Genomic DNA, 55,456 nt, shown 5'->3' with positions numbered 1-55,456 from the left:
CGGTGCCGACGACGGCGATGTCGGGCGGCGCGAAGTCGCTCGGGATGGCCCGGTCGAACGTCGGCGGGGCCCACCGGTGGAAGTTCGGCGCCGGATCCGCCGAAGGGACGGTCTCCCGGTCGGCGTAGAAGTCCGCGTTGATGCCCGCGTAGACCTTGAGCGATCCGGTCAGCAGGTCCGCGGGGAAGATCGCGTCCACCGGGCAGGCGTCCGCGCAGGCTCCGCAGTCGATGCAGGAGGCCGGATCGACGTAGAGCATCTCGGTGGTGCCGAAGTCGGGCTCGTCCGGCGTCGGGTGGATGCAGTTGACCGGGCAGACCGACACACAGGTGGCGTCGTTGCAGCAGGTCTGGGTGATCGCGAAGGCCATGTCAGATCAGGTTCGCCCGCTTGTAGAACACCAGCGCGGGGCGGGTGAGCAGCCCGCACGAGCCGAGGAACTCCATCAGGCCCGCACAGCTCGACCGCATCATCGCCTTGTGGTGCTCGTTGGCCTTCGCCTCACGCAAGGCGCGCTTGGTGTCGAGCCCAGCGTTCTTGTAGACGTCGCGATTGATCATGCTGCTGACGATGAAGTACGACGCGATGGCGATGACCAGCGCGTTGATCCGGCGGCGCACGAAACCCGCGCCCTCCAGCTGCTCCCGCGTCTCCTCGCGGGCGAACTTCATGTGCCGGGACTCTTCGACCACGTGGATGTTGTTGATGGTGCGCACGAACGGGACCACACGCTCGTCTCGCATCCAATCGCGCTGCATCACGTCGAGGACCTCTTCGGCGACGAGAATGGCCGCGTACGCCGCTTCGCCGGTCGCCGTCGCCTTGAAGATCCGGCCGAGTTCGACGGCGAGCTTGCGCGGACGGTACGGGGGTGCGCCGAGCTTCTCCGCGCCGCGGGCGAACATGATCGAGTGACGGCATTCGTCGGCGATCTCGGTGAGCGCCCACTGGAACGCCGGGTCGGTCGGGTCCTTGGCGTAGAAGTCGCGGAGCACCATCTGCTGCAGGATCATCTCGAACCAGATGCCGGTGCTCGCGACCGAAGCGGCTTCCTGGCGCGTGAGTTCCTTCTGCTGCTCCGTGCTCATCTCGGCCCAGTAGCTCGTGCCGTAGAGCGTGCTCCACTCCGGGCTGGCGCCGTGGAAGTTCTTGTCCAGCGGCGTCTCCCAGTCCACTTCGGTGGCGGGGTCGTAGGACAGCATCGCGGACGAATCGAGGAGCCGCTGCGCGGTCTCGTGGCGGCCTGCCCCGGCCGTTGCCGCGGCGCGTGGCACATCGGTGCTGGTCATACGGACCTCCCTGACGACGTCGACAGAGTGCGCGGCTACCTGTTACCGCGATTCACTGTTACTCAAGGTAACATATAGAGGAAGTCCACGAAAGAAGGGGAGATCCGCCCATGACCGCGGCCCGCCGCATCGCCACCTTCGACCACGACGGACTCGTCTTCGACGTCCGGGACACCGGCCCGCTCGACGGCGCCGTCGTCGTCCTGCTGCACGGTTTCCCACAGACGGGCGCCTCCTGGACCGACACCGCGGCCCAGCTCCACCAGCGGGGATACCGCACGATCGTGCCCGACCAGCGCGGCTACTCACCCCGTGCCCGGCCGCGAGGCCGGTTCGCCTACCGGTCCGGCCGTCTCGTGGCCGACACCGTCGCTCTCATCGAGACCCTCGGCTCGGGGCCGGTCCACCTCGTCGGACACGACTGGGGTGCCGTCGCCGCCTGGTCGACGGCGGCACGACGACCGGACCTGGTCAGGTCGCTGACCACCGTGTCGGTCCCGCATCCCGGAGCGTTCCTGCGCGCGATGCTCACCAGCGACCAGCTCGCCCGGTCGTACTACATGTTCCTGTTCCAGCTGCCCTGGCTGCCGGAATTCGTCCTCCGGCGCCTGCCACGCGTGCTGGACCGCACGCTGACCGGCACCGGGATGACCCCAGCCCAGATCGAGCAGGTCCGCCGGGACATCGTCCGCGGTGGAGCCCTCACCGGCGGGCTGAACTGGTACCGCGCGATGCCCTTCCAGCACCCGGCTGCCCTCCGCACCCGGGTCACCGTGCCGACCGCGCACGTCTGGAGCGACGGCGACACCGCACTGTCCCGGCGAAGTGCCGAACTCGCCGGCCAGTACGTCGACGCCGCCTACCGGCTCGAAGTCCTGACCGGCGTCAGCCACTGGATCCCCGAAGAAGCCGCGGCGACGCTGGCCGACATCATCGACCGCACCGCCAGGACACCGCCTAGTCGACCGGCGTGACCTCGGCCATCTCCGACCAGGCGTCGCCGTCGAGGTTCTGGTAGTTGATCCGGGGCTTCTCCGCGACGACGGTCGACATGAACGGGAAGAAGTCCTGCGCGTGCTGCGTCGCGACGTGCGCGTCACCGGCGGCGCTGTCGGCGAACACCTCGACGAGGACGAATTCGTGCTCGTCACCGGCGTTCTGGTAGTAGTCGAACGAGACGTTGCCGGGTTCGCTGCGCACCTGCTGCGTGTAGCGCTCGATACCGGCCAGCCACTCGGTTCGCTTCTCGGGACGGATCCGTGCTTTGAGGACGATCAAGATCATGCCCCGAGTATCGCAAAGGACTTCACGCACCACGGGCTGAGAGCCGTGACCGGCGGGATGGGAGACTGTCCCGGTGATCACGCGGCTCCAGTCCTGTTGGTCCGCGATCCGGTACCTGGCGGTCGGCGCGGCCTCCTCCATGTTCGCCTGGTTCGTCCTCGTCGGCATGCTGTTCGTGCTGCTGATGTGCCCGTTCGGCGTCGGGATCCCGGCGTTGCCCGTCGCGCTCCAGCTGATCCGCCGTCCGGTCAACTTCGAACGACGGCGGGCCGCGCGCCTGCTGGGTGAGCCGATCCCTGAGCCGTACCGCTCCGGGAACCCGGTGACCGACCCCGCCTCGCGGCGGGATCTGGGCTGGCTCGGCTTCCACGGTGCCACCGGTTTCGTCATCGGCATCTTCGCCATCTCGCTGCCGCTCGGCGGGCTCCGGCAGATCGTCACGGCGTTCGTCTGGCCGACGGTGCCCGGCGGGGTGGAAAGCTCACTCGGGTTCATGGTCACGTCGTGGCCGCTGGCGGCGCTCAGCGCGATCACCGGCGCAGGCATGATCGCGCTGATCTTCGTGTTCCCGCGCGTCGCCCGATGGCAGGCCTCCATCGCGCGCCGTTTGCTCGCGCCCGCACCAGGCGTCGTGCTGACCGACCGCGTCGTCGAACTGGCCGCGTCGCGTGCTGCCGCGCTGGAAGCGCACGGCGCCGAACTCCGTCGTCTCGAACGGGACCTGCACGACGGGACACAGGCGAGGATCGCCGCCGTGGTCCTGCAGTTGGGGATCGCGGATTCGCTTTTCGACAAGGATCCGCAGCGGGCGAGGGAACTGCTCGGCAAGGCACAGGACACCGCGACCGGTGCACTGGCCGAACTCCGGACCGTCGTGCGCAGCATCCATCCGCCGCTGCTGACCGACCGCGGCCTCGACGGCGCGGTCACCGCGCTGGCCGATCGCTGCCCGGTTCCGTGCACAGTGGACGTTCGCACCCGCAGCCGCCGTCCCGCCGCCGTCGAAGCGGCCGCCTACTTCGTGGTCGCCGAGATGCTGGCCAACATCACCAAACATTCCGGCGCCGAAGAGGCCTGGATCACCCTGGACGGTACCGCCGACACCCTGCTCATCGAGATCCGCGACGACGGCCACGGCGGCGCCGACGAAGCCGCGGGCAGCGGCCTGTCCGGGATCCGCAAACGGGCCGAGGCGTTCGACGGGACCTTGAAACTGTCCAGCCCCGCCGGTGGGCCGACCGTACTGAAAGTGGAGTTGCCATGCGGGTCGTGATCGTCGAGGACGACGCGCTGCTGCGCGAAGGCCTGGTCATGCTGCTCAACACCTCGGGCATCGACGTCGCCGCGGCCGTGGACGACGTGGACGAGTTCCTCGAACTGGTCACCAAGGACCGGCCCGACGCGGTCATCACCGACGTCCGGCTGCCGCCGACCCACACGGACGAAGGTCTCCGCGCCGCCGTCAAAGCGCGGAAGATGTATCCCGGGCTGCCCGTGCTCGTGCTGTCCGCGCACGTCGAAACCGGCTACGCGGCGGAACTCCTCGCCGACGGCAAGGGCGCCGTCGGGTACCTGCTCAAGGAGCGGGTCGGGAAGGTCGAGAAGTTCCTCGACGCGCTGGACCGGGTCGTCAAGGGCGGGACGGCCATGGACCCCGAGGTCATCACCCAGCTGATGGCGCACCGCCGGGCGACCGACCCCCTCGAAGGGCTGACCGCGCGGGAACGCGAGGTCCTCGGACTGATGGCGGAGGGCTACAACAACACGACCATCGCCGAACTGCTGGTGGTGAGCGACGGCGCGGTGCACAAGCACATCCGGAACATCTTCGCGAAACTCGGGTTGCCGGAGGACAGCGGGCACCGGCGGGTCTTGGCGGTACTGGCTTACCTGGGCGGCAAGGGCTGAGGTCATAGGTATCCACCTAGGCGGCGGTTGATCCCAAACCGGTCCGTGAAGGCCTCCTTGAGGGACTCTGGGTCCCTCAAGGAGGCCTTGACGGACCGGACAAGCCACTCACTAGCTTCCGAGTTCTTCCGCCAGTCCGACGACGATGCCTTCGGGACCCCGGACGTAGCAGAGCCGATAGATGTCCTCGTACCGTTCCACCGCACCCACGAGTTCCGCGCCGTGGGCACGCAGGCGGGCGACGACGTCGTCGATGTCGTCCACCGCGAACATGACGCGACGGATCCCCAGCGTGTTCGCCGGAGCGTCCTTCGGCTCGGACGTGATGGCCTTCGGCCGATGGAACTTCGCCAGCTCGATCCGGCCGGGACCGTCCGGGATCCGCAGCATCGCGACGTCCTGGCTGACGTCTTCGAGCCCGATGACCCGTTCCGCTCCCGGCCACTCGAGTGGTCCCTTGCCCTCCAGCTCCATTCCTAGCTCGACGAAGAACGCGATGACCGCGTCAAGGTCTTCGACGACGATGAGGACGTTGTCCATCCGCTGGATCGCCACGCTGAGACTCCTCCTTCGTTCGGCGGGGTAGCGCCAGCACCACCTCGCGACGGGGGCCACTCCCCTGGTCGCCCGCTCTGCCGAACCGTAGCGTCTTCTTCATGAACGACACCGAAAAGCGCGGCGGCGCACTGATCACCACCTCCCTCTGGCTCGTCCTCCTCGGCAGCGCGGCCACCAACTCGATCGGCCAGTTCGCGGGACTGGACTGGACCCTCCGCATGATCGCCGGCGCGGTCGCGGTCGTGTGCATCGTCCTTCTGATCATGCGCCATCTCGCGCGGCGCAAAGCCTGAGCCATTCGACGGCCTGTGCCGCGGCGAACCCGATGAACGCGTCCCGCTCCGGCACGCGTGACCGCGCGTCGACGGCGTCGGTGAAAACCCCCACCGCATACCGGCCGCCATCGGGATATTCGACCACGCCGACCTCGTTGCGCACCGACGGAAGCGTCCCGGTCTTGCCGCTGACGCGGATCCCGTCGTCCGGGAACCCGGACCGGAGCCGGTGCGGCCATACCTGGAGCTCCAGCCAGCGCCGGACGTCCGCGCACGCGGTCGGCGACGCGGCCTCGTCGCGCCAGATCATTCCGAGCAGCCGGGTGATCTCTTCGGCCGTCGTGGCACAACTGTGTTCCGGCTGGAGCGCGCGCAACGAGGCGATCCGCTCCATCGGGAGTTCGGTCAGCAGCCTTTCGTCGTCCTCGTAGGAGATCCCGAGGTCCTCGCCGATGCCGCCGAGCGTCTCTCCGCAGTCCTGTGACACGGTGGTGTGCTCGAATCCGAGGCCGCGCAAGGTTTTCTCCGTCGAGTCCTTCCCGACGCGGTCGAGGATCAGGTCGGTGGCGACGTTGTCACTGATGCCGATCATCAGGATCGCGAGGTCGTACCAGGACATCGAGATCTCATGCCGGAACGTGGCGAGGCCGTACGGGCTCGGCGTGGGGTGTCCGGGTGGGACGGTGATCCGCTCGCCGAGGTCGAGCCCGCCCTCGGCGCCCTGCTTCGCCAGTTCCAGCGCGACCGGGACCTTGAAGACCGACGCCGTGACGACGGGGGCTTGCTCGTCCACCCCGAACCGCCGGGTGCCGTCGATTTCGGCCGCGTGCAGCCGGACCCGGACGCCTGCCGCCTTCGCTCGTTCGTTGATCGTTTCGAGGACTTCGGACGCTGTGCGCATGGGACTCCTGTCTGGTCAAGGGGAAGTGGGCTGGGGACGCGTGATGCGAAAGCCACTTTCGCAACGTTGAAGGTTGCGAAAGTGGCTTTCGCAACGCCTTCTGTGGCAGCTGGGCAGAGCGAGGCGCGTGAACGCCGTCCCGACTCGCGACACGCGCCGAGTGACCGCAGCGGGGTCAAGATCCGGTGCGGGTTTCCGCCGGAGCGAACGAAAACTGCGCCGGGTTCTGCGGCACCCAGAACGCCATCACGGCGGTGAGGAAGGTGGTGCCGATGAGGAAACCGAACGCGGCGGTGTAGGAGAAAGTGTCGGCGAGCCAGCCCATCGCCACCGGGGCGACGGCGCCCGCCACCTGACCGCCGAAGTTCATCACCCCCATGCCGATCCCGGTGACCGCCGTGGGCAGTACGCGCAGCGGCAGGCCGAAAACGGCCATCGTCGCCATGCCGAAGACAGCGAGGGCGAGCGTCTCGTAGACGGTGAACTCCGTGGTGCTGTCCGCGTTCACCATCAACGTCAGCAGCACCACGGTCACCATCGCGATCGAGCCGAGGTACCAGCGGCCGTGATCGTGGAAGTACCGGTCGAACAGCCAGCCGCCGAGGATGGTCGTGCCGATGCTGACCAGCATCGGGATCGCGGCCAGTACCCCGGTCTGGCTCAACGACAACCCCCTGGACTCCAGCAGGTAGCTGGGTACCCAGGTGATCATCCCGTAGTTGAGCATGTTGGTGACGCAGAACAGCAGGGTGAACTTCCAGATCACCGGGGACTTCAGCACCTGTTTCCGGGACACCTCAGGGGTTTTGACCTCGTCGCGCGGAAGGCTGCTCAGCCTTTCGGGCAGCGCCTTGGGCAGGATCGTCCACACGGCCACGCCGATGAGCGCGCCGACCCCCGCCATCCAGAAGAACGTGTGCCGCCAGCCGACCGCCATCAGCAGCGGGCCGACGATCAGCGGTGCCAGGCCGGCACCGATACCGCCCGCGGACAGCATCACGCCGGTCACCGTCGCGCGGTTCCCTGGGGTGGTCCGTTCGGCGATCGCCTTGAACGACGCTGCCGGGAAAAGCCCTTGGCACACACCGAAAAGCCCGCGGACGACGAGCAGCATGCCGAAGGTGCCCGCCATCCCGGTCATCGCGGTGAACGCCGACCAGAGCAGCAGCGTGACCAGCATCGGCCCCCGCGAGCCGTACCGGTCGGCGAGGAAGCCCGCCGGGATCTGGCAGACCATGTACACCAGCGCGAACACGGTGACGAGCCAGCCCTGTTCGGTCTTGCTGAGCTCGAACTCGGCGCCGATCATCGGCAGCGCCATCCCGATCGAGAACCGGTCGATGTAGTCGACCGCCCACGCGAACACCATCACCACCATGGTGATGAGCGCGGTCCGGTTGATCCGCCGTGCTGTCCAGGTGTCCTCATTGACCACTGCCGTCATGGCGCCTCCGCGGGATCTTCGGAAGAGAAAGGGAGAACGGCGCGAGCGTGGCGCCGATCACTCATTCTGAAACGCGGCCGCCGAGCGGAGTTCGTGCGATCACACGAACAATCGGCCGTCGTTTCGGGCCGGGAGACCGAAGGTCAGTCTTCGGCGCCCGGCGGCCCGGTCCGCGCGTCACGGGGCAGCAGCCGCAATTGCAGCATCGCGGCGAACCGCTCCCCCGCGTCGTCGAGGTCGATCTCGCCGACTTCGGCCAGGCGCCGCAACCGGTAGCGGAAGGTGTTCGGATGGACGTAGGCCGACGCGGACGCGGCTCCGATGTCGCCGAACGCGTCCAGCCAGCACCGGAGGGTGTGCACCAGTTGTGACTGGTGCTGGGCGTCGTAGGCGAGCAACCGCGCGACCGGTCCCGTCGCGACGTCTCCCCTGGCCGCGGCGAGGTCGGCCAGCTCCAGCATGAGCGCGTCGACATGGACGTCTTCGGCGGTCGCGACGCGTTTCGCGCCGCCGTTGGTGAGCAGCACGCGCAACGCCCGGTCCGCACCGTCGCGGGAGGCGTGGAGACCGGAGGCGTCCAGCGCGAGCGGTCCGATGCCGATCGCGGCGGCCGCCCGGCGTCCCGTCCGCTCCAGGAAGGTCGACGCGACCCGTACCGAACGCTCTTGGCAGTCGGCCTGACCGCCGGGCATCGGGAGGATGCCGTATGCGACGTCGCCGACCAGCGCGACGGCCGACCGAGGCTGGACAGCGCTCAGGTGCATGGCCAGCGCGTCGGCGACCCGCTGGCGGTCCGCGACCAGCCGGAGATCGTCCTCGGGGTCGGGTGCGCCGAGCAGCCCCATGGCGAGCACGATCAAAGGCTGGCCGAGCAACCCGAGCCGGGCGATGGCCTCCGGTGCGCCGGAGCCTCCTTCGAGTGCCGTGCTCACCAGATCCGCGCGCAGCCGCCGTTCGACGTCGGCGCCCGCGCGCAGCCGGAGCAGGTGCAACGCGACGAGCTTCGCGGCGTCGATCAGCGCCTGGGTCCGCTCGTCACTGAGCGGTTCCCGCACCGCGGCCCAGATCGATCCGAGCACCTCGTCGCCGGCGCGGACGGCGAGCGCCACCCGGGGCAGCGCGATGGCACTGTCGTCGTACCGCTGCGGATCGACGTACACGGGCGCATGGTCTCGGTACAGCTTCTCGAAGACGCCGTCCCTTTCGAGGCCGCGGGCGAACCGCTCCGGCACCTGCCTGCCGAGGATCGTTTCCACCCGGGACGGGTCCGCTTCGTCCTGGCGCCCGGAGAACGCGAGGATCCGGTTGTTGCGATCCTCGATGGTCACCGGCGCGTCGATGAGCGCGGCGATCGCGTTGGCCAATGCGAAGAGATCACCCGAAGGCATTCCACCGAGGGTCTGCGGCGAGACCTCGCCGACGTCCTCCTCGGCGAGCAACGTCCTGAGCATGGCGGCGAGCTGCGCCCAGGACGCACCGCGCGCCAGCCCCAGCAGGGCTACCCCGGACGACTCCGCGGCACGCCGGAGTTCCGGCGCCGGGGTGACGGGAGAGCGGACGACGAGCGCCGCCGCGCCCCTCGCACCCACGTCGTGCAGGAGGCGGACGACTTCGTCCTGATCCCGCACCCCGACGCCGAGCACGACGGCACCGCCAGGGATGTCGGATTCGTCGTGCGGATCGTGGATGACCACCCCGCCGAGCTGCTTGCGGGTGGTCCGGCCGACCGCGACCGGTTCCAGGAGCACGTCCCCGAGGTCTTCGAGGACGCGCCCCAAACTCGTATGCGGCTTGCTGGGCACCGGTGTCAGCACCCCCCGAAGTTAGACCCGATCTCGCCGAACCGACCGGTTCGATCCGACCAAATCTAACCCCGGAATTCGTAGAAAGCTACGAACCGATCCACGCTTTTTCCGTGGTGACCTCGTCCAGAAGATCCGGAATCGGAGTCACCCCGAGGCCCGGCCCGGTCGGCACCGGCAGGTGCCCGGCGTCGAGCACGAACGGCTCGGTGATGTCGGTGCGATAGAACCGGCCGGACGCCGAGGTGTCCCCCGGCAACGTGAATCCGGGCAGCGAGGCGAGTGCGACGTTGGCCGCCCGGCCGAGCCCGGTCTCGATCATCCCGCCGCACCACACCGCGATCCCGTGCGCCGCGCAGACGTCGTGCACCCGGCGGGCTTCGAGGTAACCGCCGACCCGGCCCGGTTTGATGTTGACGATCTGGCAGGCGCCGAGCTTGATCGCGTCCACGGCGGCCTTGGCCGAGACGATCGACTCGTCGAGGCAGATCGGCGTCCGGATCCGCTTGGCCAGTTCGGCGTGGCCGAGCACGTCCTCTTCTTCGAGCGGCTGCTCGATCAGCAGCAGGTCGAACGGGTCGAGCCGGGACAGCAGGGGCGCGTCGCCCAGCGTGTACGCGGTGTTCGCGTCCACCTGCAGCAGCACGTCGTCACCGAAGCGCTCACGCACCTGCCGGACCGGCTCGACGTCCCAGCCGGGTTCGATCTTCAGCTTGATCCGGACGTAGCCCTCGTCGAGGTAGCCGCCGACGACGTCGAGCAGGTGCGGGATCGAGTCCATGATCCCGACCGAGACCCCGCAGGCCACGGAGTCGCGAGTGGACCCCAGCTCGGCCGCGAAGGACCGGTCGTGCGCGCGGAGTTCGGCGTCGAGGACCGCCATCTCCAGCGCGCCCTTCGCCATCCGGTGCCCCTTGAACTTCGCCAGCAACGGCGTCACCTTGTGCGCGGTCACGTCCTCGGCCGCCAGCAGGGCGGGGATCAGATGGTTCCGCAGCACGTGCTCGGCGGCGTCGTTGTACTCCGACGAGTAGAGCGGCGCCTCCATCGCGACGCATTCGCCCCAGCCCTCGCCCACCGGGGTCACCGCGCGGACCAGCAGCAGTTCCCGTTCGGACTGCGTTCCGAACGACGTCCGGAACGGGGCCACGAGCGGCATCCGGACCCGGCGCAGTTCCACACCGCTGAGTTTCACGACTGCTCCTTGGAGATCACGTACCAGCCGGCACGATCGAAACCGGCGACCCTGGCGTTGTCCGCCATCAGTCCGCCGAGGACTTCGCGCAGCGCGACGCGCCACGCGTCGCCGCGACCGGGATCGGTGCGGCGCAACCGTTCGATGTCGGGCGGGACCGCGACGAGCACGGTCGCCCCGTCCGCGGATCCGATGCTCGGTCCGCCGTCGGAGTCGACGGAGAGCGCCTTCGCCACGCCCAGCGCTTCCGCGTCGATCAGGACCGGTTCGCCGAAGGCGGCGGCGCGGACCGCCGGGCTCCGGAGATCCCAGCCGACCATCAGCCGGTCGGTGTCGCCCGAACCGTTGATGTCGTCCTCCATCGGCCCGTAGAAGTCGGGCAGGTAACCGATCGGGTGTGCGCCGAGTTTGCCCAGGTTGAAGTAGGCGTTGCGCCGCACCAGCGGGTCGAACGTCCAGGTGATCATCGAGACGTCCTGCGACAGTGCCCACCCGCGCTGGTGCAGCTTCAGCGCGTGCCCGATCCCGCGGCCCGCCCCCGCCTTGGCGACGCCGGCGATATGGCTGTGCAGGCTCGCCTTTCCGGGGTTCCCGAAGAAACCGAAACAGGCACCCAGCAGTTCTCCGTTCGCGAATGCGCCCGCGACGTAGTTCCCGGCCGTGGACATCGCGCGAAGCAGTTCCGTGCTCACCGGCCTGCCGCCCGGCCCGGACCGCCAGATCGACTCGAACAGGCCGACCACCGCGGCCAGCTCGGCGATCTCGGTCAGTTCGCGGATTTCGACGCCCGAAGCCACGGCCGCGGCCCGCGCGGCGGCGACAGCCTCGTCGCGCACCGCCACCGACGCCGGGCTTTCCGCGTTCGTAGCAAGATTTGTCACGGGGCAATCCTTTCCCGGCACCTCGGCCGAGTCACCGTCGTGCCGTACCAGATTCGCCGGCGGGATTCGTCGCACCGGACGGACCCCGCTTCGCGAGTACGTTTTCCACGAGCGCGGCCAGCAAAGCGGTACGGCGCGGCAGTTCCGCGACGACGACGTGTTCGTGATCCGCGTGCGCCCCGCCACCGACGGCGCCGAGTCCGTCCAGCGTCGGAACGCCCATCCCGGCGGTGTAGTTGCCGTCCGAAGCACCGCCGACCGACGCGGAAGTCAGCTCTCCGAGCCCGAGTTCCTCCGCCAGTTCGCCGGCCAAGGCGAAGAGTCCCGCCGACGAACCCGCTTCGAGCGGTGGCCGGTTGATCCCGCCGGTCACGCGGACCTCGGCGCCTTCCACGACCGGACGGAGTGCCCGGATGGCCCGGTCGACGCGGAGTTGTTCGGCCTCGTTCCAGACACGGACGTCGACGGCCACTCCCGCGGCGGCCGGAACGGTGTTGACCGTCGTTCCGGCCGAAACGACCGTGGGCGTCACGCTGGTCCCGGCATCGGGGTCGGCTAGCGCGGCCACCGCGAGGATCTGATGGGCGATCTCGATCCCCGCGTTGACGCCCTTCTCCGGTTCGAGCCCGGCGTGCGCGGCGCGGCCGGACACTTCCACCCGATAGTGGGAAACGCCTTTGCGCCGGCACTTCAGCGCACCGCCGTCGGCCGACGCCTCCAGCACGAACGCGGCGTCGCACCCCGCCGCGGTCTCCTCGATCAGCGCGCGGGAGGACGGCGACCCGATCTCCTCGTCGCCGGTGACGAGAATGGACAGCCCGTCGCGATCGGGCAGGGTCGCGGCGGCGTGCAACGCCATCACGACCCCCGCCTTCATGTCGAAGCAACCGGGTCCGCGCAACACGCCGTCCCGCACGGAGAACGGATGGGTCTCCAGTGAACCGTGCGGCCAGACCGTGTCGTGGTGGCCGAGCAGCAGGACACGCGGCGGTCCGGCGCCGAAGCTCCAGCGGACATGGGTGACACCGTCGATGACGATCTTCTCCGGGTCCGCGCCGAGCAGTCTCCGGCCGATTCCGGCGACCACTTCGGCGCTGCGGGCCACCGCTTCGTGATCCGACGACGGCGACTCGCAGCGGATCAGCGTCTCGATGTCGGCGAGCAGGTCGCTCATCGCGGCTCACCCCGCAGCGGTTTGCCGGGGAACGCGTCCGTGCGCAGATTCCCGTCGGTCACGACCGGGACACCGGAGACGAACAGGTGCCGGACCCCGACGGAGGGCCGCGTCGAGTCGAAATAGGTCGCCGCGTCGGTGATCGCGTGCGGGTCGATCACGACGATGTCCGCGTCGGCACCGACGTTCAGCCGTCCCTTCGCCAGCGCTCCGGGGGCGACCTCGTCGAGCACTCGCGCCGGCAGGTAGGAGCAGCGCCGGAACGCCTCCAGCCAGGTCCAGGCCTTGCTCTCACGCACCATCAAGCGCAACGTCTTGGCGTAGGTCCCGGCCGTGCGCGGATGGGTCGCGCCGCCGGGCGGCAGCGGCCATTCGGTGCTCTCGCTGGTGCCGTTCTTCCAGTACACGGGCAGCGCGTCGCTGGCGACGATGGCGTCCGGGAACGCGAGCGCCTGGCGCAGCAGGCCGAGGTCGCGCGGGCTGCTTTCGTCGAGGAACTCCAGGATGCACGGCGCGCCGGGATCCTCCTCGCGCACTTGGAGCAGACGGCCCTCGTCGGCGATGCGCTCGCCCGACTCCAGCATGATCACGCTGGACGGGGACAGACCCTTCATCTTCAAACGTTCGGGCGAAAGGAAGGCGGCACCGATCCCCGTGCTGCCCGCCCCGTACGGATAGGCCTCGACGGTCACCCGCGACCCGGCCGCCCGTCCCGCTTCGAGCGCCGCGAGCACCCGCTCGATTTGATGGCCGGACGTGCTGTTGACGTGACAGTGATGCATCGCGGCACCGGTCTCGGCCGCGACGATCGCGATCTCGGCCGAACCGTCGATCGGTGTCTCCGGGTTCACCTCGACCAGTTCACGGACATGGGTGTACGTCGGCGCCCCGGCCTCCTTCGCCAGCCGCGCCAGCGCGAGGAACTCACCGGGTTCGGTGTCGGGCGCGTAGCCGAGCAGCACACCGACGCCGAGCGCGCCCGCGGCCAGCTCACCGTCCACAAGGGACAGCCAGGCCGCGAGTTCCTTCGGTGACGAAGACCGTTGCCAGGCAGGGTTCCCGAGCACCGCCAGCCCGCTGTCGATATTCGCGTCGGGCTCGATCCCGGCGAGTACCTGTGCCCGTGCGGCGCCCCAGGACGCGGAGAAACCGTAGTGCAGCGGGCGTCCCGCGGCGGCCGCCTCGGCGTAGGCCCGCTCGATCGGCATCAATCCGGCTTCGAGGTCGAGTGCGGTCGTCACGCCGTCCATCGCCTGGAGCCGCTGGCCCGCGATGGTGTGCACGTGGCTGTGCAGGTCGATGAAGCCCGGCCCGACGACGAGCCCGGAGACGTCGATCTCCACGTCGCCCGGCTCCGCGGTCAACCCCTCCCCGACGGCGGTGACCACCCCGCCGGATACCAGCACGTCGGCCGTGCCGTCGAATCCCGTCGCCGGATCGATGACACGACCGCCGCGCAAAAGTGTCCGCATGCTTCGCCTCCTAGGATCGCCTCTTCCATGGCGACCCTAGGAGGTTTCGGCGGGCGTCCGTTCGTACCGCGCGACGAATCCGGACCCCTCGGTCCATCCGCGCGCACGAACCATTCACGAAGCCGGTCAGCCGTTCCGGTGCCCGGCGATGATCTCGGCGTACCGGTGCCCGCTCGCCTTCACGGTGCGGACTTGCGTGTCGTAGTCGACCCGCACGAGCCCGAACCGCTTGCTCAGCCCGCTGTCCCATTCGAAGTTGTCGAGCAGCGACCAGGCGAAGTACCCCTTCACCGGAGCACCCGCTTCGGCGGCGCCCGCCACCGCACCCAGATGTTCCTCCAGGTAAGCGATGCGGTCGGCGTCGTGGATCGACCCGTCCTCGGCGACCTTGTCGTCGAAGGCGGCCCCGCTCTCGGTGACGTAGATGGCGCGGGCGCCGTATTCGTCGGCGAGCCGGTGGATCAGGTCCGCCAGGCCCTGCCCGTGGATCTCCCAGCCCATCGCGGTGGTGGCCGCGCCCTCGACCGGCACTTGCCGGGCACGCGGAGCGGGGCCTTCCGGGTCGTCCTCGACGATCTGCCGGAAGTAGTAGTTCAGCCCGTGGAAACCGACCGGCGCCGAGATCACCTCCAGGTCGTCACCGACCACGGGTGGTTCGACGCCGTAGACCTCGATCATGTCCGCGGGATAACCGCGGCCGTTCGACGGGTCGAGCCACCAGCGGTTGACATGCCCGTCCATCCGCGCCGCCGCCTCGACGTCCGCGGCGGAATCCGAGGCGGGCTCGATCCCGCTGAGATTGACCACGAGGCCGATGTTCGCGGGCTGGGCGGCGTTCGCGGTGATCACCTGTACCCCGAGACCGTGCGCGAGCAGGAGATGGTGCGAGGCGTGGACAGCTTGCTTGAGATCCTTGATCCCAGGGGCGAAACGCCCTTCAAGGTAACCGAGCCAAGCCGAGCACAGCGGTTCGTTGACCGTGTTCCAGTCCTTCACCCGGTCCCCCAGCCGAGCCGCCACGACGGCGGCGTAGTCGGCGTAGGCATAGGCCGTGTCGCGCTCGGGCCAGCCGCCCTTCAGCGCGGCAGGCAGGTCCCAGTGGAACAACGTGGCGAACGGCCGGATCCCGGCTTCGAGCAGCGCGTCGACCAACCGGTCGTAGAAGTCGAGACCCGCCGCGTTGACCGCGCCGCGACCGGTCGGGATCACCCGCGGCCAAGCGACCGAGAAACGGTAGGCGTCCAGGCCCAGTCGCTTCATGATGGCGAGATCCTCCGGCCAGCGCCGGTAGTGGTCGCACGCGACGTCGGCGGTGTCGCCGTTCAGGACGGCACCAGGGACCCGGACGAAGTCGTCCCAGATGGACGGGAGGCGGCCGTCGGCGTCGACGGCGCCTTCGACCTGGTACGCGGCGGTGGCCACACCCCACAGGAAATCGGCGGGCAGGTGCAGAGTCAAGGCGGACCTCTCTGTACGGAGCGACGGGCTGGTCATTTCACGGCACCGGCGGTGAGCCCGGCGACGAGATAGCGCTGGAGCAGCAGGAATCCGGCGACGACCGGGACGGAGACGATCAGGGACGCGGCCATGACCTGGTTCCAGTACACCTGGACCTGGGTGGAGTACTCCTGGAGACCGACCGCGAGGGTCCGCGTGCCCGAATCGGTCATCACCGACGCGAACAGGACCTCGCCCCAGGCCGTCATGAACGAGTAGATGCCGACCGCGACGATGCCCGGCATGGCCGCCGGGACGACCACCCGGATCAGGGCGCCGAACGGCCCGGTGCCGTCGACCATCGCGGCCTCGTCGAGTTCCTTGGGGATCGAATCGATGTAGCCGGCGAGCATCCAGATCGCGAACGGCAGCGAGAAGGTCAGGTAGGTGACGATCAGCCCGAGCCTGGAGCCGTACAGGACGATTCCGGTGGTGTTGCCGATGTTGACGAAGATGAGGAACAGCGGCAGCAGGAACAGGATACCGGGGAACATCTGGGTGGACAGCACGGTCATCTTGAAGAAGTTCCTGCCACGGAAGCGGAACCGGCTCAGGGCGTACGCCGCGAAGATCGCGATCACCACCGAGAGGATCGCGGCCGAGCCGGAGATGACCAGGCTGTTCACGAAATATTCGGCCAGCGGGATGGTCTCCCAGATGTCGAAGAACGGCTGGACGGTCAGCGTCGTCGGCACCCATTCCCAGGTGCCCTGCACGTCCCCGAGCGGCTTCAGCGACGACGAAACCATCACGTACAGCGGCACCAGCGTGAACAGGGCGAGGAAGCCGAGGACGAATCGGCGGGCCCACGGGACCCAGCGTGGCTCAGACAACGGCGTTTCTCCTCCGTGCGGTCAGTCCCAAGTAGACGGTGCTGACGAGGAGCAGGAAGAGCAGCAACAGCACCGACATCGCCGAGCCGAGCCCGAAGTTCCAGGTCACGAAGGAGCTCTGGTAGATGTGGATCGAGATCAGCGACGCCTCCTTCGGCGCGGATGCTCCGAAAAGGACATACGGCGTGTTGAAGTCGTTGAAGGTCCACAGGAACAGCACCAACAGCAGTACCTGGTTGACCGGGCGCAGCATCGGCTGGGTGATGGCCTGGAACTGCCGCCACCAGCCCGCGCCGTCGATGGCCGCCGCCTCGTACAGTTCGCCGGGGATATTCTGGAGCCCGGCCATCACGATCAGGAACGCGAACGGCCAGTTCCGCCAGACCGAGACCACCACCAGTGACCAGAAGCTGTTGTCCCCGATGAGCCAGAAGGAGTCGGTGCCCAGCAAGTCGTTCACCAGGCCCGTTTCCTTCTGGAACATGAACGACCAGGTGATCACGGCGGCGTACATCGGCAGCGCGTACGGCACCAGGAACAGGGTCCGGAGCAGACCGCGCCCCCGGAAGTTCTTCTGCATCAGCACGGCGGCCGAGGTGCCGAAGAGCCAGCAGAACCCCACCGAGAGGACGGTGTACAGGATGCTGATCCAGAACGAGCCGAGCAGCGCCTTCCCCGCCGCCGAGTCGAAGTCCAGGACGAACTTGTAGTTGTCCAGCCCCGCCGGCGGGGCGGACGAGAAGTCCCGGATGGAGAACTGTGTGAGCTTGAAGAAGCTCATCACGAGCCCGGCGATCATCGGGATCACGTGGACGAGCAGTTCGAGCAGGATCGCGGGGAGCAGGAGCAGATACGGCAGCGCGATGCCGCGCCGGTTGCGCCGGGCGCGCCGCGGACGGGACGCCCCGGCCGGCTTCAGGGCCGGGGCGTCGTCGAGAGCGGTCGGCATCAACCACCGGCCGCGATCTGCTGGTCCGCCTGGTTCAGCTGGTCCCGGATCTTGGCTCCGTCGACCGGCTTGCCCGCGGCGACATCGGCGAACATCGCCTTCATCGCGGTGCCGATCAGGGTCTCGAACTGCGACTCCTGCGGAACCTGCGGCATCGGCTCGGCCGAATTCGCGAGTACGTTCTGGAAGACCTTGACGTCTTCGGCCTGGAACGCCGCGTCACTGTAGGCGTCCTGGACGGTCGGCAGCGAGCCGTAGGTCTTGTTGAGCAGCGCCTGCTCCGGCGCCGAGACCATGAACTTCACGAAGTCCAGTGCGGCGTCGGGATTCTCGGTGTTCTTGAAGACCGCCATGTTGATGCCCGCGACGAAGCTGGTCACCTTCCGGCCGTTCGGCGGCGCGGCGGCGGGCAGCGGGATCGGCGCGACACCGAGGTTCGCCATGTCCATCCCGATGTTCTTGAACGACCCCGCGGAGGCCTGGTTCATGAACATCGCGGCCTTGCCGTCCGACAGGTCCTTGAGGGATTTGGCGGTATCGGCGTACTCGGCGTTGGCCGGATTGACGATCTTGTCCTTCTGCATCAGGTCGACGAACTGCTGCACGGCCGCGACCGACGGATCCGAAGCCAGTTGCGGCTTGCCATCCGGGGTGAAGAACTGTGCGCCGTGCTGAGCGCCGAGGATCGCCGCGTGGTGGCTGTTCTCGGTGACCTGACCCGCCTGGAGCGAGAGCCCCCACTGGCCCTTGTCGGGTTTGGTGAGCTTCTTGCCGTCCTCGACGAGTTCCTCCCAGGTGGCCGGCGGTTCGGTGATACCGGCCGCCGAGAAGAGTTTCTTGTTGTAGTACAGGCCGTATGCCTGGCCGTAGAGCGGTACGCCGACCGGCGGCTGCCCGCTCGCCCCGGTGGCCGCCAGCGACGGGCCGAGGAAACGCGACTTGCCACCCACCTTCTCCAGCGCCGCGTCGTCGAACGGCAGGAACGCACCCGTCGCCTGCAACGAGGCCGACCACGTGTTGCCGATGTTGAGCACGTCCGGCCCCTTGCCGGAGGTGGTGGCCGCGAGGATCCGGTTGAGCAGATCCGTCCACGGGACGACCTCGAGCTTGACCTTGATCCCGGAGGCCCTTTCGAACTTGTCGAGTTCGGGCTGCAGGACGGCTTTGTCGTTGTCGAGACTGGTGCCCTGGTTGGACGCCCAGTACACGAGTTCCTTGGGAGCACTGGACGACGTGTCGCCGCCGCCGCACGCCGTCGTGGCGGCGGCCGCCAGCGCCAGGACGAGCGCGGGAGCGATCTTTCCGATTCGCATCGATGGTCCTCGGGGTGAGTGGCCAAGCCGCGCCCGGGGCTGTGACCCGGGACACGTCTTATTTCAGGGCTTGAGTTAAGCCTTGGCCAACCTTGCCGTCAAGACCTTGAACGCCAATTCGTCCGGCTCGTTCATTTCCCGGTCAGCACAGCGAACGCCTCACCTCGGTGGACAGCGAACAGTTCGAGCGCCTTCTCGGCGTCACGGGCACGAAGAGCGGCCGCCAGCCGGCGATGCTCGGCCGGTATGTTCGCGAGGTAGCCGTCGGAGCTCACGCCGATCCGGGTCAGCAGGAACAGGTACACCTGCGACCGGATCGCCTGCCACGCCTCGACGAGCCGCCGGTGACCGGATGCCGCGTACACCGCGTCGTGGAAGTCGATGTCACAGCGGACCATCTCGTGCTCGTCGCGCGCCCGGTCCATCCGGTCGACGACCTCCTCGATCGCGGCCAGGTCCGTCTCCGGCGCGTTCGCGACCACGAGCCGGACGGCAAGCTGTTCCAATGCCGACCGCAGGCTGTCGAGTTCCGCGACGTCCGCATCGGACAGCGTCGTGACGATCGCACCGCGATGCCATTCGCTGCGGACCAGGCCCTCACGCTCCAGCTTCAGCAGTGCTTCACGCACCGGGCCGCGGCTGACGCCGAGCGCTTCCGAAAGCTCGACCTCGCGCAATTGCGCGCCGGGCGGATAGGCGCCGCCGAAGATGGCGTCCCTGACCCTGTCGGCGACCTCGTCCGCCAGCCCGCGACGACGTGCCGGCACCACCCTGCCGGGTTCGCTCATCCTCGTCCTTCCCGCCGGATCCGCCCGATAGTAGCGATCACGAACTTGTCCTAATGTTAACATTGATACAAGTGCTCGCCCCGCCGGAAAGGATCCCCTGGGTATGACCGTCCTCGACGCCCCCATCCCCCGCTTCCACCTCGCCATGCCCGTCGACGACCTCGCCGCCGCGCGCACCTTCTACGGCGAAGTCCTCGGCCTCGAACAGGGCCGCAGCTCCGACACCTGGATCGACTGGAACCTGCACGGGCACCAGTTCGTCACGCACCTCGCGCCGGAGCGGCCGCAGCGGATCCACAACCCCGTCGACGGCCACGACGTGCCCGTGCCCCACTTCGGGCTGATCCTCACCGTGCCGGAGTTCCGGAAGCTCGCGGACCGGCTGCGCGCGGCGGGCACCTCGTTCGTCATCGAGCCCTACGTCCGCTTCGAGGGGCAGACCGGTGAACAGTGGACGATGTTCCTGCTGGACCCGGCGGGCAACGCCCTGGAGTTCAAGGCGTTCGCCGACGACTCGCAGGTCTTCGCCGCCTGACCGCGCGGGGTCTCACGTGGCGATTGCCGAGTCCGTGAAGGCCTCCTTGAGGGACCCAGAGTCCCTCAAGGAGGCCTTCACGGACTACCGATCGATAACCTGAGGATTATCGATCGGGTCGGGTTTCCGCGTTGATCAAGGTCTGCCGCCGGGAGAGAGTGGTCCTGTCAGCGAGCCTGCTGAACAAGGAAACCGAGGAGACGCCACCATGTTCGACCCCATCCTGCTCCGAGCCGCAGACGCCGAGATCGTCAGCGACGCGCCGGGCAGCGAGATCACGCTGCTGGCCGACTCGGACACCACCGACGGGGGCTTCACCGCGAACCGCGCGACCTTGAAGGACGGCGTCTTCGGCACCCCGGCCCATTTCCACACCCGCGCGACCGAGTTCTTCTTCGTACTCGAAGGGAACCTCCAGGTCCTCGTCGAGGAAACGCTGCACACGCTGGAGAAAGGCGATTTCCTCGCCGTACCGCCCAAGGTGCCGCACGCGTTCGGCCCCGCCGCCGGCTCGGACGCCGACGTCCTGGTCACCTTCACGCCGGGCATGGCCCGCTTCGACTACTACCGGCTCCTCGACCGGGTCGCGCGCGGCGAAGCCGACCCGGCGGAGATCGCCGCGTCCGCGAAGCAGTACGACAACCACTACGTCGACAGCCCGATCTGGCGCGCCGCGCGCGGTCAGTGAGCGTCAGTCGATGACCGCGGTCGCCTCGACTTCGACAAGGTGCTCAGGTACGTCGAGGGCCGCGACGCCGATCAGTGTGCCCGGCGGGACCGGGGTGCCGCCCAGTCTGGCGGCGGCCCTGTCCACACCTTCGAGGAACAGCGCGAGTTTGTCCGGCGTCCAGTCGACGACGTAGACGGTCATCTTCGCGACGTCCTCGAAGGTGGCGCCGGCCGCGGCGAGCGCGGTACCGATGTTCAGGTAGCACTGTTCGACCTGGGCGGCGAGGTCACCCTCGCCGACAAGGGCGCCGTCGGCGTCCCAGGAGACCTGCCCCGCGATGAAGACCAGCTTCGACCCGGTCGCGATCGACACCTGCCGGTAGGCGGGGATCTCCGGCAGTCCCGCGGGATTCACCAGGGTAATGCTCATCCGCACTCCTCGGTCGTGGTCACTTGTGGTTACCCAGAAACTGTAGGAGAGTGTGCGGCGACCTGGAAGAACGCACTTTTTCGTGACTGGGGAACCTCATGGTGACCAAGCAGCTCAACGGTTCGGACGACGCCGATCTGCTGCGGGCGGACTCGCTGGCGCGGGAGATCTTCTCCGACGTCGCCAACAAGTGGGCGCTCCTGATCATCGAGACGATCGGCGACCGCACCCGGCGGTTCACCGAACTGCGTGACGACATCGAGGGCATCAGCCACAAGATGCTCACTCAGAACCTGCGCATGCTGGAACGCAACGGCCTGCTCGAACGGACCGTGCACCCGACGGTCCCACCCCGGGTCGACTACGCCCTGACCGAGGCCGGGCACGGCCTCCGCGCGACGGTCGACGGGATGTGCGACTGGACGCAGCGGTTCCTCGGCCACATCGAAGATTCGCGACGCCGGTTCGACGCTCCCGTCGACGATTGACGGCCTGGTCAGCACGGCCAGCCGGGTGCCACCGCGAGTCGTCCGTCTGATCACACGTGTCGTCCATCCAAACACGTGTGTCGTCCGGCCAATCACGCGAAACCGCCATCCGCGCACCGCCAGCAGGTGCCCAAAACACTCACGGCACCCGAAGCCCTACGGCAACCGGACCACCCGCAGGAAGGCGGGCAACAACCACGGCCGCGGGCCGCTGACGACGATCTTGCGCGTCAGCGCGGAACGCACCTTGCCGACCCGGTGGAACAGCATCAGGTTCAGCGTCGGCGGATCGAACGAGATCCGCACGTCGACCGGTCCACCGGGCTCCTCGACCGTCACCCGCCCCCGATGCAGCACCAGCACGACCGGGGACGTGTACGCGGATCGGAACGCCACGGCGATCCGTCGATCCCGCGGCGGCTCGTCGGTGTCGAGCAGGTGCCCGACGTCGTGGCTCAGCACACCCACCAAGAACAGGTCGAAGAACAACGCCGCGTCACCCGGCTGGATCGTCCATGGCAGCTTCAGCGCCTTGGCGATGTCCCAGCCGTGGACCTGGAGTTCGTTGACGAGGTGCGCGAGCACGCCGGCCAGCGGCACCTTCGAGCCCCCGAGCCAGTCCAGCGGGGTGCCGGGGTCCGCGTCCTCGGTCACCCGCAGTACTTCCTCGATGTCCGCGAGCAATCCGGTGACGAGCACCTGGATGTCACGTTCGGGAAAGTCTCGCAACACCAAGGTGTTCAGCACGGAAACGGTGTCCACAGTGGTCTTCTCGACCTGACGCTGCCCACTGGTGGCAAGGACCGGGGCGCCGTCCGGCCGCACCAGGGACGTGTACATCTTCGCGATCATCGCGACGTGGGCGACCGTTTCGGCCACCGTCCACTCCGCCGTGACCATCGCGTCCGGATCCGGAACGCGGGTGACCAGGTCCGCGAATCGCGCGCCCGTCACCCGATAGGCTCGCCGCACCGAATGCCATCGATCTGCCGTGATCGCTTTGGTCACGTGCCGATTTTATCTTGCTGCCAAGGAAAAACCGTTCCGCTCGCGTGCAGTTCCGCACGGCCCGGACGCGCAGTGACCGTACTCACTACGGAAATTCACGTGACACACACCGACCGGCACGGGCAGACTGAACGAAACGACTTAGCTTCGCCTTCGCCGTCACCGTTGTCGGCGCCCAAGGCGGCCGACGCGGACCCGCGCCCTTCCAGGAGAGCCCTTCACTGATGACCGAGACCCTGCCCGAAACCGCCCACGACCAGCAAAGGGCACCGGCGAAAGCCGGACTCCTGATCGGGGTCCTGGTCCTTTCCGCGTTCGTGATGATCCTCAACGAGACCATCCTGAGCGTCGCGCTGCGTGACCTGACCGTCGACCTCCAGGTCCCGACCACCACCGTCCAGTGGTTGACCAGCGGTTTCCTGCTCACCATGGCGGTCGTCATCCCGACCACCGGGTTCCTGCTCGAGCGGTTCACCCCGCGCCAGGTGTTCCTCGCCTCGCTCACCCTGTTCAGCACCGGCACCCTGGTCAGCGCGCTCGCCCCGGGTTTCGCCCTGCTGCTGACCGGCCGCGTCATCCAGGCCTGCGGGACGGCGGTGATGCTGCCGCTGCTGATGACCACGGTGATGCGCCTGGTCCCGGTCGAGAAGCGCGGCGCCACGATGGGCACGATCACGATCGTCATCGCGGTCGCGCCCGCCATCGGCCCGACCATCGGCGGTGCCGTGCTCTCGTCGCTCGGCTGGCGCTGGATGTTCTGGATCGTGCTGCCGCTCTCGCTCGCCGCACTGGTGGTCGGCATGGTGCAGCTGCGGCTGGACAGCGACACCCGCAAGGTGCCGCTGGACGTGCTGTCCGTGGTCCTGTCCGCGCTCGGTTTCGGCGGCGTGCTGTACGGCCTGTCGGTGTCCGGCGAATCGGCCGGCGGGCATCAGCCGGTGCCGCCATGGGCGCCGATCGCGGTCGGTGTCGTGGCGCTCGTGGTGTTCACCTGGCGCCAGTTGCGGCTCCAGAAGGAAGACCGCGCGCTGCTGGACCTGCGTCCGTTCACCCACCGCAGTTTCGTCGTCTCGCTGGTGCTGACGGCCCTGCTGTTCATGTGCCTCCTCGGCGCCGCGGCGATCCTGCTCCCGCTGTACCTGCAGACCGTCCTGCACACCACCACGTTCGTCAGCGGGCTCGCGGTGCTGCCCGGCGGTCTGGTCCTCGGGCTGCTCGGCCGCCCGGTCGGCGCGCTTTACGACCGCTTCGGCCCCCGGCCCCTGGTCATCCCCGGCGCGGCCTCGATGGCGATCTCGCTGTGGCTGTTCGCCCTGCTCGGCGCGGAATCGCCGCTGATCGCGGTCATCGCCATCCATGTCCTGCTGATGGGCGGGCTCGGCCTCATGATGACGCCGCTGATGACCGAATCCCTCGGTTCGCTGCCCGAACACCTCTATTCACACGGCAGCGCGATCCTCGCCACCCTTCAGCAGCTCGCCGGCGCGCTCGGCACCGCCCTGTTCATCGCGGTCGCCACGGCGAGCACGACCACCGCCGGCGCGGCCAGCCCCGACGCAGCCGGTATCCGCACGACGTTCATGGTCGCCGGTTGTGTCGGCCTCGCCGCGTTCGTCGGATCGCTCTTCGTCAAGAAGAGCGCCACCACCGGTGCGGCGGCCGCGCACCACTGACGTCGACCGAGCGCCCGCCGTTTCCTCCACCGGAGGGACGGCGGGCGCTCGTCGTCCGATCACCTTCCGGCCGTAGGCGATGGCGGGCTGTTCGACCCAGCGGCGCAGCGCGCAGGCGAAGAGCAACGCGACACCGGTGGTCGCAGCGGCCTTGGCGAGCCCGGTGGGCAGCAGCCAGCCCGTGACACCGGCCGCGCCGGTCTGGGCGAGGTAGAGCGCGTACGAACGGTCGCCGACGAAGGTCATCGGCCTGCTCGAGAGCAGCAACCGGACCGGGCCCGGCGACACGACCGCCACGAGCAGCAGCGCCGAGCCCGCCGCGTAGACCGGTACGACGAACTGCCAGTGCCCGCCGAGCGCTTTCGTCAGCGGCCCGACGGAGAACTGCAGTACGACGAACCCGCAGCCGATCACCGTGGCGACGGCCGGGCTGGTCAGTGGCCGGACCAGGGCGAACCCGCGCGGATGGTGGAGTGTCATCGCCAGCAGGCAGCCGATGACCAGCGAGCAGTAGTGCACCGAAAGGCTCGCCCAGGTGTGCGAGGGCGCCAGCGGCAGCGCGATCAGCACGACCCCCAGGACGGCCGACGCGCCCAGCAGCGATCGCAATGCCGTCTTCCCGCTCCGCGCGAACGAAGTCAGCACCAGCAGCGCGGGCCAGACCAGGTAGAACTTTTCCTCCACTCCCAGCGACCACGACGTCGGATAGGGCGTGTTGAAGTCGACGAGTTCGTTCCCGAAGACGAGGTAGTACGGCATCGCGTCGGCGAGCCTGCTGCTCTGGTACGTCCCGCCGAGCAGGACCGCGACCGTGGTCAGCGCCAGGAGCAGGAAGTACACCGGCATGATCCGGAAGACCCGGCGAAGGTAGAACCCGCGCAGTGAGATCCGGCCGTCACGGTCTTCCTCACGCAGGGCCAGCGTCGTGATGAGGAAGCCGGACAGCACGAAGAACAGTTGCACGGCGATCCAGCCTTGGAGGCGGTCGACGACCGGGCCGCCGTAGTGGAAGAACACGACGGCCACGGCAGCGAGCGCGCGTACGCCGGTGAGGCCGGGGAACCACGACGAGGCCAGATAGTCGGCGTGGCCGAGGGGCCGCCACCAGGAGCGGCGTGCAGGAGCGAACATGCCCCGAAGGTTCGTGCGCGGACGCTGAACCGGAGCTTAAGGAAGCTGAAGACGTCTTCAGCTTCGCGCTTCCGCCAACGGCAGGCGGGCGATGAGCCGGGCGCCGCCATCGTGGTCGGCGACTTCGACACTGCCCCCGTGCGCCCGGGCGATCTCGGCGACGATCGCCAGCCCGAGACCCGCGCCACCGTCGTCACGCGCACGGCCGTCATCGAGACGCACGAAGCGATCGAACACACGCTCACGATCCGCGGCGGGAATGCCCGGCCCGTCGTCGGTGACCGCGACCACGGCGACGTCGTCCACAGTGGACACGCGAACCTCGACGCCGGTGCGGGTATGGCGTTGTGCGTTGTCCACCAGATTCCGCAGCAAGCGCTCCAGCCTGCCGCGGTCGCCGAGGACCATCGGATCCCCGTCGATCTCGGCCCGCACGCCTTGCCGCCCGGAGAGACAGGACTCGACCACTTCGGACAGTCGCACCGGTGTGGTTCGTTCCGGCTCCGCGTTGTCCAGCTTGCCGAGCAGCACCAGGTCTCCGACGAGGTCCTGAAGCCGGGTGATGTCGAGGAGCGCGTTACGGCAGGCGTCGCGCCAGTCCAGCCGGTCCGGATGCGCGAGCAACACCTCCAGCTGGGTCCGCAGGGAGGCCAGCGGAGTGCGCAGTTCGTGCGACGCGTCCGAGGTGAAACGGCTCTGCCGGGTGACCGCCGTGTCCAGGCGGGCGAGCATCGTGTTCATCGTTTCGGCGAGCTTCGCGATCTCGTCGGCACTGTCCGGGGCCGGGACCCGCCGGGAGAGGTCGTGCGCGCCGATCTCCGCGACCTCCGAGCGGATCGCCTCCACCGGCCGCAGCGAACGGCGCACCGCGAGCCACGCGACCGCCCCGATCATCAGCGCGATCACCGGGACACCCGCCAGCAACGTCACGCGCACCGCGTCGAGTGCCGCCTGCCCGGACTCGTCCACCACGGCGGCGCCGTAGATCCGGTACTTGCTGTCGCCGCTCGCCTCCGCCGCGACGTGTACGCGTGTCTCGGTGGTTTCGACATCACGTCCGAGCACTCCCCGGCAGCCGACCGACCCCGCCATCGACTCGTCGACCGCGCCCGCCTCGAGAACCGACACGGAATCACCGCGCTGGTAGTCGTCCTCCTGGACCAGCAGACCGTGCCGTAGGCCCGGGCACCCGATGACGCGCTTGCCGAACTGATCGACCACCTCGTAGGCCGAGTCACGGACGAGCAGCAGCAGATCGGCCGGTGCGGCGCCGGTGTTCAGCAGCTGCACGATCGCCGCCGCGCGCGCCCTGGCCACCTGCGCGGCTCCCACTCCGAGCCGGTTCTGGGCGTCGACCACGAGCCAGGCCGAGACGACACCGAGAGCGACAAGCGACGTCAAGAACGAGGTCAGCGCGACCCGGAAGCGGGTCGTCCGCAGGAACTCACGCACCGGAGCCCACCACGTGATAGCCGGCGCCGCGCACCGTGCGGATCGTCTCCGCCCCGAACGGCAGGTCGATCTTGCGCCGCAACGCGCTCACGTGGACTTCGACGAGGTTCGCGGTCGCCGACGCGGCGAAATCCCAGAGGTTCTCCAGCAACTCGGCTTTGGTGACCACCTCGCCCTGCCGCTTCATCAGATACGCCAGGAGAGCGAACTCCTTGGTGGTCAACGGGATCTCGGCCGTACCGCGACGGCAGACGCGGCTCGCCTGGTCGAGTTCGAGGTCGCCGAGCCGCAGTGTGCCCGGCCGCGTCGCTCCCCCGCGCCGGATCAGCGCCCGAAGCCGGGAGAGCAGGACGCCGTAGGAGAAAGGTTTCGGGAGGAAGTCGTCGGCGCCGGTGTCCAGCGCCTCGATCTCGTCGTCTTCGCCGTCTTTCGCGGTCAGCATGAGGATCGGGGTGGTGTCACCCCGTTCGCGCAGTCTCCGGCAAACGCGGTAGCCGTTGAGCCCCGGCAGCATGATGTCGAGGATCATGGCGGAATACGGATGTTCGGCGGCGTACCAAAGCGCGTCGCGGCCGTTGTGCGCGACGTCCACGGCATAGCCCTCGGCACTCAGCCCCGCGCGCAGTGATTCGGCGAGCCTTCGCTCGTCCTCCACGAGCAAGATCCTCATCCGCTCACGATCCCACACGGCCAAGCCGTCTCCGCTCGCCGCCCGCCCGCTGTCCGGGTGAAGGCTTCGCCGCCGTCAGGACGAGCCTTCCACCGGGCGGCTCAGTCCTTTGGTCGTATTCCGGGAGCGATCCCACATTTCGGATCGCCCGGCCTTGTCACGACCCGGCCGCCCCTTTACGGTCCTCGATGGGAGCGCTCCCATAAATCGGATTCCGGTCGCAAGGAGGCGACGCATGAGATTCCGCAGAAAGGGTGTTTCGGCACCATTGGCCATCGGCGCGGTACTCGCGATGGTGGCGGTGCCGGTGGTGCTGGGCTCGAGCGCCGAAGCGGCGCCGGGCTGCAAGGTCGACTACACGATCACCAATCAATGGGACACCGGTTTCGGGGCGACCGTCACCGTCACCAACCTCGGCGACCCGATCAGCGGCGGCTGGACGCTGAGCTGGGACTTCCCCGGAAACCAGCAGGTGCAGCAGGGCTGGAACGGCAACTTCGGCCAACAGGGCACGCGGGTGACGGTCCGGGACGCGGGATGGAACGGTTCGCTCGGCACCGGCGCCACCGTCTCCCCCGGCTTCAACGGCAGCTACACCGGCACCAACGGGAAACCCGCCGTCTTCACCTTGAACGGCACCACCTGCACCGGTTCCACCGTCCCGACGACCACCGCCACCCCGACCACCACCACGACGACCCCCGGTCCCGGCGGCCCCAAGGCGGACAACCCCTACGCCGGCGCAGGGGTGTACGTGAACCCGGATTGGTCGGCGAAGGCCGCCGCCGAACCGGGCGGCGCCAGGATCGCGAACCAGCCGACCGGTGTCTGGCTCGACCGGATCGCCGCCATCGAGGGCACGACCACGAGCCGCGGGCTGCGCGCGCATCTCGACGGAGCGCTTCAGCAGGCCGCCGGGAAACCGCTGGTCGTCCAGCTGGTCATCTACAACCTGCCCGGCCGTGACTGCGCCGCGCTCGCGTCCAACGGCGAGCTCAAGGCGGACGAACTCCCGCGCTACCAGGCCGAGTACATCGACCCGATCGCCACGATCCTCGCCGATCCGAAGTACGCGGCGTTGCGGGTGGTGACCGTGATCGAGATCGACTCACTGCCGAACCTCGTCACCAATGTGACGCCCCGGCCGACGGCCACCCCCCAATGCGACGTCATGAAGGCCAATGGGAACTACGTCGCCGGTGTCGGCTACGCGCTGGCGAAGTTCGGCGCGATCCCCAACGTCTACAACTACATCGACGCCGGGCACCACGGCTGGCTCGGCTGGGACGACAACCTCGGCCCGTCCGCCGCGCTCTTCGCACAGGCCGCGAAGAGTTCCGGCAGCACACTGGCCAATGTGCACGGCTTCATCGCGAACACCGCGAACTACGGGGCACTCAAGGAGCCGTACTTCACCGTGAACGACAGTGTCGGCGGCACTTCGGTGCGGACGTCGAAGTGGGTGGACTGGAACCGCTACGTCGATGAACTGTCCTACGCGCAGGCGTTCCGGCAGGAGGCGATCCGGGCGGGCTTCCCGGCGGACGTCGGCATGCTCATCGACACCTCCCGCAACGGCTGGGGCGGCGCCGCACGGCCGACCGGACCCGGGCCGTCCACCACGGTCGACGCCTACGTGAACGGGAGCAAGACGGATCGCCGCATCCATCTCGGGAACTGGTGCAACCAGACGGGCGCGGGACTCGGCGAGCGCCCCAAGGCCGCGCCGGAGCCCGGGATCGACGCCTACGTCTGGATCAAGCCGCCGGGTGAATCCGACGGTGCCAGCAAGGAGATCCCGAACACCGAGGGCAAGGGTTTCGACCGGATGTGCGACCCGACGTACACCGGCAACCCGCGGAACCAGTACAACCTGTCCGGCGCGCTGCCCGACGCGCCGCTCTCCGGGCACTGGTTCTCCGCCCAGTTCCAGGAGTTGCTGAGGAACGCCTACCCGGCTCTGTAGGCCGTGGGTCTCGTGAGTGGTGAGGACGGTTCTAACCGTCCTTACCACTCACGAGGCTTCTCCTTGCGCCGCACCGGTGATGTTGCGGACCATGCCGCCGAAGACGACACCGTGGAACGGCGCGATCCCCTTCCAGTACGCGTGCCCGGCCAGCCCGTGCGGCTCGAACACCGCTCGCTGCCGGTAAACGGTCCGACCGTCCTCGTCGGACTCGACGCCGAGTTCGAGCCAGGCGCGCCCCGGTAGTTTCATCTCCGCGCGCAACCGCAGCAGGCGGGGCCGGTCCAGGTATTCGACGCGCCACCAGTCCAGTGCCTCACCGAGGTGCAGCCGCCGCGGATCCCGCCGTCCGCGCCGCAACCCGACACCACCGACGAGCCGGTCGGCCCAGCCGCGGACCGACCACGCCAGCGGGAACGAGTACCACCCGTGTTCCCCGCCGATCGACTCGATGACGTCCCACAGTGCTTCCGGCGAGGCGTCCGTCCGCTGAGCCCGGTCGTCCACGTAGACCGTCCCGCCCGCCCAGTCCGGATCGCTCGGCAGCGGATCGGAAGGCGCCGTCGCACTCGATGCGTCCGACCAGCGGGTCGGCACGTCCGCATTGCGGATCCGCGTCAGCGCCAGTTCGACGGCGTGCTCGTAATGCGTCAGGCCGGCTTCGGGGTCGGGGATGTGCTCGGCGATCGAGTGGTCGTGACAGACCACCTCGTGCACCAGCGATTCGATCAGCGGTACGGCGATCGACTTCGGCACAGGCGTGACCAGGTTGACCCATTGCGCGGACAGCCACGGCGTGAGCACCGGAACGGGTACGACGGCTCGCCTCGGCAGACCGGCGACGACGGCGTATCGGCGCATCATGTCCAAATAGGTCAGCACGTCCGGCCCACCGATGTCGAAGGCGCCGTTCACCTCGGACGGCAGCTCGGCCGCGTGCACGAGATAGTGCAGGACGTCGCGGATCGCGATCGGCTGGATGCGGTTGCGAACCCAGCGAGGGGTCACCATCGCGGGCAGCCGCTCGGTCAGGTAACGCAGCATCTCGAAGCTCGCCGAACCCGAGCCGATGATCACCGCGGCCTGCAGGACGATGGCGGGCACTCCGGAGTCCAGCAGGACCCGGCCCACCTCGGCACGCGACGCCAGGTGCGGCGACAGCTCCTCGTCGTCCGGCACGATGCCGCCCAGGTACACCAGCCGACGCGCGCCCGCGGTCTTCGCCGCCTCGGCGACCGTCCGCGCGCCCTCCCGGTCGACGTCGACGAAGTCCTTGCGCGCCAGAGAATGCACGAGGTAGTAGACGACCTCGCAATCGGTCAGCGCCGTCTCGATGGAGGCCGGATCGGTGACGTCGCCGCGTTCGACCTCGACGCGGTCACGCCACGGCTCCTCGGCGACCTTCTCCGGGGAGCGGGCCACCACGCGCACTTCGTGGCCCGCGTCGAGCAGTTGCGGCACCAGCCGTCCACCGACGTAACCGGTCGCTCCGAGCACCACACATCGCATGCCCCCGAGTGTTCACGGTGCGAGGCGACCGCGCACTTCGACGGTCGCGGCGATGCTGCTCCGGAGGAACCGGGCGACCGCCCGCCGCTCGTCCTCCCCCATGTCGCGCCATGCTTCGGCGTAGCGCTCCCCGAGGGGCTGGAAGAACTCGGCGCCGATCCGCCGCGCCTGGTCGTGCATCCGCAACTCGACCTTGCGCCGGTCGGTGGAACTGCGGTCCCGGTAGAGATGCCCTGCCCGCTCCAGCCGATCCAGTACCGCCGTCGTCGCCGAGGCGCTCAGATGCAGGGCGCTCGCGAGCCTGCTCGGGCTCATCGGGTCCCCCATCCGGGCGGCGTCCATGATCACCGCGAGCGCGTTGAGGTCGGTCCGGTGCAGACCGTGTGACTCACCGAACATCTCCGCGAACCGGTCCGACTCGACGGTCAGCTGTCGCAGCAGGAGAACGAGCAAGTCGTCCGTGACGGGCTCCGCGTCCTCAGTGCCCGTGGCCATGTCCGAAACCTCCCCTCGCGTTGCCCTGTCCGGGTGACCACTCTACTATTTCGATGGTCGAACTATTCACTCGTCGAAGTAGCACTGCCACGGGAGCCATCCGTCCATGATCTCGGAAGTCGAACGCCCCGCCCGCACGCGGTCACGTCTTCGTTGGCTGCTCCCCGCCCTGATCGCGATCGCTTGGCTGATCTTCGGCGGGTTCAGCGGCCCGTACGCGGGCAAGCTGAGCCAGGTCACGGAGAACGACAGCAGCAGTTTTCTCCCGGCATCGGCTGAAGCGACCGAGGTCGGCGAACTCCAGAAGCAGTTCGCCGGGGCCTCCGTGATCCCGGCGATCGTCGTCGCCGAACGCCCCTCCGGCCTGACCGAGAACGACAAGCGATTCCTCGCCGACCGCACGTCGAACGCCAAGCTCTTCCCGGCCCCGCAGAGCAACGCGGGCGCGCAGGTCGTCGTGCTCCTCGACGCCAAGACCGACCCCGGGGACGGCGTCGAGGCACTGCGAGAGGCGCTCGCCCGCGACACCCCCGACGGGTTGAAGGTGCTCGTGACCGGCCCCGCCGCGCAGGTCGCCGACCTGAAGGAGGCGTTCGGCGGCATCGACGGACTGTTGCTTCTCGTCGCGGGAGCGGTGGTCGCGGTCATCCTGATCATCGTCTACCGAAGCCCGCTGCTCCCCCTGCTGGTCCTGTTGTCCGCGGTGTTCGCACTGGGAACGGCGAGTCTCGCGGTGTACCTGCTCGCGGATCACGACGTACTGGCGCTGAACGGGCAGAGCCAGGGCATCCTGTTCATCCTCGTCTTCGGCGCCGCCACCGACTACGCGCTCCTGATGATCTCGCGATACCGCGAGGAACTCAGGACGACCGACGACGCCCGCTCCGCACTTCGCACGGCCTGGCGCTCGACCATCGAGCCGATCGCGGCCTCGGCGGGGACCGTGATCCTCGGCGTGCTCTGCCTCCTGTTCAGCGACCTCAACTCGAACAAGGGACTCGGCCCGGTCGCCGCCATCGGCATCGGCGCCGCCTTCCTCACGACCATCACGTTCCTTCCCGCGGTCCTGGCCTTGTGCGGGCGCAATGCCTTCTGGCCTTTCCGGCCGACGGTGGCCCAGCCTCGCGAAGAGTCCGGTGGGCTTTGGGCACGCGTGTCGGGCTGGGTCGCCCGCGCCCCGCGCGCGATCTGGATCGTCACCACGGTCGTCCTGCTGGCGGGTGGCGCGTTCCTCCCCCAGCTCAAGGCTTCCGGCACCGCGCAGTCCGACGTCTTCCTCACGCCGGTCGATTCCGTCGCGGGGCAGGAAGTCCTCTCGCGCTACTTCCCCGGCGGCTCCGGCTCGCCCACGGTGATCATCACCCCCGCCGGCCAGGCACCGGCGGTCACCGCGCTGGCCCGCGTCCCCGGCGTTTCGGACGTCCGCCAAAGCGGTGAAGCGGGCGGGCTCGCGAAAATCGACGCGGTCCTCGCGGATCCTCCGGACTCCGACGCGGCGGTCGCGACGGTCCAACGGATCCGGGAAGCCGTGCACACCGTCGACGGCACCAAGGTCGGCGGACCGACCGCGACCCTGCTCGACACGCGGGAGACCTCCGAGCACGACCGGTTGCTGATCATCCCGATCGTCCTCTTCGTGATCTTCTTCGTGCTCGCCCTCCTGCTGCGGTCGCTGCTCGCGCCGCTGCTGCTGATCGGCACGGTGGTGCTGTCCTTCGCCGCGACGATGGGTGTCTCCGCGCTGGTGTTCAACCACGTCTTCGACTTCCCCGGCGCCGACCCGGTGGTCCCGCTGTTCGGCTTCGTCTTCCTTGTCGCGCTGGGAATCGACTACAACATCTTCCTGATGACCCGGGTCCGCGAAGAAGCGGGCAGAATCGGCACGCGGGACGGGACGCTGCGCGGTCTCCGCGTCACGGGTGGCGTGATCACCTCGGCGGGAGTCGTGCTCGCCGCGACCTTCGCCGCACTGGCCGTCCTGCCCATCCTCTTCTTGGCCCAGCTGGCGTTCATCGTCGCGTTCGGCGTCCTTCTCGACACACTCCTGGTGCGCTCGCTGCTGGTGCCGGCACTGGCGGTGGACGTCGGACGGAAGATCTGGTGGCCGTCGAAGCTGGCGAAGACCGGCCGGGAATGAACGCGGCGATCGCCAGCGCGAGGAGCGCGGTCGCCGAACCGAGCCCCATGATCAGCCGGAAACCGCCCTACGACCGGCCCCCACTGTCCAAACAGGTCCTTTCCGGACAGTGGGAACCGGGCAGAACCCGGCTCCGCCCGCCGAACGCTTGTCCACATTGGACGTCGAGTTCCTGCTCGGCGATGCTGCGGTTTCGCTGGACGTCCTGGAACGCACCGTCCATACGACGTTGGGACGGGCACTGGCCGCGGACGACGTCGTCATCGCCACCGGCCTGCGGCCACGTCCCCTTCCCGGCCAAGACGGTCTTGGCGGCGTCCGCATCCTCCGCACCCTCGACGACGCACTGGCCCTACGTGCCGGCCTGCTGAACCGCGCCAGGACGGTCGTCGTCGGCGACGGCGTCCTCGACACCGAGATCGCCGCGAGTGCCGCCCGGATGGGTGTCCCGGTCACGCTGGCCGGTCCGCAACCGGCACCGCTGGCTTCCCAGTTCGGCCCCGATCGTCTCGGATCTCCTGGCGGAACTGCACGCCTCACGCGGTGTCGGTTTGCGGCTCGGCGCGGCGGTCGCCGGACTGGACTCACGCGACGGGCGCGTCACCGGCGTACGCCTGGAGACCGGCGAGGTACTCCCCGCGGACGTCGTCGTGATGGCGTTCGGCGCGGCACCGGCGGCGGTATGGCTCGAAGGCAGCGGGCTCGCGCTGGCGAACGGCGTCGTCTGCGACTCCCGGTGCCGCGCGGCGCAGGGTGTCCACGCCGTCGGCGACGGGGCCCGCTGGCAGCACGAAACCCTCGATGTGGCCTTGCGCCTGGAGAACCGGACCAACGCGACCGAGCAGGCGGGGCACGTCGCCGCCGTCATCCTCGGCGACGACCGGCCCTACACCCCGGTCCCCTACTTCTGGACCGACCAGTTCGACACCAAGATCCACGTCCACGGCACCCTGTTCGCGGATGCCGAAGTGTCCATTGTGGAGGGGTCGGCGCCCGAACGCCGGTTCGTCGCCGAATATCGGCGGAACGGCGTGGTGACCAGTGTCCTCGGCTGGAACATGCCCAAACAAGCCCGCCTGCGTGGCCTTCGGCTTCGGCGTGCACATGCCCGTAACCTGGTGCCATGAGCACTGATCAGGACGCCATCGACGAGCGGATCCAGGACGCCGGGGAACGCGGCGACCTGGACGAACTGCGACGGCTGGCCGACGCCGGCAGCAGCGACGCGGCGGACCAGCTGATCGAGACGGCGACCGAACTCGGCGCGCTGGACGAACTGCGTCGACTCGCGGAAAGTGGCAACCGGGACGCCGCGGAGCAACTGGCCGAACTCACCGAGGAGTAGGCCGGTCCCGCATCGCCGGGATCAGCACGGGGAGCGCGGCCAAGAGCGCGAGGCCCCGCGCGACACCCGCGACCGGATACGGGACGCGAAGCCCGAACCTGTGTGCGAGCAGGCCCCCGATCACCGCACCGAGCGGCATCAGCCCCCAGCCGAGCAGCCGGTAGACGCTGTTGACGCGGCCGAGCAGCGACGCGGGGACGTCTCGCTGCCGGACGCTGACCGTGACGACGTTCCAGATCGTCGTCACGAAACCGCTCACCGCCAGGAGCCCGCCGAGCACGACGACGTTCGGGCTGAACCCCATTCCGACGAAGACGGCGGCGTTCACGGCGAGCGAGACGAGGAGAGCTCGGAGGTCGCCGAGCCGGGCGGCCAGGCGCGCGACCACCAGTCCGCCCACGATGCCGCCGAACGCCGCACCGGCGAGCAGCAGACCGAACACTCCCGCGCCGAGCTGCAGCACGTCGGTCACGAACAGGACGAGAGTCGCGTTCCCGAACTGACCGCAGAACGTGTTGACGCCCAGGAGCAGAGCAAGAGTGCGGAGCAAGCGGTGGTTGCTCAGCCAGCGAAGTCCGTCGAGAACCTTCACTCGTTCCGAGGGCGCAGGTCGTCGCTTGGGCAGCCCGGCCAGAAGCAAGGCGGCCAGGACGAAGGACACGGCGTCGAGGGCGAACGGGACCGTCCAAGCGAGCGCGAAGAGCAGGCTCCCCAGGGGCGGGCCCACGAACTGCCTGCCGACGACCAGCGCCACCTGTTGGCCGCCGTTCGCCTGGTGCAGCAGGCTTTCCGGGACGAGGTCCGGGAGCGCCGTCTGCGCCGCGTTGTCGTAGAAGACGTCGCAAGACCCCAGCGCGAACGCGAGTACGACGAGCACCGGCACGGTGACGGCCTCGGCCGCGACGAGCGCGGTGAGCACGCCGACGATCAGGGCTTGGAGCGTCTGCGTTCGCCACATGAGCGTGGTCCGGTCGACCCTGTCGACGACGGAACCGGCGGTGAGGGACAGCAGAAGCCACGGCAGGTACGTCGCGGCGGAGACCAGGGCGACATCCCGCGCGTCGCGGCTCACCGTCACCGCCAGCAACGGCAGTGCCGCCGTGAAGACGCCGTTCCCGAGGCTGTCGATTCCGGTGGCCCACCAGAGTCGTCGGTAGGCGCGGGGCAGGTCGCGCATGATCGGATCGTGGCCGGGTCCGGTGTTCCGGAGACACCATTTAGCTCCTGCCTACATACTCGGGCGATGCCGATGACCATCGAAGTCGGTGTCGCCGAACTGGCCGCGACCCGGTTCGCGATCTCGCCGCTGTCCGAGACCGTGGCCGGTGTGCAGCAGCTCGCCGGGATCGACCGGAACGCGGTCAACGTGCCCTGGCTTCGGTGGGCGCGCGAAGAACTCGATCGCGAGCCACTCGACCTCTCGCGGACTTGGCCGTTGCTCGTGACCGGCAGGCTCGGCTGGCCGGAGTTCCTCGTCCCCGCCCCGCGAGACTCGGGGGATTCCCTCGACAACGACCTCGACGCGCTGCGGCGAACCCCGGTAGACCGGGTGAGGGCGAGCCTCGGCCGGGTCTTCGGCACAAACCTTCCGGGTGCCGTCACGGCCCTCGCCGACGACCCCGCGTCCGTACTGCGGGAGGTCGCCGAGGAACTGCGCGCCGCCCACGACCGCCTTGTCGCGCCGCATTGGCCGCGGATCCGAGCGGTACTCGACGCCGACGTCGGTTACCACGCCCGTGCGCTGACCGCGGGCGGTGCCGAGCGGTTGTTCGCGGACCTGCATCCGGATCTGCGCTGGCACAACGACCGGGTGATCCTGGCCGGCGAGCGGTGGCGCGATCAGCATCGTGTCGTCGCGCGCGGGCCGGGCGGTCTCGTGCTGATGCCGGTCGTCCTCGGGTCGCCGTATGTCCTGGTCAAGGAGAACACCTCGACCCAGACCACGATCCGCTATCCGGCGAGGGGGACCGGCGCCCTGTGGACCGCCGGAACCCGGCCGCCCGGGTCCGCCACGGTCCGGCTGCTGGGGCGGACGCGGGCGGACCTCCTCTCGGCGCTGTCCTCCCCCGCGACCACGACCGATCTGGCTCGCGCTCTCGGCGTGACGCCGAGCGCCGTTTCCCAGCACCTCAAGGTCCTGCGGGACAGCGGCCTGGTCGCACGGGAACGCTCCGGCCGCAGCGTTCTCTATCTCACGACACCGCTCGGCGAACGCCTGCTCTGACGGTCAGAGGTCGATCAGCTCGACGGTCACCTCCGCCACATCACCCTCCTCGATCCCCTCGGCTTTACGAACGGCTTTCTTCACCGGCAGCACGTACGCGCCTCGTTTGGCGTCCGGGAAGATCGACGTCTTCCATTCGCTGCCACCGATACCGGCCTGGACCCGGACCGCGCCGAACCCCCGGCGCGGGCCGTCGGTGATCTCGCGGATCTCCTCGGAGACGTCCTGGGGCAGGCTGACGAAGGTCCAGGTCTCCCCGCGACGGGCGTCCCAGACCCAGAGCTCGGCATCGAACACGACGATCATCGGTGGAGCCTCGCACACGGGTCCGACAGTTTCGCGTCGTGTCACATGCGGGCAAGGACGTGGGAATTTGGACGCTGGGCATCGGGGCACGCGCCCAGCGGAAAGCGGCAGCGCCCTAATCCTGCGAAGGATGCCGCAGTGACCGAGCCGTCGTCGCGCCAAGCACTCGCGAAGCCATCCACGCCAGCGCGTCGGCCGTGCGCGCCGGGGTGTCCGACGGCTGCATGATGTGGCTCAGCACGGTCCGCACCACGACGTCGATCGCCACATCCAGCTGCGAAGCGTCCAGCGGTGGACCGTAGGCGCGGACACGTCCGCGCAGCATGACCGTCGCCTCGCTCAGCAGGCTTCCGGCCCGCGAAGTCAGCAGCGGTAGCAACTCGGTGTCGGCGCCGTGCGTGGCCGAGACGATGGCGCGCAGCAGGAGGTTGTCGTCGGCGAGTTCGAGGACGCCGCGGACGGCGTCGTGGATCGCCTCGACGAGGTCGTCGGGGTGCCGCTCGAACGCTTCACGGACCACAGACAGGAACCGGGCGAGTTCGTGCGAGATCATCGCTTCGGCAAGCCGGCTTTTCGAGCCGAGTTCGTTGTAGACGGTCTGACGGCTGACGCCGACGATCTCCGCGAGCTTGCTCATCGTCACCGAGGACCAGCCGGAGCGTACGGTCAACTCGATCGCCGACGCGACGATCGGTTGACGGTACGGACCTCCCGTGACCGGAGCCTCACTCATGATCGTCATTCTAGGCCGCCGTTCCCTCCGCGAACGCCAGCGCCTCGGGCCACGGCGCCCGCCCCGCGATATGACGTCGGTACTTCATGATCTCGCGCGGCCGGTCGATCGTCAGCGCCCCGACGACCCGGTCCCCGCGCCGGTACAGCGCGGTGAAGCCACCGGTCTCCGGGACGGCGGCCACCACCTCGTCCGCCCGCGGGGTGCCGACGAACTGGATCCGGTGGTCGTACCAGTCCGACCAGAAGTAGGGCACCGGCGCCAGCACGCGGGCCGACTCCGGAGCGAGCGCGTGACGAGCGGCCGCGGCACCCTGCTCCGCGGCGTTCGTCCAGTGCTCCAGCCGCATCAGCTCACCGTCGAACAACGGGTTCGAGGCGTGGGCGACGTCTCCGGCGGCATACACACCGGGGATCCCGGTCGACAGCGTCGCATCGCACACCACGCCACCGTCGCGCTCGTGCAGCGGGACCCCGCTCCCCGCCAGCCAGCCGGTCGCCGGGACGACGCCGATGCCGGCGACCACCAGATCCGCGGGCAGCACCTCACCGGTCGAAAGGCGGACGCCGGTCACCGCACCGCCGTCGGATTCCAGGCCGGTGACCGTCGTGGACAACCGCAGTTCCGTGCCCGCCTCGCGGTGCAGTGAAGCGCACACGGCACCCGCCTCGGCGCCGACCGCTCGGACGAGCGGGACGTCGAGCGTCTCGACGATCGTCGACGACAGGCCGCGTTTCCGGGCCGCGGCGGCGACCTCCGAGCCGATGAAACCCGCCCCGATCACGACTGTGCGCGCGCCGCCGTCGAGTGCGGCGCGGACGGCGAGCGCGTCCTCGGCGGTCCGCAGCGTGTGGACTCCGGCGACCCCGTCGCTTCCGGGGAGCCGTCGCGCGGTGGCCCCGGTCGCGATCACCAGTGCGTCGTAGGGAACCGCCGCCCCGGCGACCGACACCTCGCGAGCGGTGGTGTCGAGGCCGTCCGCCGGCGCGCCGAGCATCAACTCGACGCCGAACTCGTCACGCAGCGCGGCCTCGGTGTGGAAGGGGTCGACTCGCCCTGGGCCGTCCACGGCCAGGAAGGACTTCGACAGCGGGAGCCGGTCGTAGGGCGGGTGATCCTCCGCGCCGATCAGCACGATCCGTCCCCGGTACCCGTCCCGGCGCGCGGCCTCGACCGCGCGCAGTCCGGCCAGTGACGCTCCCACGACGACCAGTGCCATCGTCAGTCCCGCAGCTTCAGGGCGAGGACCGGGCAGGCGTCGACGGCGGCCGACAGGTCCTGGCGGTATTCCTCACCGGGCCGCTCGTCGAGTACGACGACCGTCCCGTCGTCACCCACCTCGAAGAAGTCGGGCGCCATCGCCTCGCACATGCCCAGCCCGTCGCATTTCGCGCGGTCCGCTTCGATCTTCATCATGCTCCGACCCTTCCCGGTGCGACGAAATCGACCTTCTCCCGCACCCCGCAGTCCGGGCAGCACCACGAATCCGGGATCGCCGACCACGGCGTTCCGGCGGGGAAACCCTCACGCGGATCACCGAGCTTCTCGTCGTAGACGTAGCCGCAGCCCGGGCACATCCCGCCTTCGGTCGCGTCGCCGTGCGTGTCGGCGGCGACCCGGGACGGCGCGGTGACGCGCGTTCCGTAGCGCGCCAGGATCTTGGCCCGTTTCGACGGCTGGATGTTGGCGCGGGAGATGTCGCCGTCGAAATGCGCGAGCACGCGCGGATCCATCACGCGGCGCCACACGGGCGGGAACAGTGCCAGCACGATCATCCCGGCGTAGCCCGTCGGAAGAACCGGCGATTCCGCGAAGTCACGCAGCGTCTGGTAGCGGCGGGTCGGGTTGGCGTGGTGGTCGCTGTGCCTTTGCAGGTGGTAGAGCAGGACGTTGGTGGCGATGTTGTTGGAGTTCCAGCTGTGGCTGGGATCGACCCGTTCATACCGGCGCCGGTTCGGCGGGCCGACCTTCTGCCGCCGCATGCCGTAGTGCTCCATGTAGTTCACGACCTCCAGCAGCGAGAAGCCGATCACCGCCTGGATCACCAGATACGGCAGGATCCCCGGCCCCAGCCACACGGTCATCGCCGCCCACAGCACCGCCGACATCGACCAGGCGTTCAGGACGTCGTTGCCGATCCGGAACGGATGCCGGTCGCGCCGGGCGTACCGCTTGCGCTCCAGGCCCCACGCGGATTTCAGCGAGCCGAACACCGTACGCGGCCAGAACCGGTAGAAGCTCTCCCCCACACGGCTGCTGGCCGGATCCTCCGGGGTCGCCACGCGGACGTGGTGACCGCGGTTGTGCTCGATGTAGAAGTGGCCGTAAAAGCTCTGCGCCAGCGCGATCTTCGACAGCCAGCGCTCGTGACTCTCCTTCTTGTGCCCGAGTTCGTGCGCGGTGTTGATGCCGATACCGCCGATACAGCCGATCGAGATCGCCAGCCCGATCTTGTCCGCGACGGACAGGTCGCCGCGCGCGATCAGCCAGAACGCGACCACGAAACCCGCGTACTGGATGGGCAGGAAGGCGAAGGTGATCCACCGGTAGTAGCGATCCCGCTCCAGCCGTTCGATCACGTCGTCGGGCGGATTGCTGCGGTCCAGCCCGGCCAGCAGGTCGATCAGCGGCACGATCACCAGGATCACGATCGGGCCGATCCAGAACCACACCCCCCATCCGGTGGCCGCGTGCAGCCCGATGGCCAGGAAGGCGAGCGAAGGGACAACCAGGCCGATCAGCCACAGATACCGCTTGCGATCGGTCCACCGTTCGGTCGAGCCCGCCGGGATCGTGCCCGTCATCTCGCTCATCGCACCCTCCTCCGTTGGCTGGGTTTACAAAACTGTAGGTGATGTACACCAGGTTTGACAAGTAGGCACCATTTGTAAATCCACCGTTGCTTCATTTCGTGAGAACCTGGCGATATCTTGTATTCGTAAGGAAACTTACTTAACTTGTGACGACACGCCGCGACCCACTTCGTCCGCCCGAAGGAGCGCGAATGCCCCGATCACCTCGTCGGATCCGGCCCGCCGCCATGGTCACCGCCGCCGCCCTGCTGGTCCTGCCCGCCACGACCGCCGCCGCGAGCACGACGGCGAACAGCCCCTGGCCGGGCGCCTCGGCCGTCACCACCGCCGACGGTTCGAACGTCCTCGGCGGCAACATGAGCGGGCTGTCCTTCGGAAGCCCCGACGTCCTGTGGGCGGTCAAGAACGGTCCCGGAACGCTGTACCGCCTCGTGCGCAACGGCACCAAATGGCAGCCGGATACCGCCAACGGCTGGTCGTCGGGCAAGCAGCTGCGCTACCGCGACGGCCGGGGCGACCCTGACGCCGAAGCCGTCGTGGCCACTCCGGACGGTGTGGTCGCGGCCACCGAACGCGACGGTGACAACAGCAAGACAAGCGCTCTCAAGGTGCTCCGGTACGACGTCTCCGGCTCGGCCAAGACGCTCAGCGCCAAGGCCGAATGGAATCTGACGGCGGATCTGCCGAAGGTCTCGGCCAACGACGGCCTCGAAGCCGTCTCGTGGATCCCGGACAGCGCACTCACCGCCAAGGGATTCGTGGACCAGCGCACGAAGGCGCCGTACAACCCGAGTAGCTATCCCGGCCACGGGACCGGCCTCTACCTCGTCGGCTTGGAGAGCAACGGGATGATCTACGCCTACGCGCTCGACCAGGCGGGCGGGAAGTACACCCGCGTCGCGAGTTTCGCGAGCGGGCTCGGCTCGATCATGGAACTCGAGTACGAGGCTTCCACCGGCAAGCTGTGGGCGGTCTGCGACGACACCTGCGGCGGCGATTCGACGACGCTGGCCGTCGACGCGCAGGGCAAGTTCGCCGTCACGGCCACGTACGACCGCCCGAGCGGGATGCCGGACTACAACAACGAAGGCTTCGCGATTTCGTCCACCTGCGCTTCCGGGGGCAAGCAGGTCGTCTGGGCCGACGACGGCAACGACGACGGCCACGCGCTCCGCGCCGGCACCCTCTCCTGCGGCTGAGCGGGGCGCGGCATGAAATTCGCCTCCCTCGTCATTCTCCCCGCCTTGACCATTCCCCTGTTCCTGCCGTCCGCCGCACTGGCGGACGACGGCTGGGAATCCATCGGCACCGGCATGACCTCCGGCGCCAGCGGTATCGCCGTCCTCGACCGGGACGACGACCTGATCGACGCACTTGTCCTACGGGACAACAAGAAACCCGGAGAGAATCGCGCCGTCCGGGTCCGGCTCGACCACGGCAAGGTGTCCAAGGTGGACTCTATCGACTGGCCAGGTGAGCTGCCGGTCGATCTCGAAGCGGCCGAACCCGTACCGGGGAAGAACGGCGAGTTCATCGCACTGGCCAGTGACGGCAAAGGCTTTCACTTCACGTTGAAGGACGAGCGCCTGAAAGTGCTCGGCACTTTCCAGGTACCGAAGGGCGACCCGGCGGACAATTACGAGGGTTTCGCGCTGAAAAAGGTGAATGACCGGTTGTTCGCGGTCTGGGCGGACCGCGGCCAGGACGCCCGCCCGGCCACGCTCTACTCGGCGGAGTTCTCGGTCTCGAAGCTGTCCTTCAAGAAGCCGAAGTCGATCCCGTTCCGCGTCCCGTACCCGGCCACCCACGTCCGGCACACCTCGGACGTCGAGATCACCGCGGACGACCACGTCCTGATCTCGGCCGCCTCCGACCCCGGCGACGAAGGCCCGTTCGATTCGGCCGTGTACGACGCCGGCGTCCTCCGCTCCGACGGTTCGATCGCCCTCTCCCCCGGTCCGCTGAGGATCGGCGACTTCCCCGGCCACAAGATCGAGGCCATGACCTGCCTGTCGCGCTCGTGCGGCGACCTCCTCTACGGAACCGACGACGAGGCCGCGGGCGGTAGTCTCCGGATCGCGACCAGGAACCACCCGGAGGACCAGTGATCAGCGAAGACCTGCGCGAACGCCGCCTCAAGATCATCGAAGAGCACATGGACACGGAGGTGGCCCACGAGTTCGACCGCACGCTGGGCACCTTCAACGGCCATCCGCACTACGAGATCATGGCGACCGGGCAGATCTTCGACGGCGGCGAAGAGGTGATGGCGTACTACCGCATGACCCGGACGGCGTTCCCGGACCAGCGGCACGACAACGTCCGATACCACTTCGCCGACGAGTCGGTCATCGTCGAATTCGACCTGCTCGGCACCAACCTCGGCGAGTTCTACGGCCGTCCGCCCACCGGCAAGGCGTTCCGGGTGCCGATCATCGCGGTGTTCTTCTTCGACGAGGACCGGATCACCAACGAGCGCATCTACTTCGACGCCGCCAGCCTGATCACCCAGGCCGGGCACGCCGAACTGCTGTCCCTCCTGGCGTCCGGCGACGTCTGAGCCGACGTCGGCCGAGGATTACCCCGGAGAACCCGGGGTACCCGGCCGACATGGAAGAAGCAACACGAGCCGACGGCGCACAGCGCACCGGACGGCGTCCTCCGCAAGTGGCCGCGCTGGTCGTCGGCGCGGTCTTCCTCGTGGTCGGCGTCCTCGGCTTCATCCCGGGCATCACCACCGGCTACGACGGGCTCGAATTCGCCGGGCACCATTCCGGAGCCCGGTTGTTCGGCGTCTTCGCCGTGTCGATCCTGCACAACCTCGTGCATCTGCTGTTCGGCGTGGTGGGCGTGTTCGCCGCGCGCAAACGCGCCGCTTCCCGGATCTTCCTGATGATCGGCGGCGGGAGCTATCTGCTTCTGTGGATCATCGGCCTGGCGATCCCGCAGAGCAGTCCGGGGAACTTCCTGCCGTTCAACGTCGCCGACAACTGGCTGCATCTCGGCCTCGGCGTCGGCATGATCGCGCTGGGTGTCTTCACCACCGCGCTCGAACGCAAGGCGGGCGACTACCCGGAACCGGACCTGCAGCACCAATGAAAACGTCCGGGCCCGCCGCGGTCGCGACGGGCCCGGACGTCCGGATCAGCTTCAGACCAGGTCGTACCGGTCGAGGTTCATGACCTTGTCCCACGCGGAGACGAAGTCACGGACGAACTTCTCCTTCGCGTCGTCGCTGGCGTAAACCTCGGCCACCGCGCGAAGCTCGGAGTTCGACCCGAACACGAGGTCGGCACGGGTGCCGGTCCACTTGACCTCGCCGGTCGCGGAATCGCGGCCCTCGAAGGTCTCCGCGTCCTCGGACATGGCGGTCCACTGGACCCCCATGTCGAGCAGATTCACGAAGAAGTCGTTGGTCAGCGACCCCGGCTTCTCGGTGAACATGCCGTGCTTGGACTGCTGGGCGTTGGCGCCGAGGACACGCAGGCCGCCGACGAGGACGGTCATCTCGGGCGCGCTCAGGTTGAGCAGGTTCGCGCGGTCGAGGAGCAGGTACTCCGTCGGGAGACGGTGCCCCTTGCCGCGGTAGTTGCGGAACCCGTCGACGGTCGGCTCCAGCGGGGCGAACGACTCGGCGTCGGTCTGCTCCTCCGTCGCGTCGGTGCGGCCCGGGGTGAACGGCACGGTGACCTCGAAGCCGCCCTCCTTCGCGGCCTGTTCGACCGCTGCGACGCCGCCCAGCACGATCAGGTCGGCGAGCGAGACCTTCTTGCCGCCGGTCTGGGCGCTGTTGAACGCCTCCTGGACACCCTCGAGGGTCCGCAGCACCTGGGACAACGTCTGCGGGTCGTTGACCTCCCAGTCGCGCTGCGGCTCGAGGCGGATGCGGGCACCGTTCGCGCCACCGCGCTTGTCGCTGCCGCGGAAGGTCGAGGCCGAGGCCCACGCGGTGGAGACCAGCTGCGACACCGAAAGGCCCGAAGCGAGCAGCTTCTCCTTGAGGGCGGCGATGTCCGCGTCGTCGATCAGCTCGTGGTCGACGGCGGGCACCGGGTCCTGCCAGATCAGCGTCTCCTGCGGCACCAGCGGGCCGAGGTAGCGCTGGATCGGGCCCATGTCACGGTGGGTCAGCTTGAACCAGGCGCGGGCGAAGGCGTCCGCGAACTGGTCCGGGTTCTCGTAGAACCGACGCGAGATCTGCTCGTAGACCGGGTCGAAACGCAGCGCCAGGTCGGTGGTGAGCATGCCGGGGGCGCGGTTGAGCTTGCCGTCCTCGGGGTCCGGCACGGTGTTCTTCGCCTTGCCGTCCTTCGGGACCCACTGGTGGGCGCCCGCCGGGCTCTTGGTCAGCTCCCACTCGTACTCGAAGAGGTTGTGGAAGAACCAGTTGCTCCACTGGGTCGGGGTCGGCGTCCACGTGACCTCGAGACCACTGGTGATCGCGTCGCGGCCCTTACCGCTGCCGAAGGTGTTCTTCCAGCCGAGGCCCTGCTCCTCGATCGAAGCGCCTTCGGGCTCGGGGCCGACGTACTTGTCCGGGTCGGCCGCGCCGTGCGTCTTGCCGAAGCTGTGGCCGCCGGCGATCAGCGCGACGGTCTCCTCGTCGTTCATCGCCATGCGGCCGAAGGTCTCGCGGATGTCGCGGGCCGCGGCCAGCGGGTCCGGGTTGCCGTTCGGGCCTTCCGGGTTCACGTAGATGAGACCCATCTGCACGGCGGCCAGCGGGTTCTCCAGCTCGCGGTCACCGGTGTAGCGCTCGTCGCCGAGCCAGGTGCGCTCGGGACCCCAGTAGACGTCCTCATCCGGCTCCCAGACGTCCGCGCGGCCACCGGCGAAGCCGAAGGTCTTGAAGCCCATGGTCTCCAGCGCGCGGTTGCCGGTGAAGATCATCAGGTCGGCCCACGAGATCTTGCGGCCGTACTTCTTCTTGACCGGCCAGAGCAGGCGGCGGGCCTTGTCCAGGTTGCCGTTGTCCGGCCAGCTGTTGAGCGGGGCGAACCGCTGCATGCCCGCGCCCGCGCCACCGCGGCCGTCCTCGATGCGGTACGTGCCCGCGCTGTGCCACGCCATGCGGATCATGAAGCCGCCGTAGTGGCCGAAGTCCGCGGGCCACCAGTCCTGCGACGTCGTGAGGACGGCGTCGACGTCCTTGGCGAGCTCGGTGAGGTCGAGGGTCTTGAACTCGGCGGCGTAGTCGAACCCGGCGTCCATCGGGTCGGACGCGGCCGAGTGCTTCCGGAGGATCTTCAGGTTGAGCTGGTTCGGCCACCAGTCACGGTTGCCCGCGCCTTCGGTGGGGTGGTTGCGGCGGCCCGACGAGACGGGGCAGCCGCCCGCGCTCTCTTCGTTCATTTCGCCGATGACGGCGTCCGGGCTGTCAGACACGGGAATCCTTCCGGGAATCAGAAACTGCAGGGCTCAGGAACGGGGTTCGATGACACAGTCGGGACAGCGGCCCCAGTAGATGACCTCGGCCTCTTCGATCACGAAGCCTTGGTCGTTCGACGCGGTCAAACAGGGTGCGGGACCGACGGCGCAGTCGACGTCGGCGATGGCACCACAGGTTCGGCACACGACGTGGTGATGGTTGTCCCCGACCCGGGACTCGTACCGTGCCACGGACCCCGACGGCTGGATCCGCCGAACGAGACCCGCGGCGGTCAGTGCCCGCAACACGTCGTAGATGGCCTGGTGAGAGACCTCGCCGAGCTCCGTACGCACGGCACCGATGATCGAGTCGGTGTCGGCGTGCGGGTGGTCGCGTACCGCTGTCAGCACGGCCACCCTGGGACGCGTCACGCGCAGGGAGGCCCCGCGCAGCATCCGCTCGAAGTCCTGGGTCGTGGGCACGGCCGCAGTCTGGACCATTTTCTGGAATGAATCAAGTTCTTGCATCCCGGGCGTGTCCCGCCCACGCCGAGGGGCGGCCACCGTCCGTGAAGGCCTCCTTGAGGGACTCTCGGTCCCTCAAGGAGGCCTTCACGGACGCGCACAACGAACACGAGAAGGCGGCTGCCATCAGTGACGCGCAGTTTGTGGCTTGCGTTACATATTCTCTTCGAACAATTTCACCGCGCGCCGAACAACGGCGGATACGCGAGGTGATGCGCTTCCCGATCAGCCACGAAAGCGCACTCGGCTTCGGCGTGACTGGTCTGGACCGCGAGGACACACGAAGGTGCGAAAATCGGACCGAACTTCCGCTTGCGGCAAGGAATCGACCCCCTCGTGGCGTGTTTTCGGGGCAGAACAACCACAAAAGTGGCCTGCATCGACACCTGGATGAGTGAGGGAGCATGCCGGAGCGTCGCCGGCACGCTCGCGCGCACCACTGTCCCGGAGCACGTAGTCCTTTGCCAGAGCCGCAATTCCTCGTATCTCCGCTGCTCCCGGGACCATACGTCTGCACGCCCACGGCAGGCTTCCCCCGTGGTAGCGTCTGCGCCCTGTTCCCACCGTCCGGCTTCACCGATCGTGCACAAGCAAGGGAAAACCATGCCCGAAGAAGGCGTCAACACCGTCGTGGCGGTGGATGGTCCTGCGGCGGCGGGCAAGACGACCACCTGCCTGGCACTGGCGAGATCTTTCGACCTGCACTATCTCGAAAGCGGCAGAACTTACCGCATCATCGCTTTCGAGGCGATTCAACGGAAAATACCCGTCGAAAACGCTCGAAAGATCACCGGGCTCTGCGATGAATTGATCACCGAGAGCCGTTCCGCGAGCCTGTTGACCTCCGACCGCTACGAGCAGGACACTCTGCGCGCGACCCCCGTCAACGTCGCCGTCTCGACCGTCGCCAAGATCGCGGAAGTTCGCCAGCGGGTCACCAGCCTCATCCGGCTCTGGGCCGGAGCGCAGACCCGGTGTGTCATCGAAGGACGCGACATCGGCACCACCATCTTTCCCGCCGCGACCGTGAAGTTCTACCTGACCGCCAGGCCAGAGGTCCGGGCGATGCGGCGAGTACGCCAAGAGCGGGCGGCGTCGTACGAGAACGTTCTCGACGACGTGATCCGCCGGGACGAGGCCGACATGTCCAGGACGTCGTCGCCCTTGGTCCCCGCCGAGGACGCGATCACAATCGACACTTCCGAACTCACCTTCGAGCAGGTAGTGAGCCGAATGACGGCGGCGTGTCGCAACAGAGGCTTAGAGATCAACCGTTAGTGCGAGTACGCTTCTGCTTTGTCTGCGACGAAGCTAAGTTGACCACAGGTATGACTTCAAGTGATCGATCAATGACGAGGAGTATTGGTTATGAAGCCGGCGATGGCGAAGGAAACCGAAGCCGAACCGGTGACCGCCGATTGTCTCTTTTGTCAATTCGATGACACGTCAGTGAACGACATACTGGTCCAGGGAGATGAGATCTACGTACGCTGGGACAACTTTCCGGCGGCCAAGGGACATGTCGAGCTCGTCCCGAAACGACACGTGGAGTCCTACTTCGCACTCACCGCAAGCGAGCACGCCGAAGTTCATACGCTGATCAAGCGAGCGCGCGACGAGATCGAACAGCGGTTCCAGCCGGACGGTTACACCATCGGCGTGAACGAGGGGCAGGCCGCGGGCAGGACCATCGACCACCTGCACATCCACCTGATCCCGCGCTACGAGGGCGATGTGGCGGATCCGCGAGGCGGTGTCCGCCATGTCCTGCCCGGAACCAATCCCGACGAATGGCTCGGCTAGGCCCTCGTCGCTTCCACCACGAACCAGTCGCCCCGCCCACTCGGCGACACCCGCACCGAGACGAAGCCTGCCGCGGTCAGCTCGTCCATCACGGCTTCAGGCCTGCGTAACGAGAACCAGCGCGAAGACGGCATGCGGGTGGTCCGCATCCACCCTTCACCATCGCCTTCCTTGAGGCTGATCGCCGTGGCACCGCCAGGCCTGAGCACTCGATGAATCTCGGAAAACGCCCGGAGGTGCGTTTCCCTCGGCAGATGCAGGATGCTCGCGCAGGCCCACACGCCGTCGAACACGCCGTCCGCCAACGGTAAGGCCAAGAGATCGCAGAGCACCGCGCCGGCCAACGCGCACCGACAGCGCGCGTAACGGAGCAGCTTCTCGCTGAGGTCGACGGCGACGACGGTCGCGCCGCGCCCGATCAGATACTCCGCGTCGCGACCCGAACCACAGCCGAGGTCCAGCACCGCGGTTCCCGAAAGTGCCTCGAGGAAACGGTCCAGTTCCCGGTCGAGACCCGGAAACAGGTCAAGCGTGCCGGTGCTTCGGACATACGTCGCAGCGCTCTCGTCGTAGACTCGCCGGGTACTCGACACCACCGCCCGCACGTGCTCGCCGTTCAGGTGCATTCGAAATCCTCGCGGCCGATGGCCATGCCCAGATTGGTCATCTCCTCCAGCAGTTCCCGCCGGTCGAGCACCTCGTAGCCACGGCCCGCGTCCACACTCACGCAGCCGACGAACTTGTTCCGCCCGCTCCTGATCGGCGTGACGAAAAGCGCGGTTCGATGTTTGAGAGCCTGAAACTCCTCCCACTTCAGGTTCATCACCGATTCGGATCCGTGCTGCGCCACGTGGTCGTCGTACGTCTCCTGGTCGGTGAGGCGCTCCACCAACGGAGCGACATCGAACTTCACCTCGCGATCGTGTTGCCAGCACAATCCCACCGCGCCGATACCCCTCACCGGGGCGAAACTCCGCGTTGCCGGAAAGGATGACATCCGATAGGAGGAAAGTCGCTTCAGTACTCCGCGCACCGGGTGCCGCGGCGTTCGCGTCTTCCGCCATACATGGAGTGCCAGGTCGCCGGTGTCCAGTGGTGGCTCGATCTTCGCGCTGATGTCGAGCAGCCTGCCGAAGGTGGACAGGACTCGGCGGCGCATCATGACGTTCCGGTCCACGAAGGCACGCCGTTGCCAGCTCTCGAACGGCGTGAAGGCGCCGAACACACCGGCCACGAGGAGAACGATCAGCAGCAAGAACGAGCGGCCGTTCAGGAGCGCGTCCCAGAACGGCTTCGACGGTACGTTGTACGCCTTGCCCGCCAGGAACAAGGTCGCCGACAGCAGAATCGTCTTGTCCGCGGCCTTGGCCGTCCTCCGGCTCATGCCTTTCCGTCGCCCTGCCGGTGCCGCCACGCCTCGCCCGGCAGGCCCGCGCGCCGGCCGTTCTCGCCGGCCAAGACCACGTCAGGTTTCTCCGTGACTACCCCGATCCGGTGGAAACTCAGCACTTCGGCGAGGCCGTCGACCCGGCAGGGCGGCACGGTGAAGACGAGTTCGAAATCGACCGAATCGCCCATGACCAGGCTCAACGGCTCTACTCCCACGTGGGCGGCCACCGCGGCCACCGCCTTGAGAACAGGGATCGATCGCTCATCGACGTCGATTCCGACGCCACTTGACTCGGCGATGCTCAGCAAGGCGGCCTTCAGCCCGTCCGAGGTGTCCAGACAACTCGTGACCACCCCGCTCGCGCCGAGCACGAGTCCCTCGTCGACCCTTGCCACCGGTCGCTTCCAGTTGGCGAGCAGCGAAGGAAGCAGGCTGTCGATGACGAGATCCGGGACGCCGGAGCGGAGATACGCCATCGCCGCTCCGGCGGGACCGGTCGGCGCCGTGAGACACACGACGTCACCGGGTTTCGCACCGGACCGCAGCAGCGCCCGGCCCGCGGGGCACACCCCCAGAGCCGATGCGGAGAGGATCAGACGTTCCGCGCCACCGATGTCGCCGCCCACGTTGAGGCAGCCGAAGGCGGCACACGCGTCGCGTATGCCCCGCATGACGAGACCGAACAGCGCATCGTCCATTTCGGCCGGATACCGGACGACGGAGAGCAGCCCGATAGGTTTGGCGCCCATCGCCGCGATGTCACTCAGGTTCGCGGCGACCAGGTAGTAGCCCAGGTCGTATTCGTCCAGATGCCCCATCTCGTAAAGTCTGAACTTGGGGCCGCGGACGTAGTCACTGCCCACGACCAGGTCATGATCCCCGGCCAGCCGGAAGACCGCGCAGTCATCCTGGGCGTCGGCTCCCGCGGTCAGCTCCACCAGGCCGCCGTCCGGAGAGGAAACCGGAACGAACTCGATTGCCTGCCTGCCGAACAATGGCACGATCGTCGTGGCCAGTCTCGTCGGTTCGTCCGAGAATTTCTCACTCACCACAGGACAGCTCCACATCGGCGGCAGCGCTGTCGCCACTCAGTTTTCCCGGCCAATAACCCACCATTCGGATCGTCTCGCGAAGATCCCTTTTGCGCATCATCACCGCGTAGTCCCATTCGGGGTCCTCGATCGCCAGCACGGCTCCGGCGATCGAGCGCAGATACTGCCTTTTCTGCTCCCCTGTCGGCAGGTAAACGCGGACCTTTTCGCGGTACACGCGAAGGAAATAGGCCGAAGACGGCCAAGGTGAGAGCGCGAGCTCCCCGAGCGAATCCAGGTCCCGATGGGCAAGTCCGTCGCCGATCAGAAGGTCGTCCACGGTGTCGCCATCGACGGGGAGAAAGTGCAGATGCGCGTGCGTGATGCAGGCATGGCTCTCCTGCCCGGCACTCGATCCGTGCTCCAGGATCAGCGGCTCACCGAAGGTCTCCCGGTACAGCGGCAGGACTTCGTCGACAAGGCCGGTCACCTCCAGCTCGTGGAGGGAAAGTACCTGAGCGAACGACAAGTGGTGTTTCGACGGAAGGAGAAGAAGGTGACCGAGAACGAGGGGTGACATATCGGCCAGTAGCGTCAAATTTTCTGTCGAGTATATTCGACGGGACGGTGGGTCGCCCTGATAGAAACGGGCGAAGGAAGTGTCGCCTGAACCAGAAAGCTCGTCGCAGAAGTCCGCACCCGCGCACTGCATGGTTTCGATCATGTCTCCCCTGCCGCCTCGCCCGGTCTTGGTCTTCGTCGATCAGAGCTCCTGGATTTTTGCGCACGGTCACGGCGAACTTGAACGGTCGATGCGGAGATTAGCTCGAACGTCGTAACCCGCTCACAGATCCGTGACGACGAAAATTTGGACAAAAGCAGGACACATCATGGCCGATACCTGGCCTGCCCACCGCACCCGTGAAAAGCGTCCGCCACCCAGTGGGCGACGGACGCTTTCCGGTTGTCGCTATTCGTTCGAATTCACGGCTGTTTCGGCGAAATCCGCACTCACCGGCCTTCGCGCGCCAGCAGTTCCCGGACGCGTTCCTGCAGCGCCTCCCTCGGGTACGCGTTCACCTGTGCGCCCGCCATCCGTACCGGGTCGCCGAAGAAGAAGTACTCGTACAGCGACTCCCGCCCGGCGAAGCTCGAGACCGACGCGTCGAACGCCAGCTTGAACAGCCGCGCGCGATCCTTGGCGGGCAGCGTGGCCGATTGGAGGTACGTGTCGATGTCGGGACGGCCTTCGGCCTCGAAGTCCGCTTCGCCCGGCAGCGCCATGAGGCCGGAAGCGGAGAACTTGCGGATGATCTCGGTCAGCCGCGGCGAGACCTTCGTGGGGTACCAGTTCCGGGCGGCGTTGAGGACTTCCCACTTGGGCAGGAAGACGCCGTCCTCGCTGAGTTTCCCGTCGGCTTCCGCCGCGCGCAGCACGGCTTTCTCGATCTCGACGTAGGAGATCAGCTCGGACAGGTCCTGCTGGATGTGCTGGAAGCCGCCGATGCCGATCGCGGCCGCGATCTCACTGGCGAGGCCGAGGTAGAACTCCGTCTTGGCCAGCGTGCGCGTGACGACCTGGTGGGTCATGAGCGCGCCGGCGCCGGTCTCGGAGTACCAGGCGTTGCACAGCTCCGGATGTCCCAGCAGGAAGACGCGCTCGTTCGGGACGAAGACGTCGTCGAACACCACGACCGCGTCCATTTCCTCGAACCGGGAGGCGAGCGGTTCGTCGAAATGCGAGCGCCCGTGGTCGAGTCCGGCCCGGCAGAAGTACTTAAGACCGGGCGCGTCGTTCGGGACGGCGAAAGCGTAGGAGTACGGCGCGTCCTCGGGAGTACCACGCAGCACTGTCGACGGGAAGACCAGGAGTTCGTCGGCGATCGGCGCGATCGTGGCGAGCATCCGAGCGCCGCGGACGACGATGCCGTCTTCCCGTTCCTCGACGACCTTCGCCGAGAGATTGCCACCGCCCTGCTGACTGCCCGACACCGAACGGTTGACCTGCGGCGGGATCAGGGTGTGCGTCGCGAGGAGGTCGTTCTCACGCGCCATCTCGTAGTACTTCTGGATGCGCTCGCCATAGACGGGATCGGCCTGGGAGAAGAACTTCTTCGCGGTCGAGAGGGCAGTGAGCGACGAGTTCATGTAGTCGCCGGTGCGACCGAGGAAACCGTTGGAGTACTGCGCCCACACGGAGAAGGCGGCACGACGGCGCTTGAGGTCTTCCTCGCTGCGCGGCACCAGGAACGAGGTTCCGACCCGCTCCCCCGTGGTCGGCGATTCGTAGGTCAGGACGTCACGGTGCGCCGGGTCGTGCTGGAGGTCGAACAGCTTCGCGTAGGTCAGCGCGTTGTTGCGGAACGCCGGGTGCTCGGCGACCTTCGAGGTCACCTTCTCGCCGTCGACGTACAACTCCGGTGTCATCGCGTTGAGCTTGTCGAGGTACTGCTGTCCGGTACGGGCTCCCATGTCGTGCTCCTTCTCGGGGTGGACGTCGTTGTCAGAACAGGGATTCGTGGCCTTGCGCGGATTCGTGGATGGTCGAGAACTGCCCGTTGACGAAGCCGAGCGCGTCGCCGGAGCGGTAGTCGAACTCCTGCACCTCGCCGAGGAACAGGGTGTGGTCACCACCGTCGTAGGCGGCCCACGGCGTGCAGTCGAACCAGCTGAGGACGCCGCCGAGCCGCGGCGCGTGCCCGCCTTCGACCCACGTCGGCGCGCCTTCGGGGGTCGGGCGGCCGGCGAAGTTCATCGCCAGCGCCTCTTGCTCGGCGCCGAGGACGTTGACCGCGAAGGGGCGGCCGGCGAGCAGGTCGTGACTTTTCACGGTGCGCTGGATCGAGACGAGGACGAGCGGCGGATCCATCGAGACCGCGGTGAAGGAGTTCACCGTCAGGCCATGCCGTTTCGTGGCGGCATCGAAGGTCACGACGGCCACTCCCGTCGCGAACCGGCCGAGACAGCCGCGGAAGAACTGCGCGGGCGGCCGGTACAGGCTCGAACCCGGCGAGAAACTGGTTTCGCGTGACATCATCGTCGGTTCCTGTTCTATAATCGAACAGCCAGTTCAACTATCGAAATGGATCGTATACGATGATTTCGGAGTCCCGCAAGACCGCGAGCACGTCCCAGACACTCAGCCGCGGCATCCGTGTCCTCGAAGTCCTTGCCGACGCCCAAGAACCGCTCAGTGTCGACCGGATCGCGGAACGGCTCGGCGTGCACCGGTCGATCGCGTACCGGCTCATCCGCACCCTCGAAGAGCACGGGCTTCTCACGCGGGAACCCGCGGGGAAATACGAATTGGGCGCGCGGCTGGCCGCGCTCGCGGCGGGGATCAAACACGATCTGCAGGCCGCGGCGTTACCCGAACTGACGGCGGTCGCGAACGAACTCGGCATGACGTGTTTCGTGGCGGTGATGGACCGCGAGGAATGCGTGACGCTGGTCAGCGTGGAACCCCGGCACGCCGTCGCGTCCGTCGCGCAGCGCCCGGGGTCCAGGCATCCGTTCACCGCGGGCGCCCCCGGCCGCGCGATTCTTTCCCAGCTACCGGAAGAGGACTGGCCGGAGGGGATCAAGGAAGTCACCGACCGCGGTTACGCGGACAGCCACGGCGAGGTGATCGAGAACCTCAGCTCGGTGGCCGTGCCTCTCCCCCTGCGCGGGCATGCTCCCGCCGCGCTCGCGGTCGTCTACCTGTCCAGCACACGAACCCCCGCCGAGCTCGCGGAGCGGCTCAAGGCGGCGGCGAAAGCCGTCCGTGACGCTCTCGGCGGGTGAGCGTCACGGACGGCGGGGTCACTTCGAGAAGCGCAGCGGGCTCACCGCCTGTTCGGCTTCATGGTCCGGTCCGAGCGGGATACCCGACCGGTCACGCAGCAACAAGGTGGCGATGAGCCCGACGACGGTCATCCCGGCCAGATAGACGGCCACGGACACCGACGTGCCGGTCGCGTCGACCAGCGCGGTGGCGATCGTCGGCGCGAACGCACCACCGAGGATCGCGCCGAGCGCGTACGAGATCGAAACGCCGGAGAAGCGGATCGACGCGGGGAACAGCTCCGCGTAGAACGCCGCCTGCTGGCCGTAGGTGAAGCCGAGCCCGACGCTGAGGATGATCAGCCCCAGCGCCAGCAACACGATGTTCCCGCTGTCCACCAAGGGAAAGAGCAACGCGATGCCGGCGA

56 protein-coding genes and 2 pseudogenes (2 of these 58 cut by a window edge) are annotated in these 55,456 nt (G+C 68.1%); 20 read left to right on the top strand and 38 right to left on the bottom strand.

Annotated features, from left to right (window positions below):
- Together CVV72_RS07130 and CVV72_RS07125 are read right to left on the bottom strand one after the other, a co-directional pair.
- Positions 1-370 carry the start of an FAD-dependent oxidoreductase gene (locus tag CVV72_RS07130; protein WP_219151614.1) on the bottom strand. 1,136 nt of this gene lie to the left of the window's left edge, so 370 of the gene's 1,506 nt are visible here — the first part of the coding sequence; its start codon is at positions 368-370; its stop codon lies beyond the left edge, outside the window.
- 1 nt (position 371) lies between these two features.
- Entirely contained in the window at positions 372-1,289 is a 918-nt protein-coding gene (locus CVV72_RS07125; RefSeq protein WP_219151613.1) for a diiron oxygenase, read from the bottom strand.
- Between the two features lie 110 nt (positions 1,290-1,399).
- Between CVV72_RS07125 and CVV72_RS07120 the strand changes: the two genes are divergently transcribed.
- Complete coding sequence (locus tag CVV72_RS07120) at positions 1,400-2,263, top strand: alpha/beta fold hydrolase (RefSeq protein WP_219151612.1); 864 nt, start codon at positions 1,400-1,402, stop codon at positions 2,261-2,263.
- Here CVV72_RS07120 and CVV72_RS07115 read toward each other — a convergent pair.
- Positions 2,247-2,573, bottom strand: coding sequence for a putative quinol monooxygenase (locus CVV72_RS07115; RefSeq protein ID WP_219151611.1), 327 nt, complete (start codon positions 2,571-2,573; stop codon positions 2,247-2,249). The two genes, CVV72_RS07120 and CVV72_RS07115, sit on opposite strands and share 17 nt — an antisense overlap.
- Positions 2,574-2,646: 73 nt before the next feature.
- Between CVV72_RS07115 and CVV72_RS07110 the strand changes: the two genes are divergently transcribed.
- Entirely contained in the window at positions 2,647-3,846 is a 1,200-nt protein-coding gene (locus tag CVV72_RS07110) for a sensor histidine kinase (RefSeq protein WP_219151610.1), read from the top strand.
- A complete protein-coding gene (locus CVV72_RS07105; RefSeq protein ID WP_038512999.1) occupies positions 3,834-4,481 on the top strand; it encodes a response regulator transcription factor in 648 nt (215 codons plus the stop codon). Before CVV72_RS07110 ends, CVV72_RS07105 begins: the two co-directional genes overlap by 13 nt.
- 111 nt (positions 4,482-4,592) lie before the next feature.
- Here the strand turns inward: CVV72_RS07105 and CVV72_RS07100 are convergent, their stop codons facing one another.
- The gene (locus CVV72_RS07100; protein WP_219151609.1) at positions 4,593-5,036 is read right to left on the bottom strand and encodes a VOC family protein; all 444 of its coding nucleotides are present in this window, start codon (positions 5,034-5,036) and stop codon (positions 4,593-4,595) included.
- A 101-nt stretch (positions 5,037-5,137) separates the two neighbouring features.
- Between CVV72_RS07100 and CVV72_RS07095 the strand changes: the two genes are divergently transcribed.
- Entirely contained in the window at positions 5,138-5,332 is a 195-nt protein-coding gene (locus tag CVV72_RS07095) for a hypothetical protein (RefSeq protein WP_219151608.1), read from the top strand.
- Here the strand turns inward: CVV72_RS07095 and CVV72_RS07090 are convergent.
- From CVV72_RS07090 to CVV72_RS07035, 12 genes are all read right to left on the bottom strand, one after another.
- Positions 5,301-6,215 (bottom strand): serine hydrolase, encoded by a 915-nt coding sequence (locus CVV72_RS07090; protein ID WP_219151607.1) that lies wholly within the window; start codon positions 6,213-6,215, stop codon positions 5,301-5,303. The two genes, CVV72_RS07095 and CVV72_RS07090, sit on opposite strands and share 32 nt — an antisense overlap.
- A gap of 175 nt (positions 6,216-6,390) precedes the next feature.
- Positions 6,391-7,659 carry an MFS transporter gene (locus tag CVV72_RS07085; protein WP_219151606.1) on the bottom strand — a complete coding sequence of 423 codons (1,269 nt, stop codon included), beginning with the start codon at positions 7,657-7,659 and terminating at the stop codon, positions 6,391-6,393.
- A gap of 143 nt (positions 7,660-7,802) precedes the next feature.
- Entirely contained in the window at positions 7,803-9,473 is a 1,671-nt protein-coding gene (locus CVV72_RS07080; protein WP_219151605.1) for a CdaR family transcriptional regulator, read from the bottom strand.
- A gap of 76 nt (positions 9,474-9,549) precedes the next feature.
- Positions 9,550-10,656 (bottom strand): o-succinylbenzoate synthase, encoded by a 1,107-nt coding sequence (gene menC / locus CVV72_RS07075; RefSeq protein WP_219151604.1) that lies wholly within the window; start codon positions 10,654-10,656, stop codon positions 9,550-9,552.
- The gene (locus CVV72_RS07070; protein WP_219151603.1) at positions 10,653-11,537 is read right to left on the bottom strand and encodes a GNAT family N-acetyltransferase; all 885 of its coding nucleotides are present in this window, start codon (positions 11,535-11,537) and stop codon (positions 10,653-10,655) included. The genes menC and CVV72_RS07070 overlap by 4 nt, the downstream gene beginning before the upstream one ends.
- Positions 11,538-11,568: 31 nt before the next feature.
- Positions 11,569-12,711: a M20 family metallopeptidase gene (locus CVV72_RS07065; RefSeq protein ID WP_219151602.1), complete on the bottom strand. Its 1,143-nt coding sequence runs from the start codon at positions 12,709-12,711 to the stop codon at positions 11,569-11,571.
- Positions 12,708-14,183: an amidohydrolase family protein gene (locus CVV72_RS07060; RefSeq protein ID WP_219151601.1), complete on the bottom strand. Its 1,476-nt coding sequence runs from the start codon at positions 14,181-14,183 to the stop codon at positions 12,708-12,710. The genes CVV72_RS07065 and CVV72_RS07060 overlap by 4 nt, the downstream gene beginning before the upstream one ends.
- A gap of 126 nt (positions 14,184-14,309) precedes the next feature.
- Positions 14,310-15,641: a GH1 family beta-glucosidase gene (locus tag CVV72_RS07055; protein WP_219151600.1), complete on the bottom strand. Its 1,332-nt coding sequence runs from the start codon at positions 15,639-15,641 to the stop codon at positions 14,310-14,312.
- A 32-nt stretch (positions 15,642-15,673) separates the two neighbouring features.
- Positions 15,674-16,513, bottom strand: a complete 840-nt coding sequence (locus tag CVV72_RS07050) for a carbohydrate ABC transporter permease (RefSeq protein ID WP_219151599.1) — start codon at positions 16,511-16,513, stop codon at positions 15,674-15,676.
- Positions 16,506-17,462, bottom strand: coding sequence for a carbohydrate ABC transporter permease (locus tag CVV72_RS07045; protein ID WP_219151598.1), 957 nt, complete (start codon positions 17,460-17,462; stop codon positions 16,506-16,508). The genes CVV72_RS07050 and CVV72_RS07045 overlap by 8 nt, the downstream gene beginning before the upstream one ends.
- Positions 17,462-18,775, bottom strand: coding sequence for a sugar ABC transporter substrate-binding protein (locus CVV72_RS07040; RefSeq protein WP_219151597.1), 1,314 nt, complete (start codon positions 18,773-18,775; stop codon positions 17,462-17,464). The genes CVV72_RS07045 and CVV72_RS07040 overlap by 1 nt, the downstream gene beginning before the upstream one ends.
- Before the next feature lie 131 nt (positions 18,776-18,906).
- Positions 18,907-19,563 (bottom strand): GntR family transcriptional regulator, encoded by a 657-nt coding sequence (locus tag CVV72_RS07035; RefSeq protein ID WP_219151596.1) that lies wholly within the window; start codon positions 19,561-19,563, stop codon positions 18,907-18,909.
- A gap of 103 nt (positions 19,564-19,666) precedes the next feature.
- Here CVV72_RS07035 and CVV72_RS07030 point away from each other — a divergent pair, with 103 nt between their 5' ends.
- Positions 19,667-20,098: a VOC family protein gene (locus CVV72_RS07030; RefSeq protein WP_219151595.1), complete on the top strand. Its 432-nt coding sequence runs from the start codon at positions 19,667-19,669 to the stop codon at positions 20,096-20,098.
- 208 nt (positions 20,099-20,306) lie between these two features.
- On the top strand, positions 20,307-20,786 hold the full coding sequence (locus CVV72_RS07025; protein ID WP_219151594.1) for a cupin domain-containing protein: 480 nt from the start codon (positions 20,307-20,309) through the stop codon (positions 20,784-20,786).
- Between the two features lie 3 nt (positions 20,787-20,789).
- On the opposite strand, the gene CVV72_RS07020 is transcribed toward CVV72_RS07025, so the two are convergent.
- The gene (locus CVV72_RS07020; RefSeq protein ID WP_219151593.1) at positions 20,790-21,197 is read right to left on the bottom strand and encodes a RidA family protein; all 408 of its coding nucleotides are present in this window, start codon (positions 21,195-21,197) and stop codon (positions 20,790-20,792) included.
- Between the two features lie 98 nt (positions 21,198-21,295).
- On the opposite strand from CVV72_RS07020, the gene CVV72_RS07015 reads away from it, so the two are divergent.
- On the top strand, positions 21,296-21,685 hold the full coding sequence (locus CVV72_RS07015; RefSeq protein ID WP_219151592.1) for a helix-turn-helix domain-containing protein: 390 nt from the start codon (positions 21,296-21,298) through the stop codon (positions 21,683-21,685).
- 156 nt (positions 21,686-21,841) lie between these two features.
- Here the strand turns inward: CVV72_RS07015 and CVV72_RS07010 are convergent, their stop codons facing one another.
- Entirely contained in the window at positions 21,842-22,615 is a 774-nt protein-coding gene (locus tag CVV72_RS07010) for a maleylpyruvate isomerase N-terminal domain-containing protein (RefSeq protein WP_219153854.1), read from the bottom strand.
- 302 nt (positions 22,616-22,917) lie between these two features.
- Here CVV72_RS07010 and CVV72_RS07005 point away from each other — a divergent pair, with 302 nt between their 5' ends.
- On the top strand, positions 22,918-24,366 hold the full coding sequence (locus CVV72_RS07005; RefSeq protein ID WP_219151591.1) for a DHA2 family efflux MFS transporter permease subunit: 1,449 nt from the start codon (positions 22,918-22,920) through the stop codon (positions 24,364-24,366).
- Between the two features lie 165 nt (positions 24,367-24,531).
- Here the strand turns inward: CVV72_RS07005 and CVV72_RS07000 are convergent.
- From CVV72_RS07000 to CVV72_RS06990, 3 genes and pseudogenes are all read right to left on the bottom strand, one after another.
- A pseudogene (locus CVV72_RS07000) lies at positions 24,532-25,497 on the bottom strand (acyltransferase family protein); the annotation flags it as partial.
- A gap of 57 nt (positions 25,498-25,554) precedes the next feature.
- A complete protein-coding gene (locus tag CVV72_RS06995; RefSeq protein ID WP_219151590.1) occupies positions 25,555-26,949 on the bottom strand; it encodes an ATP-binding protein in 1,395 nt (464 codons plus the stop codon).
- Positions 26,942-27,619 (bottom strand): response regulator transcription factor, encoded by a 678-nt coding sequence (locus tag CVV72_RS06990; RefSeq protein ID WP_219151589.1) that lies wholly within the window; start codon positions 27,617-27,619, stop codon positions 26,942-26,944. The genes CVV72_RS06995 and CVV72_RS06990 overlap by 8 nt, the downstream gene beginning before the upstream one ends.
- 235 nt (positions 27,620-27,854) lie before the next feature.
- Here CVV72_RS06990 and CVV72_RS06985 point away from each other — a divergent pair, with 235 nt between their 5' ends.
- Positions 27,855-29,585 carry a glycoside hydrolase family 6 protein gene (locus CVV72_RS06985; protein WP_219151588.1) on the top strand — a complete coding sequence of 577 codons (1,731 nt, stop codon included), beginning with the start codon at positions 27,855-27,857 and terminating at the stop codon, positions 29,583-29,585.
- 48 nt (positions 29,586-29,633) lie between these two features.
- Here CVV72_RS06985 and CVV72_RS06980 read toward each other — a convergent pair whose 3' ends face one another.
- Together CVV72_RS06980 and CVV72_RS06975 are read right to left on the bottom strand one after the other, a co-directional pair.
- The gene (locus tag CVV72_RS06980; RefSeq protein ID WP_219151587.1) at positions 29,634-31,094 is read right to left on the bottom strand and encodes an SDR family oxidoreductase; all 1,461 of its coding nucleotides are present in this window, start codon (positions 31,092-31,094) and stop codon (positions 29,634-29,636) included.
- A gap of 12 nt (positions 31,095-31,106) precedes the next feature.
- Entirely contained in the window at positions 31,107-31,589 is a 483-nt protein-coding gene (locus CVV72_RS06975; protein ID WP_219151586.1) for a MarR family winged helix-turn-helix transcriptional regulator, read from the bottom strand.
- A 106-nt stretch (positions 31,590-31,695) separates the two neighbouring features.
- Here CVV72_RS06975 and CVV72_RS06970 point away from each other — a divergent pair, with 106 nt between their 5' ends.
- From CVV72_RS06970 to CVV72_RS06960, 3 genes and pseudogenes are all read left to right on the top strand, one after another.
- Positions 31,696-33,726, top strand: a complete 2,031-nt coding sequence (locus CVV72_RS06970) for an efflux RND transporter permease subunit (RefSeq protein ID WP_219151585.1) — start codon at positions 31,696-31,698, stop codon at positions 33,724-33,726.
- Between the two features lie 47 nt (positions 33,727-33,773).
- Positions 33,774-34,853 (top strand): annotated as a pseudogene (locus tag CVV72_RS06965) (NAD(P)/FAD-dependent oxidoreductase).
- On the top strand, positions 34,850-35,071 hold the full coding sequence (locus tag CVV72_RS06960) for a hypothetical protein (protein ID WP_219151584.1): 222 nt from the start codon (positions 34,850-34,852) through the stop codon (positions 35,069-35,071). Before CVV72_RS06965 ends, CVV72_RS06960 begins: the two are co-directional and overlap by 4 nt.
- On the opposite strand, the gene CVV72_RS06955 is transcribed toward CVV72_RS06960, so the two are convergent.
- Positions 35,058-36,248: an MFS transporter gene (locus CVV72_RS06955; RefSeq protein ID WP_219151583.1), complete on the bottom strand. Its 1,191-nt coding sequence runs from the start codon at positions 36,246-36,248 to the stop codon at positions 35,058-35,060. The two genes, CVV72_RS06960 and CVV72_RS06955, sit on opposite strands and share 14 nt — an antisense overlap.
- A gap of 66 nt (positions 36,249-36,314) precedes the next feature.
- Between CVV72_RS06955 and CVV72_RS06950 the strand changes: the two genes are divergently transcribed.
- On the top strand, positions 36,315-37,295 hold the full coding sequence (locus CVV72_RS06950) for a metalloregulator ArsR/SmtB family transcription factor (RefSeq protein ID WP_255632562.1): 981 nt from the start codon (positions 36,315-36,317) through the stop codon (positions 37,293-37,295).
- A 3-nt stretch (positions 37,296-37,298) separates the two neighbouring features.
- On the opposite strand, the gene CVV72_RS06945 is transcribed toward CVV72_RS06950, so the two are convergent.
- From CVV72_RS06945 to CVV72_RS06925, 5 genes are all read right to left on the bottom strand, one after another.
- Positions 37,299-37,601: a DUF1905 domain-containing protein gene (locus CVV72_RS06945; protein ID WP_219151582.1), complete on the bottom strand. Its 303-nt coding sequence runs from the start codon at positions 37,599-37,601 to the stop codon at positions 37,299-37,301.
- 115 nt (positions 37,602-37,716) lie between these two features.
- Positions 37,717-38,343, bottom strand: a complete 627-nt coding sequence (locus CVV72_RS06940; protein WP_219151581.1) for a TetR family transcriptional regulator — start codon at positions 38,341-38,343, stop codon at positions 37,717-37,719.
- 1 nt (position 38,344) lies between these two features.
- Entirely contained in the window at positions 38,345-39,553 is a 1,209-nt protein-coding gene (locus tag CVV72_RS06935; protein WP_219151580.1) for an NAD(P)/FAD-dependent oxidoreductase, read from the bottom strand.
- Positions 39,554-39,555: 2 nt separating this feature from the next.
- On the bottom strand, positions 39,556-39,750 hold the full coding sequence (locus CVV72_RS06930) for a ferredoxin (protein WP_125782839.1): 195 nt from the start codon (positions 39,748-39,750) through the stop codon (positions 39,556-39,558).
- Entirely contained in the window at positions 39,747-41,147 is a 1,401-nt protein-coding gene (locus CVV72_RS06925) for a fatty acid desaturase (protein WP_219151579.1), read from the bottom strand. Before CVV72_RS06925 ends, CVV72_RS06930 begins: the two co-directional genes overlap by 4 nt.
- 191 nt (positions 41,148-41,338) lie before the next feature.
- On the opposite strand from CVV72_RS06925, the gene CVV72_RS06920 reads away from it, so the two are divergent.
- Genes CVV72_RS06920 through CVV72_RS06905 form a run of 4 tightly spaced genes read left to right on the top strand, consistent with a single transcriptional unit; the run spans position 41,339 to position 44,246 of the window.
- Entirely contained in the window at positions 41,339-42,346 is a 1,008-nt protein-coding gene (locus CVV72_RS06920; RefSeq protein ID WP_219151578.1) for an SdiA-regulated domain-containing protein, read from the top strand.
- Between the two features lie 12 nt (positions 42,347-42,358).
- Entirely contained in the window at positions 42,359-43,255 is an 897-nt protein-coding gene (locus CVV72_RS06915; RefSeq protein ID WP_219151577.1) for a hypothetical protein, read from the top strand.
- Positions 43,252-43,707, top strand: a complete 456-nt coding sequence (locus CVV72_RS06910) for an ester cyclase (protein ID WP_219151576.1) — start codon at positions 43,252-43,254, stop codon at positions 43,705-43,707. The genes CVV72_RS06915 and CVV72_RS06910 overlap by 4 nt, the downstream gene beginning before the upstream one ends.
- Before the next feature lie 50 nt (positions 43,708-43,757).
- Entirely contained in the window at positions 43,758-44,246 is a 489-nt protein-coding gene (locus tag CVV72_RS06905) for a DUF4383 domain-containing protein (RefSeq protein ID WP_219151575.1), read from the top strand.
- Positions 44,247-44,297: 51 nt separating this feature from the next.
- On the opposite strand, the gene katG is transcribed toward CVV72_RS06905, so the two are convergent.
- Together katG and CVV72_RS06895 are read right to left on the bottom strand one after the other, a co-directional pair.
- Positions 44,298-46,532: a catalase/peroxidase HPI gene (gene katG, locus CVV72_RS06900; RefSeq protein ID WP_219151574.1), complete on the bottom strand. Its 2,235-nt coding sequence runs from the start codon at positions 46,530-46,532 to the stop codon at positions 44,298-44,300.
- 33 nt (positions 46,533-46,565) lie between these two features.
- A complete protein-coding gene (locus CVV72_RS06895) occupies positions 46,566-46,997 on the bottom strand; it encodes a Fur family transcriptional regulator (protein WP_219151573.1) in 432 nt (143 codons plus the stop codon).
- Between the two features lie 645 nt (positions 46,998-47,642).
- On the opposite strand from CVV72_RS06895, the gene cmk reads away from it, so the two are divergent.
- Together cmk and CVV72_RS06885 are read left to right on the top strand one after the other, a co-directional pair.
- Positions 47,643-48,317: a (d)CMP kinase gene (cmk, locus tag CVV72_RS06890; RefSeq protein WP_219151572.1), complete on the top strand. Its 675-nt coding sequence runs from the start codon at positions 47,643-47,645 to the stop codon at positions 48,315-48,317.
- A gap of 90 nt (positions 48,318-48,407) precedes the next feature.
- Positions 48,408-48,842 carry an HIT family protein gene (locus tag CVV72_RS06885; protein ID WP_219151571.1) on the top strand — a complete coding sequence of 145 codons (435 nt, stop codon included), beginning with the start codon at positions 48,408-48,410 and terminating at the stop codon, positions 48,840-48,842.
- On the opposite strand, the gene CVV72_RS06880 is transcribed toward CVV72_RS06885, so the two are convergent.
- The 6 genes from CVV72_RS06880 to CVV72_RS06855 all read right to left on the bottom strand — a co-directional run bounded on the left by CVV72_RS06880 (position 48,839) and on the right by CVV72_RS06855 (position 54,300).
- A complete protein-coding gene (locus CVV72_RS06880) occupies positions 48,839-49,468 on the bottom strand; it encodes a class I SAM-dependent methyltransferase (RefSeq protein WP_219151570.1) in 630 nt (209 codons plus the stop codon). The genes CVV72_RS06885 and CVV72_RS06880 overlap by 4 nt on opposite strands.
- The gene (locus CVV72_RS06875; protein WP_219151569.1) at positions 49,459-50,226 is read right to left on the bottom strand and encodes a hypothetical protein; all 768 of its coding nucleotides are present in this window, start codon (positions 50,224-50,226) and stop codon (positions 49,459-49,461) included. Before CVV72_RS06875 ends, CVV72_RS06880 begins: the two co-directional genes overlap by 10 nt.
- Positions 50,223-51,281: a thiamine-phosphate kinase gene (thiL, locus tag CVV72_RS06870; protein ID WP_255632561.1), complete on the bottom strand. Its 1,059-nt coding sequence runs from the start codon at positions 51,279-51,281 to the stop codon at positions 50,223-50,225. The genes CVV72_RS06875 and thiL overlap by 4 nt, the downstream gene beginning before the upstream one ends.
- Positions 51,274-51,987, bottom strand: a complete 714-nt coding sequence (locus CVV72_RS06865; RefSeq protein ID WP_219151567.1) for an HIT domain-containing protein — start codon at positions 51,985-51,987, stop codon at positions 51,274-51,276. Before CVV72_RS06865 ends, thiL begins: the two co-directional genes overlap by 8 nt.
- A 287-nt stretch (positions 51,988-52,274) precedes the next feature.
- Positions 52,275-53,735 (bottom strand): 4-hydroxyphenylacetate 3-monooxygenase, oxygenase component, encoded by a 1,461-nt coding sequence (hpaB, locus tag CVV72_RS06860; protein WP_219151566.1) that lies wholly within the window; start codon positions 53,733-53,735, stop codon positions 52,275-52,277.
- Positions 53,736-53,766: 31 nt separating this feature from the next.
- Positions 53,767-54,300: a flavin reductase family protein gene (locus CVV72_RS06855; protein ID WP_126735022.1), complete on the bottom strand. Its 534-nt coding sequence runs from the start codon at positions 54,298-54,300 to the stop codon at positions 53,767-53,769.
- A 59-nt stretch (positions 54,301-54,359) separates the two neighbouring features.
- Here CVV72_RS06855 and CVV72_RS06850 point away from each other — a divergent pair, with 59 nt between their 5' ends.
- Positions 54,360-55,049 carry an IclR family transcriptional regulator gene (locus tag CVV72_RS06850; protein WP_219151565.1) on the top strand — a complete coding sequence of 230 codons (690 nt, stop codon included), beginning with the start codon at positions 54,360-54,362 and terminating at the stop codon, positions 55,047-55,049.
- An 18-nt stretch (positions 55,050-55,067) separates the two neighbouring features.
- Here CVV72_RS06850 and CVV72_RS06845 read toward each other — a convergent pair whose 3' ends face one another.
- Positions 55,068-55,456 carry the final stretch of an MFS transporter gene (locus tag CVV72_RS06845; protein WP_219151564.1) on the bottom strand. 985 nt of this gene lie beyond the right edge of the window, so only the last 389 of its 1,374 coding nucleotides appear in the window; the start codon falls outside the window, past its right edge — the gene reads right to left on this strand; its stop codon occupies positions 55,068-55,070.

The sequence above is a fragment of the Amycolatopsis sp. TNS106 genome, assembly GCF_019330265.1.
Lineage (GTDB): Bacteria > Actinomycetota > Actinomycetes > Mycobacteriales > Pseudonocardiaceae > Amycolatopsis > Amycolatopsis lurida.
The sequence above is the reverse complement of the archived record's forward strand: the minus strand, read 5'-3'. Positions and strand labels throughout refer to the sequence as shown.

Coding starts and splice junctions, on each gene's coding strand:
- CVV72_RS06945 (WP_219151582.1), bottom strand. CDS start 37,601: ATGATCGTCGTGTTCGATGCCGAGCTCTGGGTCTGGGACGCCCGTCGC.
- CVV72_RS07035 (WP_219151596.1), bottom strand. CDS start 19,563: ATGAGCGAACCCGGCAGGGTGGTGCCGGCACGTCGTCGCGGGCTGGCG.
- CVV72_RS07005 (WP_219151591.1), top strand. CDS start 22,918: ATGACCGAGACCCTGCCCGAAACCGCCCACGACCAGCAAAGGGCACCG.
- CVV72_RS07020 (WP_219151593.1), bottom strand. CDS start 21,197: ATGAGCATTACCCTGGTGAATCCCGCGGGACTGCCGGAGATCCCCGCC.
- CVV72_RS06855 (WP_126735022.1), bottom strand. CDS start 54,300: ATGATGTCACGCGAAACCAGTTTCTCGCCGGGTTCGAGCCTGTACCGG.
- CVV72_RS07030 (WP_219151595.1), top strand. CDS start 19,667: ATGACCGTCCTCGACGCCCCCATCCCCCGCTTCCACCTCGCCATGCCC.
- CVV72_RS06880 (WP_219151570.1), bottom strand. CDS start 49,468: ATGCACCTGAACGGCGAGCACGTGCGGGCGGTGGTGTCGAGTACCCGG.
- CVV72_RS07105 (WP_038512999.1), top strand. CDS start 3,834: ATGCGGGTCGTGATCGTCGAGGACGACGCGCTGCTGCGCGAAGGCCTG.
- CVV72_RS07040 (WP_219151597.1), bottom strand. CDS start 18,775: ATGCGAATCGGAAAGATCGCTCCCGCGCTCGTCCTGGCGCTGGCGGCC.
- CVV72_RS07045 (WP_219151598.1), bottom strand. CDS start 17,462: ATGCCGACCGCTCTCGACGACGCCCCGGCCCTGAAGCCGGCCGGGGCG.
- CVV72_RS06955 (WP_219151583.1), bottom strand. CDS start 36,248: ATGCGCGACCTGCCCCGCGCCTACCGACGACTCTGGTGGGCCACCGGA.
- CVV72_RS07115 (WP_219151611.1), bottom strand. CDS start 2,573: ATGATCTTGATCGTCCTCAAAGCACGGATCCGTCCCGAGAAGCGAACC.
- CVV72_RS07015 (WP_219151592.1), top strand. CDS start 21,296: ATGGTGACCAAGCAGCTCAACGGTTCGGACGACGCCGATCTGCTGCGG.
- CVV72_RS06975 (WP_219151586.1), bottom strand. CDS start 31,589: ATGGCCACGGGCACTGAGGACGCGGAGCCCGTCACGGACGACTTGCTC.
- CVV72_RS06850 (WP_219151565.1), top strand. CDS start 54,360: ATGATTTCGGAGTCCCGCAAGACCGCGAGCACGTCCCAGACACTCAGC.
- cmk (WP_219151572.1), top strand. CDS start 47,643: ATGCCCGAAGAAGGCGTCAACACCGTCGTGGCGGTGGATGGTCCTGCG.
- CVV72_RS07065 (WP_219151602.1), bottom strand. CDS start 12,711: ATGAGCGACCTGCTCGCCGACATCGAGACGCTGATCCGCTGCGAGTCG.
- CVV72_RS06905 (WP_219151575.1), top strand. CDS start 43,758: ATGGAAGAAGCAACACGAGCCGACGGCGCACAGCGCACCGGACGGCGT.
- CVV72_RS07060 (WP_219151601.1), bottom strand. CDS start 14,183: ATGCGGACACTTTTGCGCGGCGGTCGTGTCATCGATCCGGCGACGGGA.
- CVV72_RS06985 (WP_219151588.1), top strand. CDS start 27,855: ATGAGATTCCGCAGAAAGGGTGTTTCGGCACCATTGGCCATCGGCGCG.
- CVV72_RS06950 (WP_255632562.1), top strand. CDS start 36,315: ATGCCGATGACCATCGAAGTCGGTGTCGCCGAACTGGCCGCGACCCGG.
- CVV72_RS06990 (WP_219151589.1), bottom strand. CDS start 27,619: ATGAGGATCTTGCTCGTGGAGGACGAGCGAAGGCTCGCCGAATCACTG.
- CVV72_RS06935 (WP_219151580.1), bottom strand. CDS start 39,553: ATGGCACTGGTCGTCGTGGGAGCGTCACTGGCCGGACTGCGCGCGGTC.
- CVV72_RS07095 (WP_219151608.1), top strand. CDS start 5,138: ATGAACGACACCGAAAAGCGCGGCGGCGCACTGATCACCACCTCCCTC.
- hpaB (WP_219151566.1), bottom strand. CDS start 53,735: ATGGGAGCCCGTACCGGACAGCAGTACCTCGACAAGCTCAACGCGATG.
- CVV72_RS07085 (WP_219151606.1), bottom strand. CDS start 7,659: ATGACGGCAGTGGTCAATGAGGACACCTGGACAGCACGGCGGATCAAC.
- CVV72_RS06925 (WP_219151579.1), bottom strand. CDS start 41,147: ATGAGCGAGATGACGGGCACGATCCCGGCGGGCTCGACCGAACGGTGG.
- CVV72_RS06920 (WP_219151578.1), top strand. CDS start 41,339: ATGCCCCGATCACCTCGTCGGATCCGGCCCGCCGCCATGGTCACCGCC.
- CVV72_RS06885 (WP_219151571.1), top strand. CDS start 48,408: ATGAAGCCGGCGATGGCGAAGGAAACCGAAGCCGAACCGGTGACCGCC.
- CVV72_RS07025 (WP_219151594.1), top strand. CDS start 20,307: ATGTTCGACCCCATCCTGCTCCGAGCCGCAGACGCCGAGATCGTCAGC.
- CVV72_RS06970 (WP_219151585.1), top strand. CDS start 31,696: ATGATCTCGGAAGTCGAACGCCCCGCCCGCACGCGGTCACGTCTTCGT.
- CVV72_RS06875 (WP_219151569.1), bottom strand. CDS start 50,226: ATGAGCCGGAGGACGGCCAAGGCCGCGGACAAGACGATTCTGCTGTCG.
- CVV72_RS07125 (WP_219151613.1), bottom strand. CDS start 1,289: ATGACCAGCACCGATGTGCCACGCGCCGCGGCAACGGCCGGGGCAGGC.
- CVV72_RS07120 (WP_219151612.1), top strand. CDS start 1,400: ATGACCGCGGCCCGCCGCATCGCCACCTTCGACCACGACGGACTCGTC.
- CVV72_RS07090 (WP_219151607.1), bottom strand. CDS start 6,215: ATGCGCACAGCGTCCGAAGTCCTCGAAACGATCAACGAACGAGCGAAG.
- CVV72_RS06865 (WP_219151567.1), bottom strand. CDS start 51,987: ATGATCGAAACCATGCAGTGCGCGGGTGCGGACTTCTGCGACGAGCTT.
- CVV72_RS06960 (WP_219151584.1), top strand. CDS start 34,850: ATGAGCACTGATCAGGACGCCATCGACGAGCGGATCCAGGACGCCGGG.
- CVV72_RS06915 (WP_219151577.1), top strand. CDS start 42,359: ATGAAATTCGCCTCCCTCGTCATTCTCCCCGCCTTGACCATTCCCCTG.
- CVV72_RS06940 (WP_219151581.1), bottom strand. CDS start 38,343: ATGACGATCATGAGTGAGGCTCCGGTCACGGGAGGTCCGTACCGTCAA.
- CVV72_RS06930 (WP_125782839.1), bottom strand. CDS start 39,750: ATGATGAAGATCGAAGCGGACCGCGCGAAATGCGACGGGCTGGGCATG.
- CVV72_RS06980 (WP_219151587.1), bottom strand. CDS start 31,094: ATGCGATGTGTGGTGCTCGGAGCGACCGGTTACGTCGGTGGACGGCTG.